53 protein-coding genes and 1 riboswitch (2 of these 54 only partly in view) are annotated in these 57,671 nt (G+C 39.9%); of the genes, 33 read left to right on the top strand and 20 right to left on the bottom strand.

The window, feature by feature from the left end:
- The 4 genes from ACXM0J_RS07185 to puuE form a co-directional block, all read right to left on the bottom strand.
- Positions 1-298, bottom strand: partial view of a nucleobase:cation symporter-2 family protein gene (locus ACXM0J_RS07185; RefSeq protein WP_086266278.1) — the 5' end (the start) only. It extends 1,070 nt beyond the left edge of the window; the window shows 298 of its 1,368 coding nt (coding positions 1-298); its start codon is at positions 296-298; its stop codon lies beyond the left edge, outside the window.
- 24 nt (positions 299-322) lie between these two features.
- Positions 323-646 carry a hydroxyisourate hydrolase gene (gene uraH / locus ACXM0J_RS07180; RefSeq protein ID WP_005066767.1) on the bottom strand — a complete coding sequence of 108 codons (324 nt, stop codon included), beginning with the start codon at positions 644-646 and terminating at the stop codon, positions 323-325.
- On the bottom strand, positions 643-1,146 hold the full coding sequence (uraD, locus tag ACXM0J_RS07175; RefSeq protein WP_002121920.1) for a 2-oxo-4-hydroxy-4-carboxy-5-ureidoimidazoline decarboxylase: 504 nt from the start codon (positions 1,144-1,146) through the stop codon (positions 643-645). Before uraD ends, uraH begins: the two co-directional genes overlap by 4 nt.
- Before the next feature lie 99 nt (positions 1,147-1,245).
- Complete coding sequence (gene puuE / locus ACXM0J_RS07170) at positions 1,246-2,211, bottom strand: allantoinase PuuE (protein ID WP_199964051.1); 966 nt, start codon at positions 2,209-2,211, stop codon at positions 1,246-1,248.
- 252 nt (positions 2,212-2,463) lie between these two features.
- On the opposite strand from puuE, the gene ACXM0J_RS07165 reads away from it, so the two are divergent.
- The 4 genes from ACXM0J_RS07165 (at position 2,464) to dsbD (ending at position 6,139) form a co-directional block, all read left to right on the top strand.
- Positions 2,464-2,814 carry an HPF/RaiA family ribosome-associated protein gene (locus ACXM0J_RS07165; RefSeq protein WP_001019316.1) on the top strand — a complete coding sequence of 117 codons (351 nt, stop codon included), beginning with the start codon at positions 2,464-2,466 and terminating at the stop codon, positions 2,812-2,814.
- Between the two features lie 154 nt (positions 2,815-2,968).
- Positions 2,969-3,514, top strand: a complete 546-nt coding sequence (locus ACXM0J_RS07160; protein ID WP_005066773.1) for an ankyrin repeat domain-containing protein — start codon at positions 2,969-2,971, stop codon at positions 3,512-3,514.
- Positions 3,515-3,526: 12 nt separating this feature from the next.
- A complete protein-coding gene (locus ACXM0J_RS07155; protein WP_086266276.1) occupies positions 3,527-4,294 on the top strand; it encodes a transporter in 768 nt (255 codons plus the stop codon).
- A gap of 18 nt (positions 4,295-4,312) precedes the next feature.
- Positions 4,313-6,139 carry a protein-disulfide reductase DsbD gene (dsbD, locus tag ACXM0J_RS07150; protein WP_086266275.1) on the top strand — a complete coding sequence of 609 codons (1,827 nt, stop codon included), beginning with the start codon at positions 4,313-4,315 and terminating at the stop codon, positions 6,137-6,139.
- Here dsbD and ACXM0J_RS07145 read toward each other — a convergent pair.
- On the bottom strand, positions 6,134-7,327 hold the full coding sequence (locus ACXM0J_RS07145) for a GGDEF domain-containing protein (protein WP_199964052.1): 1,194 nt from the start codon (positions 7,325-7,327) through the stop codon (positions 6,134-6,136). The genes dsbD and ACXM0J_RS07145 overlap by 6 nt on opposite strands.
- A gap of 172 nt (positions 7,328-7,499) precedes the next feature.
- On the bottom strand, positions 7,500-8,411 hold the full coding sequence (locus ACXM0J_RS07140) for an alpha/beta hydrolase (protein ID WP_086266274.1): 912 nt from the start codon (positions 8,409-8,411) through the stop codon (positions 7,500-7,502).
- A gap of 152 nt (positions 8,412-8,563) precedes the next feature.
- Here ACXM0J_RS07140 and ACXM0J_RS07135 point away from each other — a divergent pair, with 152 nt between their 5' ends.
- Positions 8,564-9,001: a DUF2147 domain-containing protein gene (locus ACXM0J_RS07135; protein ID WP_005066784.1), complete on the top strand. Its 438-nt coding sequence runs from the start codon at positions 8,564-8,566 to the stop codon at positions 8,999-9,001.
- Between the two features lie 40 nt (positions 9,002-9,041).
- Here ACXM0J_RS07135 and ACXM0J_RS07130 read toward each other — a convergent pair whose 3' ends face one another.
- Entirely contained in the window at positions 9,042-9,392 is a 351-nt protein-coding gene (locus tag ACXM0J_RS07130) for an arsenate reductase (RefSeq protein ID WP_068564562.1), read from the bottom strand.
- Positions 9,393-9,844: 452 nt separating this feature from the next.
- Positions 9,845-10,669: an exodeoxyribonuclease III gene (locus ACXM0J_RS07125; protein WP_002122009.1), complete on the bottom strand. Its 825-nt coding sequence runs from the start codon at positions 10,667-10,669 to the stop codon at positions 9,845-9,847.
- Positions 10,670-10,707: 38 nt separating this feature from the next.
- On the opposite strand from ACXM0J_RS07125, the gene pyrE reads away from it, so the two are divergent.
- Entirely contained in the window at positions 10,708-11,358 is a 651-nt protein-coding gene (gene pyrE / locus ACXM0J_RS07120; protein WP_002121863.1) for an orotate phosphoribosyltransferase, read from the top strand.
- 49 nt (positions 11,359-11,407) lie between these two features.
- Here the strand turns inward: pyrE and ACXM0J_RS07115 are convergent, their stop codons facing one another.
- Together ACXM0J_RS07115 and ACXM0J_RS07110 are read right to left on the bottom strand one after the other, a co-directional pair.
- A complete protein-coding gene (locus tag ACXM0J_RS07115) occupies positions 11,408-13,594 on the bottom strand; it encodes a TonB-dependent receptor (protein WP_213034476.1) in 2,187 nt (728 codons plus the stop codon).
- A 229-nt stretch (positions 13,595-13,823) separates the two neighbouring features.
- Positions 13,824-14,036: a DUF1737 domain-containing protein gene (locus ACXM0J_RS07110; RefSeq protein WP_002122004.1), complete on the bottom strand. Its 213-nt coding sequence runs from the start codon at positions 14,034-14,036 to the stop codon at positions 13,824-13,826.
- Positions 14,037-14,196: 160 nt separating this feature from the next.
- On the opposite strand from ACXM0J_RS07110, the gene gshB reads away from it, so the two are divergent.
- From gshB to lpxC, 8 genes are all read left to right on the top strand, one after another.
- The gene (gene gshB, locus ACXM0J_RS07105; RefSeq protein WP_086266273.1) at positions 14,197-15,141 is read left to right on the top strand and encodes a glutathione synthase; all 945 of its coding nucleotides are present in this window, start codon (positions 14,197-14,199) and stop codon (positions 15,139-15,141) included.
- A 237-nt stretch (positions 15,142-15,378) separates the two neighbouring features.
- Positions 15,379-16,476 (top strand): undecaprenyldiphospho-muramoylpentapeptide beta-N-acetylglucosaminyltransferase, encoded by a 1,098-nt coding sequence (gene murG / locus ACXM0J_RS07100; protein WP_032036138.1) that lies wholly within the window; start codon positions 15,379-15,381, stop codon positions 16,474-16,476.
- 11 nt (positions 16,477-16,487) lie between these two features.
- Positions 16,488-17,936: a UDP-N-acetylmuramate--L-alanine ligase gene (gene murC, locus ACXM0J_RS07095; RefSeq protein ID WP_057075488.1), complete on the top strand. Its 1,449-nt coding sequence runs from the start codon at positions 16,488-16,490 to the stop codon at positions 17,934-17,936.
- Between the two features lie 37 nt (positions 17,937-17,973).
- Positions 17,974-18,900 carry a D-alanine--D-alanine ligase gene (locus ACXM0J_RS07090; RefSeq protein ID WP_002121862.1) on the top strand — a complete coding sequence of 309 codons (927 nt, stop codon included), beginning with the start codon at positions 17,974-17,976 and terminating at the stop codon, positions 18,898-18,900.
- Between the two features lie 2 nt (positions 18,901-18,902).
- Positions 18,903-19,757 (top strand): cell division protein FtsQ/DivIB, encoded by an 855-nt coding sequence (locus ACXM0J_RS07085; RefSeq protein ID WP_002122049.1) that lies wholly within the window; start codon positions 18,903-18,905, stop codon positions 19,755-19,757.
- Positions 19,758-19,817: 60 nt separating this feature from the next.
- The gene (gene ftsA / locus ACXM0J_RS07080) at positions 19,818-21,080 is read left to right on the top strand and encodes a cell division protein FtsA (protein ID WP_086266272.1); all 1,263 of its coding nucleotides are present in this window, start codon (positions 19,818-19,820) and stop codon (positions 21,078-21,080) included.
- Between the two features lie 164 nt (positions 21,081-21,244).
- Positions 21,245-22,420 (top strand): cell division protein FtsZ, encoded by a 1,176-nt coding sequence (gene ftsZ / locus ACXM0J_RS07075; protein WP_002121912.1) that lies wholly within the window; start codon positions 21,245-21,247, stop codon positions 22,418-22,420.
- A 110-nt stretch (positions 22,421-22,530) separates the two neighbouring features.
- Positions 22,531-23,433 carry a UDP-3-O-acyl-N-acetylglucosamine deacetylase gene (gene lpxC, locus ACXM0J_RS07070; RefSeq protein ID WP_017399846.1) on the top strand — a complete coding sequence of 301 codons (903 nt, stop codon included), beginning with the start codon at positions 22,531-22,533 and terminating at the stop codon, positions 23,431-23,433.
- A 97-nt stretch (positions 23,434-23,530) separates the two neighbouring features.
- Here lpxC and ACXM0J_RS07065 read toward each other — a convergent pair whose 3' ends face one another.
- Positions 23,531-23,977, bottom strand: a complete 447-nt coding sequence (locus tag ACXM0J_RS07065; protein ID WP_005804431.1) for a DciA family protein — start codon at positions 23,975-23,977, stop codon at positions 23,531-23,533.
- A gap of 100 nt (positions 23,978-24,077) precedes the next feature.
- Between ACXM0J_RS07065 and ACXM0J_RS07060 the strand changes: the two genes are divergently transcribed.
- The 5 genes from ACXM0J_RS07060 to ACXM0J_RS07040 all read left to right on the top strand — a co-directional run bounded on the left by ACXM0J_RS07060 (position 24,078) and on the right by ACXM0J_RS07040 (position 30,963).
- The gene (locus tag ACXM0J_RS07060; protein WP_002121983.1) at positions 24,078-24,770 is read left to right on the top strand and encodes a M23 family metallopeptidase; all 693 of its coding nucleotides are present in this window, start codon (positions 24,078-24,080) and stop codon (positions 24,768-24,770) included.
- 249 nt (positions 24,771-25,019) lie between these two features.
- Positions 25,020-27,737 (top strand): pyruvate dehydrogenase (acetyl-transferring), homodimeric type, encoded by a 2,718-nt coding sequence (aceE, locus tag ACXM0J_RS07055; protein ID WP_014207931.1) that lies wholly within the window; start codon positions 25,020-25,022, stop codon positions 27,735-27,737.
- A gap of 2 nt (positions 27,738-27,739) precedes the next feature.
- The gene (locus ACXM0J_RS07050; protein ID WP_086266271.1) at positions 27,740-29,725 is read left to right on the top strand and encodes a 2-oxo acid dehydrogenase subunit E2; all 1,986 of its coding nucleotides are present in this window, start codon (positions 27,740-27,742) and stop codon (positions 29,723-29,725) included.
- Positions 29,726-29,871: 146 nt separating this feature from the next.
- Positions 29,872-30,150: a hypothetical protein gene (locus ACXM0J_RS07045; RefSeq protein ID WP_068564549.1), complete on the top strand. Its 279-nt coding sequence runs from the start codon at positions 29,872-29,874 to the stop codon at positions 30,148-30,150.
- Positions 30,151-30,186: 36 nt separating this feature from the next.
- Positions 30,187-30,372, top strand: a riboswitch (yybP-ykoY riboswitch).
- A 15-nt stretch (positions 30,373-30,387) separates the two neighbouring features.
- Positions 30,388-30,963, top strand: coding sequence for a TMEM165/GDT1 family protein (locus ACXM0J_RS07040; protein WP_005804434.1), 576 nt, complete (start codon positions 30,388-30,390; stop codon positions 30,961-30,963).
- A gap of 59 nt (positions 30,964-31,022) precedes the next feature.
- Here ACXM0J_RS07040 and ACXM0J_RS07035 read toward each other — a convergent pair whose 3' ends face one another.
- On the bottom strand, positions 31,023-33,179 hold the full coding sequence (locus tag ACXM0J_RS07035) for a TonB-dependent siderophore receptor (protein WP_086266270.1): 2,157 nt from the start codon (positions 33,177-33,179) through the stop codon (positions 31,023-31,025).
- 228 nt (positions 33,180-33,407) lie between these two features.
- Here ACXM0J_RS07035 and ACXM0J_RS07030 point away from each other — a divergent pair, with 228 nt between their 5' ends.
- The 6 genes from ACXM0J_RS07030 (at position 33,408) to recJ (ending at position 40,118) form a co-directional block, all read left to right on the top strand.
- Positions 33,408-34,205, top strand: a complete 798-nt coding sequence (locus ACXM0J_RS07030; protein ID WP_086264722.1) for an oxygen-binding di-iron domain-containing protein — start codon at positions 33,408-33,410, stop codon at positions 34,203-34,205.
- Positions 34,206-34,295: 90 nt separating this feature from the next.
- A complete protein-coding gene (locus ACXM0J_RS07025) occupies positions 34,296-34,661 on the top strand; it encodes a YkgJ family cysteine cluster protein (RefSeq protein ID WP_086264723.1) in 366 nt (121 codons plus the stop codon).
- A gap of 135 nt (positions 34,662-34,796) precedes the next feature.
- Complete coding sequence (gene guaB / locus ACXM0J_RS07020; RefSeq protein ID WP_086264724.1) at positions 34,797-36,263, top strand: IMP dehydrogenase; 1,467 nt, start codon at positions 34,797-34,799, stop codon at positions 36,261-36,263.
- A gap of 149 nt (positions 36,264-36,412) precedes the next feature.
- Complete coding sequence (gene glmM, locus ACXM0J_RS07015) at positions 36,413-37,750, top strand: phosphoglucosamine mutase (protein WP_086264725.1); 1,338 nt, start codon at positions 36,413-36,415, stop codon at positions 37,748-37,750.
- Positions 37,751-37,760: 10 nt separating this feature from the next.
- Positions 37,761-38,417 (top strand): pyridoxamine 5'-phosphate oxidase, encoded by a 657-nt coding sequence (pdxH, locus tag ACXM0J_RS07010; RefSeq protein WP_086264726.1) that lies wholly within the window; start codon positions 37,761-37,763, stop codon positions 38,415-38,417.
- Positions 38,418-40,118 carry a single-stranded-DNA-specific exonuclease RecJ gene (gene recJ, locus ACXM0J_RS07005; RefSeq protein ID WP_086264727.1) on the top strand — a complete coding sequence of 567 codons (1,701 nt, stop codon included), beginning with the start codon at positions 38,418-38,420 and terminating at the stop codon, positions 40,116-40,118.
- 46 nt (positions 40,119-40,164) lie between these two features.
- Here recJ and ACXM0J_RS07000 read toward each other — a convergent pair whose 3' ends face one another.
- The gene (locus tag ACXM0J_RS07000) at positions 40,165-40,932 is read right to left on the bottom strand and encodes a putative porin (RefSeq protein WP_060465084.1); all 768 of its coding nucleotides are present in this window, start codon (positions 40,930-40,932) and stop codon (positions 40,165-40,167) included.
- A 392-nt stretch (positions 40,933-41,324) separates the two neighbouring features.
- On the opposite strand from ACXM0J_RS07000, the gene prfB reads away from it, so the two are divergent.
- From prfB to ACXM0J_RS06975, 5 genes are all read left to right on the top strand, one after another.
- Positions 41,325-42,420, top strand: a protein-coding gene (gene prfB, locus ACXM0J_RS06995; protein ID WP_099475557.1) for a peptide chain release factor 2 whose coding sequence is annotated in 2 segments (ribosomal slippage) — positions 41,325-41,396 and positions 41,398-42,420 — 1,095 coding nt in all. Because the reading frame shifts where the segments join, the coding sequence is not laid out codon by codon here.
- 221 nt (positions 42,421-42,641) lie between these two features.
- On the top strand, positions 42,642-42,944 hold the full coding sequence (locus ACXM0J_RS06990) for an ArsR/SmtB family transcription factor (protein ID WP_002121891.1): 303 nt from the start codon (positions 42,642-42,644) through the stop codon (positions 42,942-42,944).
- 28 nt (positions 42,945-42,972) lie between these two features.
- Entirely contained in the window at positions 42,973-44,031 is a 1,059-nt protein-coding gene (locus tag ACXM0J_RS06985; protein ID WP_057068976.1) for an alkene reductase, read from the top strand.
- A 157-nt stretch (positions 44,032-44,188) separates the two neighbouring features.
- On the top strand, positions 44,189-45,481 hold the full coding sequence (locus ACXM0J_RS06980; protein ID WP_086264728.1) for a 3-deoxy-D-manno-octulosonic acid transferase: 1,293 nt from the start codon (positions 44,189-44,191) through the stop codon (positions 45,479-45,481).
- Positions 45,478-46,185 (top strand): 16S rRNA (uracil(1498)-N(3))-methyltransferase, encoded by a 708-nt coding sequence (locus ACXM0J_RS06975; RefSeq protein ID WP_086264729.1) that lies wholly within the window; start codon positions 45,478-45,480, stop codon positions 46,183-46,185. The genes ACXM0J_RS06980 and ACXM0J_RS06975 overlap by 4 nt, the downstream gene beginning before the upstream one ends.
- On the opposite strand, the gene ACXM0J_RS06970 is transcribed toward ACXM0J_RS06975, so the two are convergent.
- Positions 46,165-47,145 carry a mechanosensitive ion channel family protein gene (locus ACXM0J_RS06970; protein ID WP_086264730.1) on the bottom strand — a complete coding sequence of 327 codons (981 nt, stop codon included), beginning with the start codon at positions 47,143-47,145 and terminating at the stop codon, positions 46,165-46,167. The two genes, ACXM0J_RS06975 and ACXM0J_RS06970, sit on opposite strands and share 21 nt — an antisense overlap.
- A gap of 112 nt (positions 47,146-47,257) precedes the next feature.
- The gene (locus ACXM0J_RS06965; RefSeq protein WP_086264731.1) at positions 47,258-47,833 is read right to left on the bottom strand and encodes a DUF805 domain-containing protein; all 576 of its coding nucleotides are present in this window, start codon (positions 47,831-47,833) and stop codon (positions 47,258-47,260) included.
- A gap of 294 nt (positions 47,834-48,127) precedes the next feature.
- On the opposite strand from ACXM0J_RS06965, the gene acs reads away from it, so the two are divergent.
- Complete coding sequence (gene acs / locus ACXM0J_RS06960) at positions 48,128-50,077, top strand: acetate--CoA ligase (protein WP_086264732.1); 1,950 nt, start codon at positions 48,128-48,130, stop codon at positions 50,075-50,077.
- A gap of 43 nt (positions 50,078-50,120) precedes the next feature.
- Here acs and ACXM0J_RS06955 read toward each other — a convergent pair whose 3' ends face one another.
- Positions 50,121-50,663: a cysteine hydrolase family protein gene (locus ACXM0J_RS06955; protein WP_086264733.1), complete on the bottom strand. Its 543-nt coding sequence runs from the start codon at positions 50,661-50,663 to the stop codon at positions 50,121-50,123.
- 105 nt (positions 50,664-50,768) lie between these two features.
- Between ACXM0J_RS06955 and ACXM0J_RS06950 the strand changes: the two genes are divergently transcribed.
- Entirely contained in the window at positions 50,769-51,182 is a 414-nt protein-coding gene (locus tag ACXM0J_RS06950; protein ID WP_086264734.1) for an Lrp/AsnC family transcriptional regulator, read from the top strand.
- Positions 51,183-51,277: 95 nt separating this feature from the next.
- Here ACXM0J_RS06950 and sfnG read toward each other — a convergent pair whose 3' ends face one another.
- Together sfnG and msuE are read right to left on the bottom strand one after the other, a co-directional pair.
- Positions 51,278-52,390: a dimethylsulfone monooxygenase SfnG gene (sfnG, locus tag ACXM0J_RS06945; protein WP_086264735.1), complete on the bottom strand. Its 1,113-nt coding sequence runs from the start codon at positions 52,388-52,390 to the stop codon at positions 51,278-51,280.
- Positions 52,391-52,434: 44 nt separating this feature from the next.
- Positions 52,435-53,172, bottom strand: a complete 738-nt coding sequence (msuE, locus tag ACXM0J_RS06940; protein ID WP_016142782.1) for an FMN reductase — start codon at positions 53,170-53,172, stop codon at positions 52,435-52,437.
- 376 nt (positions 53,173-53,548) lie between these two features.
- Here msuE and ACXM0J_RS06935 point away from each other — a divergent pair, with 376 nt between their 5' ends.
- Positions 53,549-54,199, top strand: a complete 651-nt coding sequence (locus tag ACXM0J_RS06935; protein ID WP_002122041.1) for a response regulator — start codon at positions 53,549-53,551, stop codon at positions 54,197-54,199.
- A gap of 43 nt (positions 54,200-54,242) precedes the next feature.
- Here the strand turns inward: ACXM0J_RS06935 and ACXM0J_RS06930 are convergent, their stop codons facing one another.
- A complete protein-coding gene (locus tag ACXM0J_RS06930; protein WP_068564529.1) occupies positions 54,243-55,010 on the bottom strand; it encodes a hypothetical protein in 768 nt (255 codons plus the stop codon).
- A 389-nt stretch (positions 55,011-55,399) separates the two neighbouring features.
- Positions 55,400-57,671 carry the 3' portion of a hybrid sensor histidine kinase/response regulator gene (locus ACXM0J_RS06925; RefSeq protein WP_086264736.1) on the bottom strand. The gene runs 1,226 nt beyond the window's last position, so only the last 2,272 of its 3,498 coding nucleotides appear in the window; its start codon lies off the right edge, out of view — the gene reads right to left on this strand; the stop codon is at positions 55,400-55,402.

Here is a 57,671-nt window from a genome sequence, read left to right as displayed (position 1 = left end):
TGGCGACCATCGTTGCAACACCCGCGAAAGATACACCCTGTACCAGAGGTAATTTTGCGCCTAGATATTTGGTACCGATTGTTTGAATCAGTGTTGCCAATCCACCTACAAATAGCGCAGCCGCAATTAACATTCCGATTTGTGCTGAGCTTAAGTCAGCTGCCGTTCCAATAATCAAGGGCGGGGCTACAATGCCACCATACATGGTCAGCACATGCTGTAAGCCGTAAGCAAAACTTTTGGAAATTCCTAAATATTCATGCTCTGGAGAAATCACATTTTTTTGCTGATGATTCATATTTTTCTCCTATTTATATCTGAGTTAGCTACCGCGATAAGTGGAGTAAGCAAATGGGCTGATCAATAAAGGAATGTGATAATGCTGATTGATGTCTTCTATGAAAAATTGGATACAAACACGCGGGAAAAAAGTTTTGACTTGCTGCGATGAAAAATAAGGTGCAATTTCAAATTCAAGTTGATAAGCACCTTCTGCAAAGTCTGTTATGCCAAAATCACTCACTCGACCATCTTGGTTGGTGGTTGCGGTCGCTATCAGTTCATGGGTTGCTGCATGAAACAACTTTACTTCTACGTCTGCAGCTGGTTTACCTAAATTCGTATCTAAAATATGAGTGCTGATCATGCTTGTATTTCCTGAGATAGACGTAATAGAGCAATCGCTGCGAGTTGCTCATGTACAATTGTTTTTTCGATAGCTAAGTCGTTTTTTAGTCTTTCATGTAGCTTTTTTAAAATTTCATCACTACTGAGGCCTGCCGCTTTAATTAAAAAAATAAAGCCAAACTTTTGCTCATAATCAAGATTACCTTGCAGCAGAGCTTGTTGTGTTTGTTCATCTAAAGAAATGCCAGCTTGTTCTTTAGATGAAAAATCTTGCTCTTTTGCATTGAGTTGTTTTTTAGCTTCGCGTTCACCAATTTTTGGATGAGTTGCTAAAGCTGCTTGAATCTCTTGCCATGACCACATTTGACTTAATTGTTCTGCATATTCCAAAAGAGATGCTTTTGTTGAATAGGGGCGTTTTGAGATGATTTTTTCGGCCCATGCTTGAATGTGGACACAGTTTTTTAACAAAGTCTTGAGTTGTTCTGGTGGGGCTTGATTAAACTCGGCTAAAAACACTGTTATTCCTAAACTCGTTGTCTTGATATGGAGTTTTAGCAATAACAGTGCCAATAGCGAGTTTTAATTCACTTATGAATTTTGAAAATTAAAAATCAATTATTTAGTTATGTGATTTTTATACCAATGTTCGGCAATCTCCTGTCGACGACATACCCATACTCGATCATGCATTTGAATATAGTCGAGAAATTTTTGTAATGCTTTAAAACGGCCCGGACGCCCCAAAATGCGGCAATGCATTCCAATCGACATCATTTTTGGTGCAGTTTCTCCCTCTGCATATAGCACATCGAAACTATCTTTCAAATATTGAAAAAACTGTTCTGAACTATTAAATCCGCCTGGTGAGCAGAACTTCATGTCGTTACATTCCAAAGTATAAGGAATAATCAGATGAGAGCGTGATGCACCTGTAGTATCGGTAAGCGTTGTCCAAAAAGGTAGGTCATCGCCATAATAATCAGAGTCATATTGTATTTGTGGAAACTCTGCGAGTAACTGACGTGTATTAGGGCTGTCACGTCCGGTGTACCAACCTATAGTTTTATTTTCAAACAAGTTTTCTAAAACAGTTAAAGCTTGTTCCATATGCTTCTTTTCGACTTCAATATCAGTATCTTGATAGTGAAGCCAGCGGTAGCCATGTGAAACAACATCATAGTCAGCTTGCTTAATTGCTTCTACAATATAAGGATTGCGGGCAAGCGCCATTGCAACTCCGAAAATGGTCATTGGAAGTTTGCGCTTTTGGAATTCATTATGAATGCGCCAAAATCCAGCACGTGAACCATATTCGTACATAGAGTCCATCGACATATGTTTAGCTGGGTAACTTGCGGCACCAATAATCTCTGATAAAAACTGTTCTGAGCCCTCATCGCCGTGCTCAATATGTTTTTCGCCACCTTCTTCATAATTAAGCACAAATTGCACAGCAACCTTGGCATTGTTAGGCCATTTAACCTGTGGCGGTTGCCCGTGATAACCGATTAAATCACGTGAATAAGGAGACTTTTGAATCTGCTCAATAAGTTCTGCTCCAGATAGATAAGATTCGGACACAATTGCTCTCCTTTTGTTCAATTTTTCATAAAAATTTAAAAAATCAGCTTGCATATTTTTATAGATGGACTGATATTGAAGATATGGAGATCTTCAAAATAAATTAAAAGCAGTACGTTTAAGTCAGGAGATAACAAACCATTACACCATCAAAATGTACAATTGAAGTCAGTTCATGCATGCTTAAAACATGCCAACATAAAAAAGTTTTGCATAGAAAAGATCCACAGTAAGAAAGAGAGGATGGTATTTATGAATATTGAAATCCGCACAGATAAAAACATCCATAACAGTGAACGTTTAATTACTTATGTACGTGCAGAACTTACTCAAGAATTCCAACGTCATAGCGAACGTATTACGCATTTCTCGGTTCATTTTAGTGATGAAAATGGGGACAAAGGTGGTGACAAAGATATCCACTGTATGATTGAAGCACGTCCTTCAGGTTTGAAACCAGTTGCAGTACACCATAAAGCAGGAAATATTGATGCTTCAATTCATGGAGCGATTGAAAAATTAAAACGTAGCCTTGAACATACTTTTGAGAAAAAGGAACACCCGAGAGGTGGTCAACCAGAATTCATTGATGATGAAGTTTAATTTAAAATCCTAAAAAGCCCTTCGGGGCTTTTTTTTATATTTAATGAAAATAAAACTATTCACAACATTAGGTTTGCAATGCGATGCAATCAACCTCTAAAATCTTCAGAAGAGATTAGGCATAATAGCCCTAATATATTTTTGAGAGATGGTCATGTTAACCACCCAGCAGCAAGCTTTAATTAAAGCCATAGAAGAATTAGAACTCGCGCAAGTGCAAAAATTACTTGCTGAAGGACTTGATCCGAACTTTATTGATCCGGAACAAGGACCACCTGTATCAATCATTTGTGATGGAATTTTTAAATGGTGGGAAGATGTATCAGAAGCTTATGAAGCTGGTACACCACTATCAAAAGAAGAAAAACAACAATCATTACAGGTTTACCTCGATATACTCGAAGCGTTGATTCAAGCCAAAGCGAATGTACACCTTTGGGATGCAGAAGAGTTTTATGGTCCTTTATGGGATGCAGCAAGCTCGGCATGTGCGCCAGCCGTTCAACGTTTATTAAATGAAAAAGTTGATCCAAATACACGTGATGAAGAAGGACTCACTATTTTATCTTCAATCAGTCAGTTGTTCTTTGATTGTGACTTTGATGAAATAGATTGGTCAGAAGCGCTTCAAGAAGAGCGTGAAACATTAGAGTTATTGCGCCAACATGGGGCAAAAATGTCAAAAGAACTAACTACTTGATTGGATAATAGAATGAGAACATTTCAAATTTTAACTTTTGCTCTGACCACTGTTGCTGCTGGAAGTACTTTCGCTGCGGAGTTTTCTTTTGACCGCCCAGGTGCAGGCTTTGGAACAGGGATTACTCCAGTTGGTAAATTGGCTTGGGAACAAGGCTTACCAAGTGCAACTTATACAGAGTCAACGGTTGATGGTGTTAAAGAAAAGACCGTAACTGTAAATGAGGATATGTTATTCCGTACCGGTTTAGCCGAGGGCTTGGAATTACAATTAGGTTGGCAAGGTCCAGCATGGACTCAAACCAAACGGGCTGGTAAAAAACATGACACTTCAGGCTTTGGTGATGTCAGCATTGGTTTGAAAAAAGCAATTGATCTAAAAGATGAAAACTTATCAATGGCTGTGTTAGCTGAAGCGATCATTGCCACTGGAAATGATGAATTTACTGCACATGACGATATTTATAGCCTAAGTTCAGCAGTCGCTTATAAATATAATGACTTAGTCGGCACATCAATTACCATGCGCTACGAAGTACAAAATAGTAACTGGGCAGTAACTGCAATCCCGACGATTGATTATAAAATCGCAGGTAAGTTGTCAGGTTATTCTGAGTTCATTTACCGTAAAGCTGAAAGCCAAGACTACGAATATGGTTTAGGGACAGGTTTAGTCTACGCTGTAAATGATCGTACTCAGCTCGATGCAAGTATTGGGGTTGATTTAGAGGGTCAAGATAAGAGCTACAACGGTGGCTTAGGCGTGGCATTCTTGTTCTAATCGAAGCAATTTAAATTTATGTTAATGAAAAAGCTTATTCATCAGGGAATTTTTTATTTTCTAGCAGTTGCTGTTTGTGTGTTTAGCCAGTTGGTTTCTGCGCAAGATAAGCTACTCTCACCCGAACAAGCTTTTTCATTTTCGGTTGAATCTTCTGAGCCGCATACTGCGAGTTTGTCTTGGCAGATTCAGCCAAATTACTATCTTTATCAGCATAAATTTTCCGTACAACAAGGTACTCAACCTTTAACTTTAAAGTTACCTAAAGCGATTGCTCAATATGATGAAAATTATGGGCAAAGTCAGGTTTACTACCATCAAGTTAATTTCCAAATTAAGACTAAGCCTTCAGAGCACTATAGTGTGACTTGGCAGGGCTGTGCCAAAGACCGTATTTGTTATCCGCCACAAACCATTGAATTTCAAACTGACGCAGATGGCTTGGTGGGTGTGCAAAACCAAGCAGGAACAGCGCCAAAAAGATTACTAGATTTAGCGAATACACAATCCGAAACTTCCTTGGGTTCAGAATCTTTAGAAAAAGAGCAGAGTACAGAGACAACAGCTGCTACAACTACACCACAAATTGCCCAAGATCAGATCTGGTCAGCCAAGTTAATTGAACACTCGCTTTGGTATGGAGTTTTATTATTTTTAGGTTTAGGCATGTTGCTCGCCTTTACACCATGCTCTTTACCGATGCTGCCTATTTTAACTTCGCTGATTATTCGAGAACATAAAGGTTTAAAAGCGTGGACCATTGCGCTTACTTTTGTGTGTAGCATGGCATTAGTTTATGCAGGCTTGGGTTTAATTGCTTCCTCGGCAGGCTTAAATTTCCAACGCTGGTTACAACAGCCAGCAACTTTAATTGCTTTTAGTTTGCTGTTTATTGTTTTTGCTCTGAATTTATTTGGTTTGTTTGAGCTTCGTTTACCGCAAACATGGTTAAATCGACTTGACCGTATTCAGTCAATGCAACAAGGCGGCACTTTGGTCGGTGCTGGGGTTATGGGTATCGTTTCTGCGCTCTTGGTGGGACCTTGTATGACTGCACCACTCGCCGGAACTTTGTTATTTATTTCTCAAACACAAAATCAATGGCAAGGTGCTTTGCTTTTATTCTGCCTAGGTTTTGGAATGGGAATTCCATTGTTACTGGCAAGTATTTTAGGGGCAAAATTCTTGCCTAAAGCGGGCGACTGGATGCATCAGATTAAAGTAATTTTTGCTTTTCTGATGTTGGGTTTAAGTCTTTATTTTATTCGCCCTTTATTACCAGATTGGGGCATGCAAGTACTTAGTTTAGTATTAGGCCTCGCTTTTATAGCCTATGCTGTTTATCAGTTTTTCTGGAAAAAAGGGCAACTACAATGGCTCTACGCGATTTTATTATTAATCGTTACACCTTTTGTAGCCTATAACCAATATCAACATATTCAAAATCGAACCTTGCAAAGTTCTAATCATATGGCCGAGTGGCATATTGCGACTAGTGCAGCAGACTTTGAGAAAATTTTAGCGGCAGCACCTGCTGATCGAGCTATTGTGGTTGATGTCTATGCAGACTGGTGTGTTGCCTGCCAACCGATTGAACACCGTATTTTAAAAGCACCCGAGGTTCAATCTGCTCTTGCGCCATATTATTTAATTAAGCTTGATTTGAGCCATTATGACCAGTCGCATGAAGCACTACTCAAACAATGGAATATTTTAGGACCACCGACCTATTTATTCTTAAGCCCAGAGCAAAAAGAGATTCGTGCTTTACGATTAACGGGTGCTTTTAGTCAGCAAGAACTTTTGCAACAACTCGCGAGTTTGGCAAAGCTCAAAGAATCATAAGGTATTGATAGTTTCGGTCTGATGAAATGTGCGTACCTGATTACGGCCTGAAGCTTTTACCGCATAGAGAGCTTGGTCAGCCTGTCGAATAACAAGATAAGGGTCCTCTGCAAAAGCTGAACTGCTTATTCCAAAACTTGCACTAATATGAATAGGATTATTTTGGGCGCTACAAACAGGTAATTCTTGTAAAGCACAGCGACAACGCTCAGCAATTTTTTCAGCTTGAATAATATCGGTGTGGGGGAGTAATAAAATAAATTCTTCTCCACCAAATCGACCAATAATGTCCTCACTGCGCAAATTATCAGAAAGGCACTGCGCAATTTCAATTAAGACCTGATCACCTTGGTGATGTCCGTATATATCATTAATTTTTTTAAAATGATCGATATCAAGAAGTACCACTGCATAATCAAATTGTTGTTGGTGTAGCGACTCTAAATGTGTGTTTAAACTACGTCTATTTAAAACATTGGTTAAAGGGTCGATTTGGCTTAGACGTTGAATATAAGTTTCTCGCTGACGCCATTGGGTGAGTAATATTTCAAATAAAATAAAACAGGCCAATAAAATAGGCATAATAAAAAAAGCCATACTTCCTAACCAAAACGGATTAGTTTGGGCTCGTTGCATAGCAATAAGATTAAATAATGGCGCATAAGGCAAAACACCTTTCATGCTTAGATACGTACATATTGTTAAAATAATCGTCGCAGGTATAAGGGCGCTATAAACAATTTTCCGCTCGAATAACACCAAACCCACACCGATGGTACCTACATAACCGACCATAGTGGCTGGACTGATACTGCCAATTAAATATCCATCGTGGCATAGCATGAGTGCAAAGAATTGTACACTAATCAAAGGAATAAATTTTTGAGCCCATTCGTCATTTTTGTAGCGATAACAGGGGATTATCAAAGCGCCTAATAAAAATAAAGTAAATAAATTGAGCAAGATTTGTGATTCGACTAAAGGCAGATTTGCCCATTGCCAAACGCTTGGCGTAATTAAAATATAGCCTTTCCATAAAATCCAACTGAAATTCATTGCACAGGCAAGTGTGAGCATCAGTGCACTTTTTTGTAAGGGAGTCCAGTTGATAATGTGATTATTGTGGATGAAATCGATTATCACCTGTTTTGTTCTATGTATTGGATGAGTGATTAAACGATTTTTCATAGTAAGTAAGGGCTCCTAAATATAGATGCCTCTTTATTGGACCATCCTAAAATTGGATTGTTTAAATAATTTATATTTTAAACATAACATGATTTTCAATTTATACATGATGTCTTTTATAAAGAAAATGATGTGAAAAGTTTTGGGACTATTCACATCATTCATCAGTAAATTAAGTTTTATCAAGCTGATGGGCAAATTCAGCAATATCTGCCAATGCTTGTTTAGCTTCATCAAACCATGCATTAAACATTTGGAAGTTATGCCACATGCCCGTATAAAGTTTGAATTGAACGTTAACACCAGCATCTTCAGCTTTTTCTCTAAAACGCTTGGCATCGTCTAATAAGATTTCTTTAGACCCCACTTGAACCAAAGTGGGCGGTAGACCATGCAAGTCATCGAAAATAGGCGAAACACGTGGGTCATCAGCTGCAATATGATTGCCTATATAGTATTGAGTGCCTGTTTGTAGGGCTTCAATAGATAATAAAGCATCATGTTTTTTGTTAAACCGAAGAGACTCACTCGTGAGTGTTAAATCCAAAAATGGAGACAATAAAATCAGGCCACTCGGCATGAGTTCGGGTTGTTCTTTTAAACGCAAGCAAAGTGCTAGCGCTAAATTTGCCCCGCATGAGTCACCCGATAAAATAATATCTTTCGGTTGAATGCCTTGGACCACTAAAGACTGATAGATGTCGTATAGAGCTTCGGTTGCCTCAGGGTATGGATGCTCTGGTGCAAGAGGATAATCCACATGGATAATCTGCATTTGAGTACGGGCAGCTAAATCCGTCATAAAAGCATGATGTGTTTTGACACTACCAAGGAAAAAAGCACCGCCGTGAATGTGAAAAATTAGTTGAGTCGCAGAATCTTGCGGCTTGATTTCTTCACCTTTAATACCTGCTAGTCGAATCGGGCGCACGGATACATTTTTTTGTCGTGGGAAAGCACGACACATCTGATCCAGCACAGGGCGTAAGGCAGTAGCCGGCAAATTTAGCTGGCTTGGCTTGCGAATTGTTGTTTTAAGAAAAGTTTCTGTAAAATAATATTTCCAAACATTTGATATATTCATATAGCATCCATTTTTATGCTAGTTTCTTGTTTTCTTGTAAATTTTATTTTGCAAGATTACAAGGTTACACGAAACAGTCACATTCAAAAATTGCAATATCTTTGCGACTTCTGAATACTAAAAATCTTGAAAGACCCAAGGATATTACAAAAATGAAAAAGATTGCTTTAGCTTTAGGACTCATTGGTATGGCTGCATTTGCCAATGCGGCTGATTCACTCAATGGAACGGTATGGAAAACGATTGATGATCAGACCAACAAGCCAAAAGCCGTAGTGAAATTTACGGAACAGAAGGACGGAACCTTAACTGCAACCATTCAGAGCATTTTGACACCAGGTGAAGAAAACGCTTGTACAAAATGTGAAGGTCCGTACAAAAACAAACCGCTTAAAGGTGTCACCATTGTACATAATTTAAAAAATGTAGGTGGTAACAGTTATGAAAACGGTACGATTTTAGACCCAAAATCAGGTAAAACTTACAAACTGAAAGGTGAGTTAACCGATGGCGGCAAAAAGCTTAAATTACGTGGTTATATTGGCGTTTCTGCACTTGGTCGTAACCAAACATGGATTCGCGCGAACTAAAAGTTTTAATAAAAAAAAACGAGCCATTTGGCTCGTTTTTTTATGCTTGAATATTTTGATAGGCGGTTTCATCGAAACCTACAATAAAGCCTTGTGGAGTTTTTAAAACAGGTCTTTTAATCAAACTTGGTTGAGCAATGAGTGCTTCAATGAGGTTTTCTTCACTGCTTAGAGCACGATTTTGTTCTTCTTCTGAAAGCTTGCGCCATGTCGTTCCTTTTTTGTTGAGAACGGTATCTTGTCCAATTTCTTTTAACCAGATTTTTAGAGTATCTGCATCAATGCCTTGTTTTTTATAATCATGAAAATCATAGTTAAGCCCTTTAGCCTGCAAGGCATCAAATGCTTTTTTCATTGAGTTACAGTTTTTAATTCCATAAATTTTTAACATTTTATCGGACCATGTCAAAAAGAGAGAGCACACAGCCTAACCCAAAATGCTTTTAAGCACTACTTTATACCGATACTTTTAAAACAAATGAAAATTAATGATTAATCGAAAGAGAAATGTCATGTTATTGTCATAAGACAAGGTAATAATGAGCTTAATAAGAAGAAGTTAAAACTAAAAGAACTTAGCGCAAAATAAGAGACAGAAAAGAGAAAACCCGCATTTAATCATCCTGATCATGCGGGTCTCATTTCAACGTCCAATGTCACATCCTTGCAAATAAACTTATCATAAGTTTATTTTATCTTCCTACGGCGTCCTATCCTTTTGCGTCATCCTGACTGCTTCCCTGTGCCGTGGGGCTATAATGCCGTTAAAGCTGTGTAAGAAAAATACTCAAAAACGACATATGCTGTAAGCGAAAACGACAATGTAAGTGAACGAGTGTTCACTTATTCTTGAATTTTATAGTCGATAATAACGGGTGCATGGTCGCTAAACCATTGATCTTTATAAACCCAAGCATTAATTGTACGTGCTTTCCAGTCTGGCGAGCATGCATGGTAATCAATACGCCATCCTACATTTTTTGCACGCGCTTGACCGCGATTTGACCACCATGAATAAAGTTCCGCTTCTGTACGAACTACACGGAAGGTATCGACATAACCAAGTTCATCATAGATATGGTCAAGCCACGCACGTTCATGTGGTAAACAACCAGATGATTTTTGGTTACCTGACCAGTTTTTGATATCAATTCGTTTATGAACAATGTTGTAGTCACCACAAATGATCACTGACTTGTTTTCATCACGCCATTGTTTCAAGATTTTTGCGTATTCACCTAAAAATAAATCTTTACGTGCTTGCGCTTCTTCACCACTTGAGCCCGAAGGTAAGTATAATGACGCAATATGTACCGGATGTGACAAACCCAAATCGAATTCCGCAGAAATAAAGCGGCCTTGACTGTCAGCTAGCTCAAACCCTAATCCATCTTTAACAGAGACGAAGGGTAGGCGGCTATATATCGCAGTCCCCGCGTAACCTGCACGCTCTGCTGGAAAGAGATGGGTATGCCATCCTTCGGGTCTGAATTTTTCAGTCCATTGTTCATGGGTAATGCGGCTTTCCTGCATGCATACGACATCGGCATCTGATTGTTCTAACCATTCAAGTAAGCCTTTCGTCACCGAAGAACGTAAGCCATTTACGTTAATGGAAACGACTCGAAGAATTTTTACATCACTTGGATACTGATCCTTTGGTATCATGCGAAAATTTAACCTCAATTGTGAATTTGGAGCACCTCATGACAACGCCTGTGTCATTTCACCCGCAAGCATTTATCGAACTCGCATTATCACGCGGTGTGCTTAAATTTGGTGAGTTTACTTTAAAATCTGGACGCGTGAGTCCTTATTTTTTTAATGCAGGCCTACTCAACGATGGTGAAGCTTTATCTCTTTTAGCACAAGGCTATGCTGATAAATTAACACAATGTGAAAATGTTGATGTGATTTTTGGACCAGCTTACAAAGGTATTCCATTTGTAGCAGCGACTGCTGTGGCTTTATCGCAAGTCCATAATAAAAGTGTGCCATGGGGCTTTAACCGTAAAGAAGCGAAAGATCATGGTGAGGGTGGTGTTTTAGTTGGTGCTGCGGTTGAAGGTAAAAAAGTCTGGATTATTGATGACGTAATTACCGCAGGTACAGCAATTCGTGAAGTGGTAACGATTTTGAAAAATGCTGGTGCAACTATTGCGGGTGTTTTGGTGGCATTAGATCGTCAAGAACGTGGTCAAGGTGAACTTTCTGCAATTCAAGAAGTTCAAAAAGAATTAGAAATTCCTGTACATGCACTGATTACCATGAAAGATTTAATGGATTATTTAGAAGCGAAAGGTGAAACAGAAGCCCTAGCAAATATGCAAGCGTATCGCGAGAAATATGGTATCTAAAAAGAAAAAGGCATACTTCTAAAGAGGGTATGCCTTTTTAATATTTTACTTAGAACTGATAATTTAAACGCAATAACACATTACGTGGTGTGCCTGGCATGCTGTCTGAGCGCCAGTATTCTTTATTAGTTAAATTGTTCACTGCAAGTGTGACATTCCATGGGGCTGCACTATAGCCAATCGCTGCATCGACACGGTTAAAGCCTTCCATTTTTACTTGATTATTAATATTTGGATAATAAGACCCGACATAGGTCACGCCCACTTCGGTATACCACTGTTCAGTTGGTAAATAACGAACAAATAAATTACCTGTGTTCTTAGATGTGTTGGCTAAATAGTTGCCTTCTTGTTCAGGTTTTTGTTTATCTTCTTTCACTTTTGCATCTGTGTAACCATAACCACCACGGACAAAGACATTATCAAGTACACGACCAATAAAACTAAATTCCAGACCACGTGATTGATGCTGACCCGCAGTTGCCCATACATCTGGCTGCTCATTAGGATTTGGTTTATAGCGGATATTATTTTTACGAATATCAAAGATCGAAAATTGAGTATTTAAACGATTATCTAACCATTCGCTTTTTACCCCAACTTCATATTGTTCGTTATATTGAGGCTCTTTATCCATTTTTGTGACATCGGTGCTTCCAGTAACTTGGTTAACACCCATTTGTCCACCAAATGGTGCAAAGCTCTTAGAGTAAGAGGTATAAAAGCTATGTTCAGGAAGCGGTTGCCATACCAAACCAACATTTGGGCTAAAGCTGCCATCTTTTACATTACGGTGTTCTTTAGTCAGCTTGTTGGTGGTTGAAAAGTCAAAGTAATCGTAGCGCACACCCAGCATGAGTTTAAGTTGGTCATTTAGACCAATTAAATCTTGAATAAATACGCCGTAAGTTGTGCCTTCATTATAGTTATGCTGATTAATCTTTAATGGGCCATTCCCACGACTGTACTCACGTTCGCCAGTGATTGGATTAACGTAACCATAAATGGCTGACCCATTTTGAGTTTTATTGGCTAGACGTGGCTCTCGTTGTTCATAAGTCCAGTCTGTACCCATCATGATTTGATGTTCAAGCTGACCAGTTTTGAACTTACCCTTAATATCAAAGGTATTGGTGGTGGTCTTATTGCTGGTTTGTTGCCAGTAGTAAATTTGGTCGACGTAACCTTTTTTAGTACAAGACTCATTCTTTGAGTTTTTACCATCTAAACCACAATAAGTTCCAAAATAAAAGTGGTCAAAGTTCTGTTCTGCTTGTCGGTAACTTGCTGCCCAGTGAAAGTTCCAATCAGGCGCATATTGATAATTCACATCGGTGCGGACCACTTGCAAAATATCATCAACATAATCGCCGTCTTGGGCAAATCCCATTTTAATTGAAGTTTCTGCAGGCAGAATGTCACGTGATGGTCCGCGATCAGGTACACGACCTAATTTGTCATAGGTATATTGTGTGGTCCAAGTGAGAGTTCCATCATCATTTTTATAAGTAAAACTTGGTGAAAACATTTCAATTTTATTTTCAATACCGGAGCGGAAGCTCCCTGATTCACCATATTCTCCAGTTAAACGTACTGCTAAATTGTCATTAAGTACTTGGTTGATGTCAGCGGTTGTTCCGTAGTTGTCGTAAGAACCTGCGTACGCACCAACTGAACTTTTGGAGTCAAAATTGGCGAATTTACTCACCATATTCACAACTCCACCGCCAGCACTACGGCCATATAAAACAGAGGCGGGGCCTTTTAAAATTTCAATACGTTCGATATTTGCTGTACTACGACGTACTTGTCCGCTTTCACGTATGCCATCACGATAAATATCACCTGTATCAGCACCAAAACCACGTATCGTGATCCCATCACCGCGCATATCATAACTGGTTGATACGCCAGGGGTGCCTTGCAGCATAACGCTTAAATCATTTGATCCATAAATTTTATATTTCTGAACATCAATTGTATCAATGGTTTGAGGAATATCTTTTTTGTCTAAACCATTACGTGTGACATTGGCTTTGTCGTAGTCGATATAACTTTTAATTGGGTCGAGCTCACTCATTGCCTCAATTTTTATAGTGGGCATGGTAGCTGCCACTTTTGATGAGTCAGTCACATCTTCTGCATAGGCACCTTGAATATTCAAGATCATTAAACTGAGTAAGCTCAGCGGGAAAAGACGCTTCATTTGGGGAGATGGTATAGAAATTCTTAACATAAAAATAAAATCAATTAACAAAATAAAAGTACAAATGATAATTATAATCATTTAATTGTTTAGAATAAAAGAACTATTACCTTAAAAAATGACATATTTATTTTTTAATAACTGATTTTTAGTAAGTTAATTAGCAAATTAAACGAATTGGATGAGTTGACTCATTAGTTTTTCTTGTTAATTGGGCTTTAAAGGGGACTTTTCGTTGATTAAAAGCACCCTTCTGGAATTACGCGTTATTTTTGAGAACATCTAAAATATCCATTTCTGGATCATAATTTTCATCAATTGTTTTGCAAATTGCTTGTCCCACAATGACATGCGTGCCGTTAAAGGTCATAGTGGGTGCTTCATATAACTCCCAACCATGATTCAGAGCTTTAGTCACTCGTGCACAAAAAGCAGAGTCATCAGGACCAGTTAAATAGCGATAAAGTTTCATCTTTAGCCTTTAAAAATAGTATTTTATAACCTTAGTTTAACTGAATTTACCTTAATTCAAGATAAAGAAATAACCGATAAGGTTTTACTGAAATTAAGAAAAACCAGTGAAAAATCTCAGTTATACTCATGCTAATTTAAATTTTAAGAAGAGCTTGAGCATGCGTGTACTTGTCGTCATGGATCCGATTGAAACCGTAAACCTTAAAAAGGATTCAACCATGGCAATGTTGTGGGCGGCGAGCCGTCGTGGACATGAATTAGGTTATGCATTACAACAAGATTTATATATCGATCAAGGTAAAGCTTACGGCCTCATTTCACCGCTAAAGGTTTTCGAAGATTACAACCATTACTATGAGCTGGGCGAAAAGAAAAAAGAATCTATCGGGGCTTACGATGTAGTACTCATGCGTAAAGATCCGCCGTTTGACATGAACTTTGTCTACACGACTTACGTGCTTGAGCAAGCTGAGCGCGAAGGTTCATGGATTATTAACAAGCCTCAATCACTGCGTGATTGCAATGAAAAACTCTTTGCAACGCAGTTTCCAGAACTGCAAGTGCCTACACTTGTAACATCACAGCAAAGTTTAATTCGTGAATTTATTAAAGAACATGGCGATGTAATCGTTAAGCCACTTGATGGTATGGGGGGGATGGGCATTTTCCGTTTGTACCAAGACGGTGTAAATATTGGTTCTACCCTAGAAATGCTTACAGAGCTAGGTACTCGTCCCATTATGGCTCAGCGTTATATTCCTGAAATTGTAGAAGGGGATAAGCGTATTTTAATGGTGAATGGTGAACCTGTTCCTTACTGTCTAGCTCGTATTCCACAAAATGGTGAAGTACGCGGTAACTTGGCGGCAGGCGGTTTAGGCCAAGCGCGTCCGCTTACTGAAAACGATAAGCTGATTGCTGCTAAAATTGGCCCTTTCCTACGCGAAAAAGGTTTGATTTTTGTAGGCTTAGATGTGATTGGTAATTATGTCACTGAAATTAATGTCACTAGCCCAACCTGTATTCGTGAAATTGATGCTCAATTTGGTACATCAATTGCCGATGATTTATTTGATGTATTAGAAGCTGGTCGCACAGCTTAATTATTTATTTCAGGTGATTTTCAGCGGTATTTATTGGAAATCACCTGAAAATATATGAATTAATAAAATAACAATACTAAATACACCACAGCTTTGTAAGCATATTTTCAAAAAAGCACATCTTTCTGTTATAAACGAGTGAAATTAGCTTTTCGTTAATGAAGCTTTAGGATTAAAATAAACGGCTACAAAAATAGATGACAATTTCCATTGTTTTTTGAGTTGAAGAATTAGACCGTGACCGATTCACAGCAAAGCAAACCTAAACATGTCATGATGATGGCTGCCGGTACAGGTGGACATGTTTTTCCAGCCCTCGCCGTAGCCAAAAAACTTCAACAACAAGGTTGTCAGGTTTCATGGTTAGCCACGCCAACAGGTATGGAAAACCGATTATTAAAAGATCAAAATATTCCAATATATCAAATTGATATTCAAGGTGTTCGTGGCAACGGATTAGTCCGTAAAATTGCTGCACCTTTTAAAATTTTAAAAGCCACTTTAAGCGCAATGCGTTATATGAAACAGCTTAAAGTTGATGCAGTTGCAGGCTTTGGTGGTTATGTTGCGGGGCCGGGTGGTTTGGCCGCACGTTTGTTAGGTATTCCTGTACTTATTCACGAGCAAAATGCAGTTGCAGGTTTTACCAATGCGCAGTTATCTCGTGTTGCTAAAGTCGTATGTGAAGCATTTCCAAATACCTTTCCTGCTGGTGGAAAAGTCGTTACAACAGGAAATCCTGTACGTCATGAAATCACAGATATTTTAAGCCCAAAGTGGCGTTATGATGAGCGTGCGCAAGCAGGACAGCCTCTAAATATTCTAATTGTTGGTGGTTCTTTAGGTGCCAAAGCACTCAATGAACGCTTACCTCCAGCATTAAAACAATTACAAGTTCCACTCAATATTTTTCACCAGTGTGGTCAGCAACAAGTTGAGGCAACTCAAGCACTTTATGCAGATGCACCAGCTAATTTAACTGTACACGTTTTGCCGTTTATTGAAGATATGGCAAAAGCTTATAGTGAGGCGGATTTAATTATTTGCCGAGCTGGAGCACTCACCGTAACAGAAGTTGCAACAGCAGGTGTGGCCGCAGTTTTTGTACCACTCCCTATAGCAGTTGATGACCATCAAACTGCAAATGCCAAATTTCTGGCGGATGTCGGTGCTGCGAAAATTTGCCAGCAATCGACCATGACGCCAGATGTTTTAAATGAATTGTTCACTTCGCTGATGAACCGCCAATTACTTACTGAAATGGCAGTGAAAGCGCGTCAACATGCCCAACCAAATGCGACTCAGCATGTGGTTGATCTTATCCAAAAAATGTAATCGGATTTACTATGTCTCCATCAACAGCTGCGAACCAAGCAAAAAAACTGATTAAAGTGCCTGAAATGCGCCGTATTAAACACATTCATTTTGTGGGGATCGGTGGCGCTGGGATGTGTGGCATTGCAGAGGTTTTGGGTAACCAAGGCTATAAAATTTCCGGTTCAGACATTAAAGCGTCTAAAACTACAGAACAATTAGAGAAAAATGGCATCAAAGTTTATATTGGCCATCAACCGGAAAATATTAAAAATGCCAATGTGCTTGTAGTTTCTACAGCAATTGATCCGGAAAATCCGGAAATTAAAGCTGCAATTGAACAGCGTATTCCAATTGTACGCCGTGCAGAAATGCTAGGTGAGCTTATGCGTTACCGTCACGGTATTGCTGTGGCTGGTACGCATGGTAAAACCACAACTACAAGTCTTTTGACGACGATGTTGGCGGAAGAAAACCTTGATCCAACTTATGTTATTGGCGGCTTACTTAACAGTACAGGCGTAAATGCGGCGTTAGGTGAAAGCCGTTTCATCGTGGCTGAAGCTGATGAATCAGATGCATCTTTCCTTTATTTGCAACCAATGGCCGCGATTGTAACCAATATCGATGCTGACCATATGGATACCTATGAAGGTAGCTTTGATAAATTAAAAGATACGTTTGTACAGTTCCTTCATAACTTACCATTTTATGGTTTGGCTGTAGTTTGTGGTGATGATGCGAACATTCGTGAAATTCTGCCGCGTGTAGGCCGTCCGGTCATTACTTATGGTTTTAATGAAGATAATGACATTCGAGCAGTTGATATTGAACAAGATGGTATGCAATCGCACTTCACTGTGTTGCGTAAAGGTCGTGAACCATTGCGTTTAACAATTAATCAACCAGGCTTACATAATGTTTTAAATGCCTTGGCAGCAATTGGTGTTGCCACAGATGAAGGTGTTTCTGATGATGCAATTAGCCGTGCATTAGAAGGATTTAGTGGTGTTGGCCGCCGCTTCCAAGTGCAGGGTGAATTTGAACTTGCTGATGGCAATGTTAAGTTGGTTGATGACTATGGACATCATCCGAAAGAAGTAGAAGCAACAATTAAAGCTGCTCGCCAGAGTCATCCAGACCGTCGTTTGGTTATGTTGTTCCAACCACATCGTTATTCTCGTACCCGCGATTGTTTTGATGACTTCATTGAAGTGCTCTCTCAAGTCGATCAATTATTATTGTTGGAAGTTTATCCTGCTGGTGAAAAGCCTATTGTGGGTGCAGACAGTCGTACTTTGGCTCGTAGTATTCGTTTACGCGGACAAGTAGAACCAATTTTGGTTGATCCGGTGGAAGGTAATTTGCAAAACATCATGCAAAATGTGTTACAACCAAATGACTTGTTATTAACGCAAGGTGCGGGTAACGTGGGAGCAATTTCAGTAGAACTTGCGCAACACCATTTGTATGTGAAATAAACAAAAAGTATTGAATTATCGGGTTAAGGATTTAAACGTGTCAAATGCTACAAAATTCGGCAAAGTTGCCGTGTTATTTGGTGGGAAATCGGCTGAGCGTGCTGTGTCTTTGGATAGTGGTCAGGCAGTTTTGGACGCTTTGTTACGTTCAGGTGTTCAGGCTGAAGCATTTGATCCACAAGACCGCAGTGTGACTGAACTTGTAAATTATGATCGTGCATTTATTGTATTGCATGGTCGCGGGGGTGAAGATGGCCAGATTCAAGGTGTACTTGAATGGTTAAATCTGCCTTATACAGGAACAGGTGTGCAAGGTTCTGCTATTGGCATGGACAAAGTTAAAACCAAGCAAATCTGGCAAGGTAGCGATTTACCTACAGCGCCATATCGCATTATTACTAAAGAAACAGATTTAGATGCGGTGATTGCTGAGTTGGGCTTACCTGTCATTATCAAACCTGTACATGAAGGCTCAAGTGTCGGCATGAGTAAGGTTGAGAAAGCAGAAGACTTTGCTGCAGCAATTGAAAAGGCGACTCAGCACGATGCTGTGGTTATGGCAGAAAAATGGATCACCGGTCGTGAGTTCACAATTTCATTCCTAAATGGACAACCTTTGCCTGTCATTCGTTTGCAACCACCAGCAGATGTTGCTTTCTATGACTATGAAGCGAAATATCAACGTAATGATGTAGAGTATGGTATTCCTTGTGGTCTTAGTGAGACTGAAGAGAAAAACCTACAAGCATTGTGTTTACGTGCTTTTCAGGCCGTTGGTGCAGAAGGCTGGGGTCGTATTGATGCGATGCAGGATGAGCAAGGCAATTTCTGGCTTTTAGAGGTAAATACTGTGCCAGGTATGACCAGTCACTCTTTAGTTCCAAAAGCTGCTAAAGCTGTTGGTTATAGCTTTGATGAATTGTGCGTTGCAATTCTTGAGCAAACATTGGAAGGTACGGCTTAAATATGGCACAACTTCCGGCTTCCATGCGCCGTAAACGTGCGGCTATCACCTCTATTCATGATAAACCGCCTACGCGTAAGCAGAAGCTTGCGAATGCTGGTGGATGGGTGCTGTTGGTTATTGCTTTTGTAGTGCTGGCAGTCGGAATTTATGGGCTATATAAAGTTATTACAGATGCAACAGTTGCAAAACTAGAAGTTGTAGGTTCGGCGTCTTCGGTTGAAACGCAACAAGTGATGCAACATGTTGCTCCAATTATAAAAGCAAATTATTTCACATCTGATTTAGAACAGATTCGTGACAAAACATTAGAAATTTCATGGGTAGACCGAGTTGTCGTATCTCGTGCTTGGCCCAATGGTATTCGTGTCCGTGTCATGCCTCGCCATGCTATCGCTCGTTGGGGAACAGGTCGCTTATTAAGCGATGGTGGCGATGTATTTAGTGAGGCAGAGCCGACGAATCATCCTGAACTTCCGTTGCTTCATGGGCCGGTAAGTCAGTCAAAAATGATGATGCGACGCTATAATGAAATTAATCAATTATTCCATCCTGTTAATTTACGTTTAAAAGAGTTATATCTGACTGAGCGAATGACTTGGTTTATGCAATTTGATTCTGGTTTACGCATTATTGTTGACCAAGATCAAACAATGAATAAGTTGCAACGTTTAAGTCATCTGGCACAATCTGACTTAAAACCGGTGTGGTCGAAAATCTCAGCCATTGATTTACGATATCGTAATGGATTATCTATTCAATGGAAGAACGCAACACCACCTAAAATTGTGAATGGTCAGTTTGTTGTAACGAGTGATGACACAAGCATTGCAGGTGGAACAAAAGCAAAGCCATAATACGTGGCTTTAAAATAGGCAATTTGCCTGGTATTAAACAACAAAGAAATGGTATGAGTGATGAGTGAAGCTGTTCCCTCAGTTGTTGCGATTGACATTGGGACGCATAAAGTTTCAGTTTTGATTGGAAAAATTCATGCGCCGGATAACATTCAAGTTATCGGTATGGCAACTGCTCGCAATCGAGGCATGAATAAAGGAAAAATTGTAAGCCTCGATAAAGTCATTGCTGCGATTAAAAATGCTGTTGCTGAAGCGGAAAATATGGCCGAATGTCGCATTCATAGCGCATGGGTATCTATTCCGAGTACCGAGTTGCAAAGTTTTTATGCCTCTGGTCGCACACCAGTATCTAATCCAGCACATGTGATTACAACAAATGAAGTCGTGCGCGCGTTAGAATTGGCAAAAGCAAGTCATGTGACTTCTGATTACTATTTAGCAAGTGCAGTGCCGTTAGGCTTTGAATTAGGTGATTCTGCTGAATGGGTGCAGAATCCAATTAATATGACTGCCCATAGTATGACTGGACATTATCAGTTAATGATGATGCCTATAGCGACTATGCAAAACCTTGATCGTGCCATGAAAGGTGCAAATATCGGGGTTGAAAAAATGGTGGTGTCTTGTTTGGCAACCGCTGAGGCAAGCTTACTGAAAGATGAAAAAGAGTATGGTGTTTGTCTAGTTGATATTGGTGCAGGCATTACCAATCTTGCTGTTTATCTAGATGGACGTTTGGCTCTAGCGCGTACGTTGCAACGCGGTGGTGAACACGTTACACGTGATATTGCTGCTGTATTGCAAACGACGACAGAAGAAGCCGAAAGAATTAAAATTCTGCATGGTTGTGTCGATTTAAGTGCTGTTAAGCCAGATCACATGATTCAGGTAGAAGGAATTGATGGCCCTCAAACAATTAGCCGGATTGAGTTGTCAGAAATTATTATTGCCCGTTATGAAGAGATCTTTAGCCAGATTCGCGATGAACTCGAACAAAGCGGTGCAATTCATGGTTTATACCATGGTGTAGTATTGACAGGGGATGCTTGTCAAATAGAAGGTATGGTGAGTTTAGCTCGTCGTATGTTGGGTGTATCTGCACATTTGGGTAATCCGCCGTTACAGGTTTATGCTGATGATCAACATCAAGCAGCCTTACGTCGTTCTATGTATGCAACAGCAGCTGGTTTGCTCATGTTTAGCCAAAGTGAGTTGCAAGATGCTGTTGAAGAGCCTGAAGAGGCAAATGACCGTTCGATATGGGAACGAATGGTAAATGGCTGGAATGCGTTTAATAGCAAATTAAAAGCCATTTTTTAGGATGTATGTATTTATTGGTAGAATTGTTAGGAAGTTGTAAGAGAAAACCGCTGTACTTGACAAGGTTGGTATTGCACAGCATTCTTAAAATTAGTTATTTTTGAAAATCAAGGCAGTATACGGGCTGAAGTGACTGCCATAATGTATTAGGAACCCTAAAGGTCATGGCCTCATTTGAATTTATAGAAGATGAACTAAACGATGGCAACGGTCAAGCCCGTTTCACTGTATTTGGTGTAGGTGGTGGTGGCGGTAATGCCGTTCAACATATGGTGCAGTCTGATATTCAAGGTGTTAAATTCGTTTGTGCCAATACAGACAAACAAGCACTGGACTGTATGAATGCACCTTTCAAAATTCAGTTAGGCGAGCAAAGTACACGTGGTCTAGGTGCTGGTGCTAACCCTGAAGTAGGGCAAGTTGCAGCAGAAGAAAGCCGTGAAATCATTCGTCACCACCTTGAAGGTACCGATATGGTTTTCGTTACCGCTGGTATGGGTGGTGGTACGGGTACTGGGGCAGCGCCTGTTGTAGCTGAAGTTGCCAAAGAAATGGGTATTTTGACTGTTGGTGTAGTTACAACACCATTTAACTTTGAAGGCCGTCGCCGTTTAAAGTCTGCTGAGCGTGGTATTGAAGCACTTGAAGCACATGTTGACTCATTGATTATTATCCCTAACCAACGCTTACTAAGCGTATATGGCGATATTTCAATGAAAGATGCTTATAAAAAAGCTGATGATGTGTTGTTAAACGCTGTACGTAGTATCTTTGACTTGGTTGTTAACCGTGGTCACATTAACCTTGACTTCGCCGATTTGAAAACTGCAATGAGTACTCGCGGTTACGCAATGATGGGTGCTGGTTTAGGTCGTGGTGAAGATCGTGCGCGTCAAGCTGCTGAACAAGCGATCCGTAGTCCATTACTTGATAACGTAAATATTATTAATGCCAAAGGCGTGTTAATTAACATTACGGGTGGTGATGACATTACGTTACGTGAGACTGAAATCATTACTGATGTTGTGAACCAGATTGTTGACCTTGATGAAGGTGAAATCTTCTACGGTACAGTATTTGACCCAGATGCACGTGATGAATTACGCGTAACAGTGATTGCAACTGGTTTAACTCGTAATGCAGCAGATGCTGAACCGAGAAAACGTAATACGGTAAGCCATGCATCCTCTCAATCAGCTCAATCTGTTGATGAAGATGATGTTCCTGCAATCAATAAGCGTCAAAACGCCGATAATGAAGTCAGTAGCACAGCAAGTTCTACTCCGCGTTCTTCTCCAATGAGTATTCAAGATTACTTGAAAAATCAGCAACGTAAGTAAATAATCGTTAGATTTAATGAAAGGTAGTGTTCAAACACTGCCTTTTTTTATTTTTGATCAATGACTAAATATGCTAACGTATAGCGGTTTTAAAAAAGAAGTTACAAAGCATGGTGAAACAACGTACTCTCAATCGTGTGGTAAAAGCGAGTGGAATAGGTCTTCATAGCGGTCAAAAAGTGATGATCAATTTCATTCCACATACCGTGGATGGAGGTATTGTATTTCGCCGTATCGATTTGGATCCACCTGTCGATATCCCTGCCAATGCTTTATTGATTCAAGAAGCTTTTATGTGTTCCAACTTGGTAACGGGGGATATAAAAGTAGGAACAATTGAGCATGTAATGAGTGCAATTGCAGGTTTGGGAATTGATAACCTGATTGTTGAGGTGTCAGCTTCTGAAGTTCCAATTATGGATGGAAGTGCTGGTCCATTTATTTACCTTTTAATGCAAGGTGGATTACGTGAACTGGATGCACCGAAAAAATTTATAAGAATATTAAAACCAGTTGAAGCACTCATCGATGATAAGAAAGCAATTTTCAGCCCTCACAATGGTTTTCAATTAAATTTCACGATTGATTTTGACCATCCGGCATTTGCTAAAGAATATCAATCTGCGACGATCGACTTTTCGACCGAAACTTTTGTTTATGAAGTCAGTGAAGCACGTACTTTTGGTTTCATGAAAGATCTGGACTACTTGAAAGCAAACAATTTAGCACTAGGCGCAAGTTTAGATAATGCAATTGGTGTAGATGATACAGGTGTCGTCAACGAAGAAGGTTTACGTTTCGCTGATGAGTTCGTTAGACATAAAATTTTAGATGCAGTAGGTGATTTGTATTTGCTTGGTCATCAAATTATTGCCAAGTTTGATGGCTATAAATCAGGACATGCTTTAAATAATCAGTTGTTACGCAATGTTCAAAGTGATCCGAGTAATTATGAAATTGTAACATTTGATGACGAGAATCAGTGTCCAATTCCATATGTCAGCGTGACATAAGTCATTGTCTTTACTTGGCTATGTTATAATGTAACATTAAAAAGTGTGATTATTATCACATAATAATAATGATTCTAATTAAGAAATATAAAGCTCATCATTTTTTATTGCTTGCCAAACGTAGTAAAGCTTGGCTAAGCTTAGGGTCGCTCACAAAGTCGGCTGCACTACGTAACATTTCTTGTGTTTCCGGGGGGATGGGTTTAGATGGCTCAGATGAAGGTGCATTTGGAATATTTTTATTTCTTAATCGAACCTGAATTCTTTGTAGGTCTTTTAGCCCTTCGAGCTGAGATAATTTAGATACATATTGGTTCTGTAAATAACTGAGTTGACTAATCATCGCTTGATTTTCACCAGTAATGATTAAAGAGCCATTTTGATAACACACAACCTGCCATTGTTCCGGTTGGGGCAATAAGGGTTGGATAATTTTCGTAAGTCTTTGCCATTGCGCGACTTGCGTTGTTAGAAACGTAAGGTTTCCTGTTTTTATGTGTTTTCCGGTTTGTTGAAAAACGTTATCGGGTTTGGACATGGTCATTCTCGGATAGATTCTTGTCTTAATCTTAAGCGTTCATTTCAATTGATATCAAGGAAGAGATCATAAGGAACTTGAGTAAGAACAGTTTCAAGAGGTTTTTATGCACACGCGTCGTATTTTATTAGCGTTTTCACTTGCCGCTTCGGCAGCATCAGTTGCTTTTGCAGATTATCAAACAATTAACCAATCTACTGATTCAGATCGATTGGAACAGCTATCAAAAACATTATCTCAAGGTTCATATACTCATCCCGATGATTTAGATCTTCCGGCGAGTGCGAAAGTTTCAGTGACCTTACGCCAAAAAACGGTTGAACTCAACAATGAGTCACTTGCAAAGAAGTACGGTAATACAACCGCAAAAAATTCTTTTAATGCCTCTTCTTCAAATTCTTACTCTTGGTTAGTTTCTCATCCTCTTCCTGATACTGTACGAGTTTCTTCAAACTTTGGTGGTCGTACCATGGGTGGCCGTGCAGAACATCATGGTGGTTTGGATATGGCTGCTCCGAGTGGCACGCCAATCTATGCTACAGGCCCAGGTATTGTAACCAAATCTGGCTGGGGCACTGGTTATGGTCAATATGTTGAAATTAACCATGGTAATGGCTATTTAACGCGTTATGCTCATGCTTCACGTTTAATGGTGCGTGTAGGCGACCAAGTATCTGCGGGCGAGCATATTGCTAATGTAGGGTGTACAGGTCGCTGTACAGGTCCGCATTTGCATTATGAAGTTGTAAAAGATGGGCAACGTAAAAACCCAACTACTTACTTGGCGATGCTTCCATAAAAGCATAGTTAAAAAAGCAAGGTTATTAAATTTATGAATCTAAAACTAAGCTAAACCTTTTTTAACGCAAAGATTGTATAAAAAAACGCCATTATTGGCGTTTTTTTGTTATTTTGTTTACTGCTCGGTCAATGACTATTCATTCAGAAAATAATAGGGCCCCCTCACATTCACCCGAGGCAATAACTTGAAAGGGGTAAAACGTGGTAAAAATACAAAGTAGATTAGAGAACAAGGAACAGGTGAATTATGGCGTTTTACGGTGACTCCGACGCACAAGAAACCCAAGAATGGCAAGATGCATTCGATTCAGTTTTACAACATATGGGAACTGAACGAGCGGCATTCTTGTTGGAAAAACTTTACCAACAAGCAATTGCTAAGCATGTTCCAATTCAACGTCTCAATACACCTTACTTAAATACAATTTCTGTTGAAGAACAACCTGCAATGCCAGGCGACCAAGATATGGAACGCCGTATTCGTGCATTGATTCGTTGGAATGCCTTAGCAATGGTACTTCGTGCGAATAAAACAGGTGATGATTTAGGTGGACACTTGGCGAGTTTCGCATCAAGTGCAACATTATATGACGTAGGTTTTAACCATTTCTTCCGCGCAAACAGCAATAGCTTTGGCGGAGATATGATTTATTATCAAGGGCATTGTGCTCCTGGTATTTATGCACGTTCATTCCTTGAAGGACGTTTAACTGAAGAACAGTTAAGTAATTTCCGCCGTGAAGTTGGCGGTAACGGTTTACCAAGCTATCCGCATCCATATTTAATGCCTGACTATTGGCAATTCCCAACAGTATCAATGGGTCTTGGTCCAATCATGTCGATTTATCAAGCACATATTCAAAAATATTTGATGAACCGTGGCTTGATCAAAGAAGAAGATCGTAAAGTTTGGGCTTATCTTGGCGATGGTGAGATGGATGAGCCAGAAAGTACTGGTGCAATTTCACTTGCTGGTCGTGAAAAGCTTGATAATCTTATTTGGGTTGTTAACTGTAACTTACAGCGTCTAGATGGTCCTGTACGTGGTAACGGTAAAATCATTCAAGAGTTAGAATCTTTATTCCGTGGCGCAGGCTGGCGTGTAATTAAAGTGGTATGGGGCCGTCATTGGGACCCACTTCTTGCAAAAGACACCTCAGGCGCTTTGAAAGCGGTAATGGAAGAGACAGTTGATGGTGAATACCAACGCTATCAAGTGAAAGGTGGTGCATACACGCGTGAGAAGTTCTTTGGCAAGTACCCGGAAGCTGCGGAACTTGTAAAAGACCTAAGCGATGAAGACATCGATAATCTCAACCGTGGTGGTCATGACCCTTACAAAGTGTTTGCTGCATATGCAGAAGCAATGAAAGCTAAAGGTCAACCAACAGTTATTCTTGCGAAAACTGTTAAAGGTTACGGTTTGTCTGAAGAAATTGAAGCGGTGAACAAAACTCACCAAATCAAAAAAATGCAGATTGACTCTTTGAAATATGTACGTGACCGTTTCAATCTTCCATTTACAGACGATAAGTTAGAAGAGCTTCCATTCTACCGCCCAAGTGAAAACTCTCCAGAAATGAAGTATATGAAGGCGCGTCGTGAAGCGTTAGGTGGTTACCTACCTGCACGTCGTAAAGAGAGTGAAATCTTAGCGATTCCTGAATTATCTGTATTTGATGCTGTATTAAATGGTTCAGGTGGTAAAGAACAATCTACCACTATGGTGATGGTTCGTTTAATTGCTTCTTTACTCAAAGAAAAAGCAATTAAAGACCGCGTAGTACCAATTGTTCCAGATGAAGCACGTACTTTTGGTCTGGAAGGTATGTTCCGTCAGCTCGGTATCTATGCTGCTCACGGTCAAAAATATACCCCAGAAGACCAAGAACAATTAATGCATTACCGTGAAGCAAGTGACGGTCACATGCTACAAGAAGGGATTAACGAAGCTGGTGCGATGAGTGCATGGGCTGCGTTGGCAACAAGTTATTCAACGAATAACTTGCCAATGATTCCAATGTATATGTACTACTCAATGTTCGGTTTCCAACGTATTGGTGACATTGCATGGGCAGCTGGTGATGCGCAAGCTCAAGGTTTCTTGTTGGGTGCAACTGCTGGTCGTACCACATTGAACGGTGAAGGTCTACAGCACCAAGATGGTCATTCACATATCTTGGCGAACACTATTCCAAACTGTGTATCTTATGATCCATGTTTTGGTTATGAGTTAGCTGTAATCGTGCATGACGGTTTAAAACGTATGTATGTGAACCAAGAGCGTGTGTTCTACTACTTAACTGTAATGAACGAAAACTACGAGCATCCTGCAATGCCTGAAGGCGCTGAGGAAGGCATTAAACGTGGTATGTACTTGTTCGAAAAAGATGAAAAAGCAACTGTCCAATTACTTGGTTCAGGTGTGATTCTTCGTGAAGTGATCAAGGCTGCGAAAATCTTACGTGATGAATACCAAATCCATTCAAATGTTTGGAGTGTAACAAGCTTCAATGAGTTGTCACGTGATGGTATGGCATGTGAAGAATACAACCGTTTACACCCACTTTCTGAAGAAGTGAAAGAATCTTGGGTATCTAAACAGTTACGTGGTACAGAAGGTATCGTTGTTTCAGCAACAGACCATATGCGTGCTTATAGCGAACAAATCCGTGCGTATCTTCCAGATGGTCGCCCATTTGTTGCATTAGGTACAGATGGATACGGTCGTTCAGATACACGTGCTAACTTACGTAGTTTCTTTGGTGTTGATGCTGCACATATCGTTGTTGCTACTTTGAAAAAATTAGCTGACGAAGGTGAAGTGGACGCACGTTTAGTTAAAGACGCGATTTCTAACTTTGAGTTAGATACTGACCGTCCAGTGGCATGGGCTCCTCAAGCGCATCCAGAAGTTCAGGCAGTTGCTGAATATAATGAAACGCAAACAGGTGAGGGGAACTAAGCATGCAAATTAAGACCCCTGATATTGGTGTAGACAAAGCAGTTGTTGCTGAAATTTTAGTAAAAGTTGGCGACAGTATTGCAGAAAATGACAGCCTTGTTTTGCTTGAGTCAGATAAAGCCTCTGTTGAAGTGCCTAGCACTTCAGCAGGTGTTGTAAAAAGCATCTTAATCAAAGAAGGTGATAGCGTAACTGAAGGTACGGTATTGCTTGAACTTGAAGCTGAGGGTGCTGCACCAGTAGCTCAAGCAGAAGAAGTTCCAAAAGCTGCACCAGCAGCTGAACAAACGGCAGCACCTGCAGCGGCTCAACAGCCCTCAACTGCTGCTCAACCAGCAACGGCAACAACTAGCCAAGTGGTTGAAGTTCAAGTTCCCGATATTGGTGTTGAAAAAGCACTAGTTGGTGAGATTTTAGTAAAAGTTGGCGAACAAATCGATGTTGAACAAAGCATCGTTGTGGTTGAGTCTGACAAAGCAACTGTAGAAGTACCAAGCAGTGTTACAGGTACTGTAGAAAGCATTCAAGTTAAAGAAGGCGATACAGTTAAAGAAGGTGTTGTTCTTATTCAAGTAAAAACAACATCTGCATCTAGTGCGCCAGCTGAGGCACCTGCTTCTACAACAGCAGCTCCGGCAGCAGCTACACCAGCTCAACAAGAAACTGTAGCATCGACTGCTACTCAATCTGGACCGGTTGATATTAACGTTCCTGATTTGGGTGTAGATAAAGCAGTTGTTGCTGAAATCTTGGTTCAGGTTGGTGATAAAGTTGATGTAGACCAAAGCCTTGTTGTGGTTGAGTCAGATAAAGCAACTGTGGAAGTTCCAAGTACTGTTGCGGGTATTGTGAAAGCAATTCACTTGCAAGCAGGCCAACAAGTTTCACAAGGCGTATTGCTGGCAACAATTGAAGCTGAAGGTCAAGCACCTGCTGCTGCACCAGCGGCAAAAGCAGAAGCAGCCCCAGCTCCACAGGCAGCAGCGCCTAAAGCGGCAGCACCTGCTCCGACTCAAGCAGTATCTGCTCCAGCTTCTTCTGGTAATGATAAATTAACTAAAGAACAAGAAGCCGAAAACGCTAAAGTTTATGCAGGCCCTGCTGTGCGTAAGCTTGCTCGTGAGCTTGGTGTAGTTTTATCTCAAGTTAAGACTTCTGGTGAACATGGCCGTGTTGTTAAAGAAGATATCTTTGCGTATGTGAAGACTCGTTTAACTGCGCCACAAGCTGCACCAGTTGCTGCGGCTGCACCAGCAGTTTCAGGTTTGCCAAAGCTTCCTGACTTCACTGCGTTTGGTGGCGTGGAAGAAAAAGTACTGACGCGTTTGCAGCAAGTATCAATTCCGCAATTGTCATTGAACAACTTTATTCCGCAAGTCACCCAGTTCGATTTGGCTGATATTACTGAGTTGGAAGATTGGCGCAATGAGCTAAAAGGCAACTTCAAAAAAGAAGGTATCAGCCTGACGATTATGGCATTCATTATCAAAGCGGTTGCGTATTTGTTGAAAGAAGAGCGTGAATTCGCAGGTCATCTATCTGATGACGGTAAATCAGTGCTCTTGCGCAATGAAATCCATATGGGTATTGCGGTAGCAACACCTGATGGTTTGACAGTACCAGTACTACGTAATCCTGACCAAAAATCAATTAAGCAAATTGCAGTTGAATTGGGTGTGTTAGGTCAAAAAGCACGTGATAAGAAATTAACACCGAAAGACTTGCAAGGTGCGAATTTCACTATTTCAAGTTTGGGCGCAATAGGTGGTACAGCATTTACACCACTTGTGAACTGGCCGCAAGTTGCGATTTTGGGTATTTCACCTGCAACGATGCAGCCTGTTTGGAATGGTAAGGACTTTGATCCACGCTTAATGTTGCCATTGTCATTGTCTTATGACCACCGTGTAATTAATGGTGCAGATGCGGCTCGCTTTACTAATAAGCTTACGAAACTTCTTAAAGATATTCGTACTTTATTAATCTAATATTTTTAAATGAATCATTAAAACCTCGCTTCGGCGGGGTTTTATTTTGATATTTAATTTAATTGGTTTTAAGTTAATCTAAAGACGAAGAATGAAGTGTTGAGAGAGGAGAAATTTCTCGTTATTAGGTAAAGGAGAAAGAATAAATGGTAGGATTTTTAAAAATCATGGTGCCGATCCTATTAATTGTATTTTTATTAATGGGGCTGTGGGTGAGTATTTTACACTTTCCTTGGGAATGGATGACCTACGTTGCAATGGGCTTGGAAGTATTTGTAGCAATGCTTATTTTGCCATTTGAATTTCAATCTCAGCACGTAACTGGCATTAATAATTTTGGATTTATTAACTTAAGTATTTGTTTAGCTTTACTATTGGGTCTAGGACGATTGTTGGTTTGGGCGTGGATAAAATTTTTTGCCTGAATGTTTGAAAAATAGAACTACTCGAATATAATAAACGCATACTTCATTGGGGAGTAGCCGCTATTCATTTCTAAATGAATAGGTGATGATCAACATAATTGTTCAACAGAACATGGTCATCATAGCTTAAACGTCTCATCGTTTCCGAGTTGGCAAGACCTTTGATTTACCACTCTGCAGATATTTGGCTAGCAGGAGGGGTAGGTCATGGGCATTTATGCTAGCCAGAGAAACGACATGCAAGAATTTCTGATTTCTACTTCAATTGTTGCCCTCGCTGAAATGGGCGATAAAACTCAATTATTGGCCCTTTTACTGTCTGCACGTTTCCGTAAGCCAATCCCTATTCTTATTGCGATTCTTTTAGCTACTCTAATTAATCATGGTATTTCTGCTGTACTTGGACAGTGGATCACAACTGTGCTGAGCCCCGAAATTTTAGTCTGGGTTCTTGCAGCTGGCTTCATTGGTATGGCTTTCTGGATGCTTATTCCAGATAAGTTAGACGATGAAACGGATAGTATTAACAGATGGCAAAAATTTGGTGTTTTTGGTGCTACCTTCATCTTATTTTTCTTAGCTGAAATTGGTGACAAAACCCAAATTGCAACAGTCGCTTTAGCTGCACGTTATGACAGCATTTTTTGGGTGATGTTAGGTACAACCTTAGGGATGATGATTGCCAATGCACCTGCTGTATTTATTGGTAATAAATTGGCTGAACGTTTATCTATCTCACTTATTCATAAAATTGGTGCTGCTATTTTCTTAATTGTAGGTATCTCTACTTTAGTACAGCATTATTTTTTCTAACGCATTTTAAGCTGCGAAAAAAACGCACTCAATTCGAGTGCGTTTTTTTATAGGTAATTTTAATAGTTAAATTTCACAGTAAAGTTAATTTGACGGGGGTTACCTAAAGTCACCATATTTTCATTTAAGGCACCTGCATAGTAATCTTTATCGAATAGATTACGGATCGCTAGTTGAGCACCCCAATGTCCTGCATCATAGCCAGCTTCTGTATCAAATACGGTATAGCCTGGAATATGGACATCTAGCTTATCCATAGTTTTATAGGTTTCACCACGGAACCCACCGCCGACATACCAACCAAGTTTTGAGGCAGGATCAAATTTATAACGAGCCGACAGACTGTAAGCATGCTCAGGAATATTGTCGAGTGCTTTTCCTACATTGCTCGCGTTTGCATCTTTACTAATTTCAGCATCAATTGTGTAGGTATAGGCAGCTGTTAATTTCAAACCTTCTAAAATTTCTGCGCTGAGCTCAGTCTCGATACCACGAGTTAACTGCTCGCCACGTTGTACTTTATATCCACTATTCGCAGTATCAGTGACTAAAACATTTTGACGTTTTAAGTCATACCAAGCGATAGCGCCTTGAACTCGTTGATCTGGGCTTTGTAATTTCATTCCGACTTCAACCTGTTTCCCTTCTTCAGGTTTGAACGGATTGTTATTTACATCAGTACCGCTATTTGGGGTAAATGAAGTAGCGTAGCTGACATAAGGAGCCACAATGTCATTAAGGGTATACATGAGAGAAGCACTACCTGTGAATGCTTCATCTGTTTGTTTACTCGTATTGCCAGTCACCAAACTTGTAGTTTGAGTTTGCGCCCAGTCTTGACGACCAGATAAGCTTAAAAGTAATTGGTCATTAAGCTGAATGCGATCACGTAAATAAAGTCCTAAATATTTGAGACGGTTGATATCACGAACATTTTGAGTCAATTTTACATTTTGTCCGTAAACGGGATCATAGATATTTAAATCGCCAATATCGTATTTATCATTGGTGTAATCACTTTTTTCCTGAAAAGCATCTACGCCAATATTAAGGTCGTGTTGCATACCATATAAATCAAACTGTTTATTGAAACGGTTATCGATGGCAAAGCTTAAATTATCAATAATTTGGTGGCGGCTATTATTTTTACGGCTAATGGTTGTGTAGTCGATTTCACCTTGTTTGTTTTTTGCCCAAAAGTTGTTACCCGTGCGAGCAAAGACAGCAGTACCATCCATTTCAGTTTTTTGTACGGCAAAGTTCTGATTAAAGTTCCAACCGTTATCAAAAGCGTGTTTAAAGGTATAACCTGTACGGTAAACATCTGCCTCATATTTACCAAAATTAGGATCGCCAATATATAAACTTCGGTTTATAGCGCCGTTAGGGTTATCTTTTAATGTACCAATGACAGGTAAACCTTGTTGACGAATGTATTCGCGATGCTGATAGCTTGCGATGACAGAGAGATCAGTGTTATCCCCTAAGTCAAAGTTATAAGAGGGGGAGATGTAGTAATTTTTAAAATACACATAATCTGTTGGGTCATCTTGATCCGAGATACGACCATTTAAACGGAAAGCACCTTTTTCACTATTATTAGGACTATAGTTTAAATCGAACGTACCTTCTTTAAGATTGTAGCTGCCATAAGTCATAGTGGCCCGAGCAAAGCTTTCAGCTTGAGGGCGTTTAGTCACTAAGTTGACCATACCTCCTGGAGCAACCAAACCAAAATTAATAGATGCAGGCCCTTTTAAAACTTGTACCTGATCCATGCCTGATAACTCAGTAGCAACATACGTATTTTGGCCTACTCTTAAACCATCTACATAAACTGAATCAGAAGAAGTTTGTCCTCGAATAACAAAATCATCCCAACCACGACGACCAAGTTTCCCAGCTTCTACGCCTGCGACACCTTCAAGGGCATCTGCTAAAGTTCTTGCTTGTTTTTGGTCGAGCTGTTCGCGGGTTACTACCGAAACCGACTGAGCAGTTTTAAATAAAGGTGCATCTGATTTTAAGGCAGAGTTTGCTTTCGTTGCGACATAAGGTGAAGTGCTTTCTTTTTGTGCTTTAACAGAAATCGTGGGGAGAACACTGGTTGAATTTTGTTGTTCTGTTATTTCTTCAGCATGACTTGCTGTCATCGAAGTAAAAATAGCAACTGCTAACAATGTTTTTGATGTTGAAAAACGGAAGGGTTGATTCATGGGAGGCCTAAGCAGCACAAAAAGTAAATTTGATAATGAGAATTATTTTAATTTATTGTGGGTTAATTTTAAATAACATTGTGATTCATTTATAAAATAAGAAAAGCAAAATCAATTTTAAAATATTATTAGAAAAATAAAGTAGTTTATTGCAAGAGCTACTGAATCCCTTTATTTTAGTATGGATATAAAAATATCTAATATTTAAAGTTTTTTTTGGGGAATTTTATGGGGTTTGAAAAAACAACATCACAGATATTATTTGATAATGGCGTACATAAATGTATTAGTTTTACCAGTTTGGTCAAAGGGGAAGGCATTCAAGCCAATCAATTTTTAATTATTGATCATGAACGCGCTGCTGTAATCGACCCAGGTGGCGATTTGACCTACGTTCCATTAACGATGGAATTAAATAAATATACACGTTTGAAAAATCTGGACTATGTGATGGCCTCGCATCAAGATCCGGATATTATTACTTCAATGCCACGCTGGCTGGTTTATACCGATGCTAAAGTCGTTGCATCAAAATTATGGGCACGTTTTTTACCGCACCTAAATTCCTCATTTATGAGTGAGCGTATGAAAGGGAATTGGGAAGACCGCCTTATTGAATTACCCGACCGCGGCCAAGTGATTACTTTAGGAGAATCCAAGCTTGTGGTATTTCCCGCTCACTTCTTACATTCGGTGGGTAATTTTCAGTTTTATGATCCAGTTGCCAAAATTTTATTTTCTGGCGATATGGGTGCCTCGATTGTTGAAGATGCTAATCAGCCTTTAAAAGATTTCGATACCCACGTTATGAAAATGAAGGCTTTTCATCAACGCTATATGTGTTCCAATAAGGTTATCCGTTTGTGGGTTAGCATGGTGCGCCAAATGGATATCGAGATGATCGTTCCTCAGCATGGAAGTCCATTTATTGGTAAAGAAATGGTCAATCAGTTTTTAGACTGGATTGAGACCTTGCCATGCGGCGTAGATTTAATGAATGAGCAAATTTTTAGCTGTCCAACTTAAAAAATGAGGTCCATTATCTTGAGTCGGAATTGAAATTTTTTTAGTATTTTTCGTCGCAGAAAAATTTTTGATGACGAGAATTTGAATAAAATGTTATCTCAAGTTGCGACTCCAGATGAGTGCCTACGCTGTGGGGCATGTTGTGCACATTTTCGGGTTTCATTTTACTGGGCTGAGGCCGAGTTAATAGATGAACATCTAGTTGAACCTTTAACACCTGTTTATTCTTGTATGCGTGGAACTAACCGGGTTCAGCCACGTTGTCAGGCTTTGACAGGTGAAATTGGTAAAGAGGTGGGGTGTTCTATTTATGCTGTACGTAGTTCTACCTGTAGAGAAGTGCAGGTGGGAGATGAGCAGTGTAATAAAGCTCGTTTGGCGCACCAGCTTATTCCTCTGATTCGTGTTAACCCAGCCGATTCTGAGAATGATCATGACTATGATCAGGTGAGTTAAATATGAGCTAACACAATAATAAGTGGGAAATATTTAGAGCAGGCAAATATCTATTGCTGAAAAAGGCAAAGATAATATGAAAATTGCATTGAAATTTGTTTATAATAGCTCACGGAATTTACCAGTGAGATTGTTATGCTGACCATCGTTCAAGAAGCGCTAACCTTCGATGATGTCTTATTACTTCCTGCCTACTCTACTGTTCTCCCAAAAGATGTCTCTTTAAAGACACGTTTAACTCGCGGCATTTATTTAAATATCCCATTAGTTTCAGCGGCAATGGATACAGTGACTGAGTCACGTATGGCGATTGCGATGTCACAAAATGGTGGTATCGGGATTTTGCACAAAAACATGGATATTGCTGCTCAAGCTGCAGAAGTACGCCGTGTGAAAAAATTCGAAGCGGGTATGGTGAAAGATCCTATCACTGTAACGCCAGAAACTACAGTACGTGAACTGATTGCAATTACCTCTGCTAATAACATTAGTGGTGTACCTGTTGTTAAAGATGGCAAGGTTGTTGGTATTGTGACAGGCCGTGATACGCGTTTTGAAACCAATTTAGAACAACCTGTTAGCAACATCATGACAGGCCAAGATCGTTTAGTAACTGTACGTGAAGGCGAGTCTAAAGAAAATATTCAAGCATTATTGCAAAAACACCGTATTGAAAAAGTCTTGGTCGTTGGTGAGAGCAATGAACTTAAAGGCTTAATTACAGTAACTGACTTCCGCAAAGCTGAGAGCTATCCAAACAGTTGTAAAGATGATCTTGGTCGTTTACGTGTTGGTGCTGCGGTAGGTACAGGTGCTGATACACCAAGTCGTGTGGAAGCATTGGTTGAAGCTGGTGTTGACGTAATTGTTGTTGATACAGCACATGGTCACTCTGCTGGTGTAATTGAACGTGTACGTTGGGTGAAACAAAACTTCCCTCAAGTACAAGTGATTGGTGGCAACATTGCAACTGGTGATGCTGCATTAGCATTATTAGATGCAGGTGCAGATGCTGTAAAAGTAGGTATTGGCCCTGGTTCTATCTGTACAACACGTATTGTGGCAGGTATTGGTATGCCACAAATTTCTGCGATTGACAGCGTTGCTAGCGCACTAAAAGATCAAATTCCTTTAATTGCAGATGGTGGTATCCGCTTCTCTGGCGATATGGCAAAAGCGATCGGTGCGGGTGCAAGTACGATCATGGTTGGTTCATTACTTGCAGGTACTGAGGAAGCGCCGGGTGAAGTTGAGTTTTTCCAAGGTCGTTACTACAAAGCATATCGTGGTATGGGTTCATTAGGTGCAATGGCGGGAGCAACTGGTTCTGCTGACCGTTATTTCCAAGATTCAAAAGCGGGTGCTGAGAAGTTAGTACCAGAAGGCATTGAAGGCCGTGTCCCATATAAAGGTCCAATGGGTAATATCGTTCATCAAATGATGGGTGGTTTACGTTCATCGATGGGCTATACAGGTTCAGCTGTGATTGAAGATCTTCGCCAAAATGCAAAATTTGTGAAAATTACTTCAGCTGGTATGTCTGAGTCACATGTCCATGATGTAACGATTACTAAAGAAGCTCCAAACTATCGTGTTGGTTAGATTTTCGTAACCAAAACAATGAAGAAAGCCGTCATTACACTGACGGCTTTTTGTTTTTGGTGTAAAGTAAATCTGACGAAAAGAAATATGGCGGAATGGCCATATATGAAGTAAGCCACGGCTGAAGTGGCGTAAAAATGAGATAAGCTATGAGTTATTTTGGAACGGATGGTATTCGTGGAAAATTTGGGCAAATGCCTATTACTCCAGAGTTTGCTTTAAAACTCGGTTTTGCTGCAGGGAAGGTATTAAAACGAACGAGTCCAAAAAATAAGCCACTTGTTGTATTAGGAAAAGACACTCGTTTATCTGGTTATATTTTAGAGTCTGCTTTGCAGGCGGGGTTAAACGCTGCTGGCGTATATGTTCATTTACTTGGCCCATTACCAACCCCAGCAATTGCGCACCTTACTCGTGCTTTACATGCGCATGCAGGTATCGTGATTTCTGCATCTCACAACCCATATTTTGATAACGGGATTAAATTTTTCTCAAGTGAAGGTAAAAAATTACCAGATTCATTGCAGGAAGAAATTAATAAAGAATTAGAAAAAGATTTATTTATTGAAGACACTGCGAACTTAGGTAAAAGTGTCCGTGTAAATGATGCGAATGGTCGCTATATCGAATTTTGTAAATCTACTTTCCCTTACCACTTTGACTTAAATAATTTAAAGATCGTATTGGACTGTGCTCATGGCGCAGCATATAGCGTTGGTCCTTCGGTTTTTCGTGAGTTAGGGGCAAAAGTTGTTGCTTTATATAATGAGCCAGATGGTTTAAATATTAATGAAGGTTGTGGTTCAACACATCCTGAAAACCTACAAAAAGCTGTCGTTGAGCACCAAGCAGATTTAGGGATTGCCTTTGATGGTGATGCTGACCGTGTCGTAATGGTTGATAAGTTTGGTAACTTAATTGATGGCGACCATATTTTATATATTTTAGCGACTCAGGCTCAAAATAAGCCAGCAGGCGTAGTCGGTACTGTCATGAGTAACATGGCACTCGAAGTTGCACTTGAAAAAGCGAATGTTGGTTTTGTTCGTGCTAAGGTTGGCGACCGATATGTATTACAAGCTTTAGAAGAAAATGGTTGGGTTACTGGTGGGGAACCATCTGGCCATATTCTAACTTTAGACAAGAGTACGACAGGTGATGCAATTATTGCAGCCCTTCAAGTTTTAACCGTGATGGTCGAGCAAAATAAAGCTCTTCATGAATTGGTTCAAGATTTTAAATTATTCCCACAAATTCTTGTGAATGTACGTTTAGAACAAATGCTTGATCCGTATTCTATTCCTGCATTGGTTGCCGAGTTTGATAAAGCAGAAGCACAGCTCAAAGGACGTGGACGAATCTTGATTCGTAAGTCAGGAACAGAACCTGTGATTCGAGTTATGGTCGAAGGTGATGATGAGCAAGAAGTGAATGCTTTAGCTCAGCATTTAGCAGATTCAGTTCGTTCACAAGCACAAGTCGCATAAGGTGCATGACATGAGTGATGTCATTAAAGATTTAAGTGAATTACGCTTAAGCTACGAGCAAGGAGAATTGCATGAGGGACAGGTTGAATCTAACCCTCATCTTCAGTTTCTTGGTTGGTTTAACCATGCTCTAGCAGCCAATTTGCATGAACCTTATGCCATGTCGTTAGCAACAGTGGGTGCTAATGGCAGACCACATGTTCGAACAGTCTTGTTGCGCGGTGCTACAGAAGCTGGCTATGATTTTTATACTAACTATGACAGTCAGAAAGGTATAGATTTGGCAGAAAACCCATATGCCGAATTATTATTTTACTGGCCGAGTCTAGAACGTCAGGTGAGAGTTGGTGGTCATGTAGTAAAAATTTCTGAACAGGAATCTACAGATTACTATCGTAAACGACCACGTGATAGCCAGATTGCAGCGCATATCAGTACTCCGCAAAGTGGTAAGATTGAAAGTCGCGAGCTGTTACAGCAACGTTTTCAAGAGTTACAACAGCAAGTTACAAGCCGTGAAGTGCTTGATAAGCCAGAGTTCTGGGGAGGCTATCGTTTGCAGCCAGATTATTATGAATTCTGGCAAGGGCGACCAAATCGTTTACATGACCGCTTGAGTTATGAAAAAATCGACGGTCAATGGACGTTGCACCGACTGATGCCTTAAATGACAAAAATACAAATCAAACAAAGACCTTTATTGACACGCCCTGAACAGTTTCAGGGCGTGCCTTCGTTTATTGCCGAAATTTTGGCAAGGCGTGGGGTACAATCTGAACAGGAATTAGAGTTAAAGCTTAAGAATTTATTAGCTCCACAGCTCAAGGGATTAGAGATAGCTGTGGCCTTAATAGATCAAGCCATTGATGAGCAGAAAAAAATTGTTATTGTCGGTGACTACGATGCCGATGGCGCAACCAGCACAGCTTTAATGATATTGGTGCTTCGCGATATGGGAGCACAAGTCGATTATTTGGTTCCAGACCGATTTAAATACGGTTATGGACTTACCCCCGCAATTGCAGAGCTTGCACATCAAACTTATCAACCCGATTTATTAATTACTGTCGATAATGGGATTTCCAGCCATACTGGTGTTGATGCGGCACATGCACTGGGCATGCAAGTGGTTATTACAGATCATCATTTAACGACCAAAGAAACACCACTTGCAGAAGCAGTTGTAAATCCAAATCAGTTGGGTTGTGAGTTCCCAAGTAAGGCGCTTGCAGGTGTTGGCGTTGCATTTTATGTACTGGCCAATTTAGCAAGTTTACGTAACAAGCAAAACAAAAGCACAAGTAAAGTCACTCAATATCTAGACTTGGTTGCTTTAGGAACATATGCGGATGTTGCTGTCCTAGATTATAACAACCGTATTTTGGTCGACGCAGGCGTAAAACGTATTCAACAACATCAATGCCGAGTAGGAATATTGGCGTTGCTAGATATTGCTGGCCGTGAGGCTTCATCTTTGCGTGCACAAGATTTAGGTTTTGTTTTAGGTCCGCGTATTAACGCTGCTGGACGCATGGAGAGCATGCGTATAGGCATTGAATGTTTATTAGCTGACACAATGGAATTTGCCTATCCAATCGCGAGACAGTTAAATCAATTAAATATAGAGCGTCGTCAAATCGAAGGGGAAATGAAGCAACAAGCCTTATCTGCTTTAGATGGCTTGCAGCTCTCAAAAGAAGACGTTCCTCCGGCTCTTGTACTTTTTGAAGAAAACTGGCATCAAGGCGTGATCGGGATTGTGGCAGGGCGTTTAAAAGAACAATTTCATCGCCCCACTATTGTTTTTGCACCCGATGAAGATGGCATTCATATTAAAGGATCAGCACGTTCAATTGATGGCGTGCATATTCGAGATACGATTGAACAGGTTGCTGAACAACATCCAGAATTGGTGAGCCATTTTGGTGGGCATGCAGCAGCAGCAGGTTTAACCATACGTAAAGAAAACTTTGAAGCTTTTAAAACAGCGTTTACCAATTGCATTGCAGCAATGGAAGAATCTTTGTTTCAAGCAACGCTATGGACGGATGGGGAATTACCAGCTTCGGCTTTGCAACTAAATACATTAGATTGGATAGAACAGCTTGGTCCATGGGGACAAAAATTCCCTTTTCCTCAGTTTGAGGGGCATTTTAAAGTTATTGATTATCGCTGGCTTAAAGAAACGCATTTGAAGCTTAAATTAGCACTCGACCAATACAGCTTTGATGCAATTGCTTTTAATGCAGCGGGCCGTTTTGAATTTGACCCAATGCGTGATCATGTACATTTGGTCTATGAAATAGATCGTAACGCATTTAATGGCAATGTGAATTTACAATTACGTATCGTACATTTAAACCAATAAAAAAATCCGCTCAATTGAGCGGATTTTTTTATGACTTTAGGCTTGATTAGAAGCGGTAGCCTGCACGAACACCATAAGTGTTGTCGTTATCACCGAAACCAATACGACCTTCAAGACTTACTTGTTGATTTAAGAATTTTTTAGCATTAATACCAAATTCATCTTTATCAGTTAAGTCATTGTTGTAGTAATCCACACCAAGACTTAAAGTTTTATCGATGTAGTAGTCACCACGAACTTTATATTCGTCTAGGTCACCAAATGCACCGAATGCTTCAAGGTTTACGTCATGTTGACCTACTTGAGTTACGTATTTAGCACGAACTGTTGGATCAGCGCCGTCTTTACCGTCTTTTTCGTCGTAGCCTTTAACACCTAGAGCAAGTAATAAACCTGGAGCTGGTAAATAACCTACTTCAGCTGCATAAGTAGTTACTTTGCTGTCAATATTGGTGTTGTCGACTTCACGCTCATTTCGACCTACATCACCGCTAAGGTAGAAATCTGAGTTAGGAACATAGTATTCAACACCTACGCCATATTGAGTATCTTTTGTACCGCTGTTATCGCCATAGTTGATAAGGGCGTTAACGTTACTTGCACGGCTTAAGAAAGCTGCTTCAGCAAGTGGAGCGTTACGAGTTTGAACAGGATTAAAGTAATAAGTCCCGTCAACACCGAATTTACTTACGCTGCTACCGTTGTCTGGATCAAGATAATTGTAAGAACCACCAACTTCAGCTTGGTAAGCGTTTGCTGCGCCACTCACTGCGAGTGCAGATAAAAGAGCTGATGCAATTGCTAGTTTTTTCATGGAATCTCTCCCCTCTAAAAAGCGATTTTATAAATGTTTTGTTACAACTTTTAGTCTAGACGAAAAAGCTTGGTCGTCAATCTTGCGCAAGTAACCGTAGTGTAACCGTGTGCTATTTATGTAAAGCTATTTAATTTAACAAATTGATTTTAAAGTATAAAAACATAATGTTTTATTTTATTAAAATTGAGGATATTTTGTGTAGATCATAAAAAATGCTGTAAAAGTACCCAATTTTGTATGAGGATGTTACTAATTAATCTTAAAATGAACTAAAGGAAGCTTGGTAATTAAATGTGTGAAATATGAGGAGAAATACAAAGCAGGTTCGTAGATAACTGCAGCTATGCTAAAATAATTGACTGTTTATCTGCTCTTATGGGAACACTCGCGTGGAAATTAATCCTTATCTAAACCAATTGAAAGACTTAACTGATCGTAGCCAAACACTACGGGGGTATCTTTGACTACGATCTGAAAAAAGAACGTTTAGAAGAAGTTTTACGTGAGTTAGAAGATCCTGCGATCTGGAATGATCAAAGCCGTGCTCAGGCGATGGCGAAAGAAAAGGGCGAACTAGAAAACGTTATTAATGTATTGGACGGTTTGTCTACACAGCTTGAAGATGCAAAAGCGATGTTAGATTTGGCTGTAGAAGCCGACGATGAAAGCCTGCTTGAAGATGTTCAGTCTGAGCTTGGGGCTGCCGAAGATGAACTGGCTAAACTTGAATTCCGTCGTATGTTTAGTAACCCAATGGACCCGAATCCTTGCTATGTAGAGATTCAATCAGGTTCAGGTGGTACAGAAGCACAAGATTGGGCGTCTATGCTTTTACGTATGTATATGCGCTGGATTGAACGTCATGGCTTTAAAGCAGAACTTATGGAAGTATCTGATGGTGACGTAGCTGGTATTAAATCAGCAACGATTCGTGTCGAAGGTGAATATGCCTACGGTTGGTTACGCACAGAGTCAGGTGTACACCGTTTAGTCCGTAAATCACCATTTGACAGTGGCAACCGCCGTCACACTTCATTCTCTGCGGTATTTATTTCACCAGAGGTTGATGACAATATTGAAATTGATATTAACCCTTCTGATGTTCGTACTGATACTTACCGTGCATCTGGTGCTGGTGGTCAGCATATTAACAAGACCGACTCGGCTGTGCGTTTGACTCACATCCCAACAGGTATTGTAGTAGCGTGTCAGAACCAGCGTTCGCAACATGCTAACCGTGACCACGCATGGAAACAGTTACGTGCACGTTTGTACGAATTGGAAATGCAAAAACGTAATGAAGCAGCGCAAGCTCTAGAAGACTCTAAGTCTGATATTGGTTGGGGAAGCCAAATTCGTTCATATGTATTAGATGATTCGCGTATTAAAGACTTACGTACGGGTGTTGAAAACTCTAATACAGGTGCTGTTCTTGATGGTGACCTTGATCGTTTTATCGAAGCGAGTCTAAAACAAGGTTTATAAGAGTCTGCTGAACTTTTAGTTTAAATACAGTTCATCTATGAATATGTAGAACTCTTGGATTTTTAGCGATTAAAACGGCAAAGCAGTTCAGCCTTCGAATGTTAATCGAAAAAATGCGATATGAATATCGAAAAAAATAGATATGAATATCGAAAAAATGCGATATTATGTTTTCGAAATGCTGAACAAAGCTTTGTTCGTTTAAAAGACGTGTTGAGCCTATGGATATTGATGCAATTAGCAAAGCCCTTTCCAACCCTCTACGTCGGCAAATTTTGCAATGGTTAAAAGAACCTGCACATTATTTACCGGTGGAAGAATGTGGTGGTAGTTTTGAGAAGGGTGTTTGTGCAGGTCATATTGAACGTTTGGGTAAAGTAGCTCAGTCTACGATGTCTAATCATTTGTCTGTGTTACAACAGGCGGGGCTTATTCAGGTCCAAAAATATGGTCAATGGTCTTATTTTTCACGTAACGAAGCTTTGATTCAGCAATATATCGAACATTTAAAACAAACACTTTAAATTATTAAAAGTGTAAGTCGAGGCGATTATGGCTGAACTCAATACTCCTTTAACGGTTGGTGATTTTGAAATCAAAAATCGATTGGTAATGGCTCCATTAACGCGTGCGCGTAGTGGTGAAAGCCGAGTGCCTAATGATTTAATGGTTGAATACTATCAACAACGTGCAAATGCCGGTCTAATTTTGACTGAAGCCACAGTAATTGGTTCAAAAACTGTGGGTTATGCAGACACCCCGGGGTTATGGTCACAAGAGCAGGCACAAGCTTGGAATAAAATTATTGAGGCAGTCCATGCTCAAGGTTCAAAAATTGTAGCTCAACTTTGGCATGTAGGCCGTATTTCGCATCCTGAACTTTTAGATGGTGATATTCCTGTTGCACCAAGTGCAATTCAACCTGCGGGTGAAGTGAGTTTATTACGTCCTAAACGTCCGTATGTAACACCGCGTGCACTTTCAATTGAAGAGATTCAAGAAGTTATTGCTCAATACAAACATTCAGCAGAACTGGCTAAAGCAGCAGGTTTTGATGGTGTTGAATTACACGCAGCGAATGGTTACTTGATTGACCAGTTCCTTCAAAGTAATACCAACCAACGTGATGACGAATACGGTGGTCCGGTTGAAAACCGTGCACGTTTATTATTAGAAGTCGTTGATGCATTTATTGAAGTGTGGGGCGCTGGCCGAGTAGGTGTTCATATTGCACCGCGTGGTGATTCACACGATATGGGAGATGAAAACCCATTAGCAACTTTTGGTTATGTAGTTGAACAACTTAACCAACGTAATGTTGCTTTCATTTTCTCTCGTGAATATGAAGCTGCTGACAGCATTAGTCCTAAACTTCGCGAAAAATTTAATGGTGTATGGATTGCCAATGAGAACCTAACACCAGAATCAGCAAAACGTATCTTGCGTGAAGGTCAGGCAGATGCTGTATCTTTTGGTAAAGCATATATTGCTAACCCAGATCTTTTACAGCGCTTAGAACAAGACTTGCCATTAAATGAACTTCAACCAACGACTTTATACGCTAAAGGTGCTGAAGGTTATACAGACTATCCAACGCTGGAAGCGTCATAATATCTTTGAGATTTCGATTTACTGACCTATTTCATTTCTTAAGTCAGTAAATCGCTTTTCTTGTAATGGTAGAGTTTAGGTATCGAAACTCTGCCATTTTTTCTATCTATGTTATATTTTCCCCAGTTTTAAATTTTGACTATTTGAGGCAAACCGCTTGGCGACCCCTTTTTGGTATAACACCGCACTCCATTTATTAAAACCTTTTTACCAATGGCGGATAAAAAAACGTGCAGAAAGCCAGGAATTATATAATCAGGAATGTCTGGAAAGATTTGGGCCGTTTGAATCTCCGAAAAATTTGAGAGCAATTTGGTTTCATGCTGTTTCGGTCGGAGAAACCAATGCAGCGCAGCCCTTAATTGAACATTATCTTAAACTTGGTCAAGCCGTATTAGTTACCAATACAACGAAGACTGGGCAGGCGCGTGCTAAATCGTTATTTTTAAAATCACCTTATTTAGATTTATTCCAAGCAGTTTATTTGCCGGTTGATCAAAAGCACCTCTTAAAGCAATTCTTTGAGTTGTACCAGCCAAAGCTTTTAGCATTGGTTGAAACTGAGCTTTGGCCAAATCTAATTGATCAAGCCAAGCTACAGCATGTACCTTGTTTATTATTAAATGCGCGGTTATCAGAAAAATCAGCGAAAGGTTATCGCCGCGTTTCAGGTCTAACAGCGGAAATGCTGAAACAAATTGACTGGGTGCTGGCACAAGATAATGCTACTCGGCAACGTTATATCGAACTTGGCTTAGATCAACAAAAAAGTCAGGTGGTTGGAAATATTAAATTTGATATTCACGCACCAGAAGTATTTATAAATCAAGCTGAAAAGTTACACCAGCTATGGTATTTGGGGCAACGTAAAATCTTAACAATTGCCAGTACACATGCATCTGAAGAACAACAAATTTTGCAAGCGCTCGGACCTTATCTAAAGTCAGATCCAAATTTAGTTTGTATTGTTGTACCTCGGCATCCTGAACGTTTCGATGAAGTGTTTGAAATTTGCCAAGACCTAGATTTAATTACTCATCGTAGAAGTTTGAATCAAAGTATTCATACGAGTACACAAGTTTATCTGGCTGATAGCATGGGTGAGCTTTGGCTATGGTATGCCTTAAGTCAGGTCTGTTTTGTTGGTGGATCACTTAACGAACCAGGCGGGGGACATAATATTTTAGAACCTATGGTTCTGAATGTGCCGACCGTAATTGGACCGCGTTATTTTAATTTCCAAACCATTGTTGATGAATTTATTGATGAAAATGGTGTACTGATTGCCCAAGACGCCGAGCAAGTTGTAGCAATCTGGATGGCTTGTTTAGCCGAGCCGGAAGAAGCAAAGCAGGTGGTTGAGCAGGCGCATAAAGTTTTGCAGCGTAACCAAGGTTCATTACAGAAACATATTGGAGTAATTAACCGGTATTTGGCCGAAAAATCATGAATATCGTTTTACTAGAATCTGAAGATGTTCAATCAGAGTTGTGGTCAATCCGTTCAAAGCGCCAATTACAGCATTTGCGTGAACACCTTGATATTACGGTTGGCCAAAATCTAAAAGTTGGTATTCGTAATGGTGCACGTTATACCACTGAAATCGTTTCGATGAATGAGCAAGAAGTTTGTATACGGCCTATTCGTGATGAAGCAGTACCTGCAAAGCTTCCAGTACATTTAATCGTAGCTTTGCCAAGGCCCAAAGTTTTACGCCGTTTAATTATGGACAGTGTGACTTTAGGTGTTGAAAGAATTAGTTTGATTCATAGCTATCGTGTAGATAAAAGCTATTGGCAAACTCCATTTTTGCAACAACTTGATAACTATGTGACTTTAGGTCTCGAGCAAGCAGGTGACACCATTGTCCCTGAAATTCAATTATATAAACGCTTTAAACCTTTTGTTGAGGATATCCTATCAAGCTTAATCTCAGAGGAAAGCCCTGCTTATGTGGCTCATCCTTATGCCGGGCAGAGCATGCCAGTTAATATTCCACATGCTTGTAGTGTAGTCGTTGGACCCGAAGGCGGCTTTATTCCGTATGAAGTTGATTTGCTCACAAAAAACGGCTGCCAAGCTGTGAGCTTAGGCAACCGTATTTTAAGAACTGAAACGTCTATTTCTTATATTTTAGGTCGTCTCTTTACTTGATAGTTCAGGGTTTAACGGTGGCTGATTTGCAGCCATTTTTAATTCCTGAATAGGGTAAGGAATATTAATGCCATTTGCATTGAACGCTTGTTTGACTTGAGCTTGAATAGTGCTCGTAGATGACGAAATGTCAGTTTCAGTGGTATCCACCCACCAACGGACAGTCAGGTTAACCGAGAAATCTGCTAAAGCTGTAACGTTAACCGAGAAGGCTGGCTGACTCAGTACATTTCGGTCATTATTAAGAATATCTAAAATAATCTGTTTGGCTTTTTGTTCGTCGTCATCATAACCAATTCCGACTACAAACTCACAGCGTCGTTGTTGATAGGCAGTATTTACAGTTAATGCACTTGTATAAACAGTTGCATTTGGAATAACGATACGGCGACCATCTGGTGAGCGTAAGAATGTTGCACGAATCTGAATATCTTCAACAGTTCCTTCAAGTGAATTGACCACGATGGAGTCACCAATACGGAAAGGCTCACTTAATAAAATCAAAATACCTGAAAGCAAGTTTTGGAAAATATCTTTAAATGCGAAACCAATTGCAACCGAACCGATTCCAAGTGCACTCATGAGTTGTCCTGGCGTAAACCCTGGAACCATAATGACTAATGCAATTAAGAAACCAAAAAATAAAATGGTCGTACTTCCTACACGATTTAGAACCAAAACTAGGTTTTGACGCGTGTAAGAGCGGTTTTCTAAAGTTTTACGAACAAAGAATTTAAATAATTTGGTCAGTAGCCAAAAAATAATAAAAACGATAATCGCGATACAAATATAAGGTACACGTTCCCAGAAGCTATCCACGATTTTATCAATAGTGGTATAGGCATCATGATACTTTTCGGTATGCGCTAGAACCGTTTGAGTGGTTTTAGTACCTGCTTCTTGCAAAAGTTCACCTGTATTTTTTGCAACATCCGTTAAGGAGTTTTGTTCATCAGCCACGACAAGTCTCTATTTAAAAAATGATGAAAGCGATGATCGGCTTTCATTTTAGTAGGAGATAAAATGTGCGCCTACTATAATGAGTTCATCTAAATAATAAAGTGTTTTTTAATTAAAAGTATTCCGTTCCTTTTTGTAAGATTTGTGTCGGCGTTTCTATAGTATCGGTACCAGAGAAATAGTAAAAAAAGCCTGCGGTAGAAATAAGGCTGATTAAAATAGCGAATAAGATAAACCAAGCCATTAACTTTTCGATGAACGTTGATGATCGAGCTGGACCATATTGATTTGGACCTTCTGTACCTGAGGCAAGCAGTAAATAAATCATAAAAAAGAATTGAACAATAGGAATGAATAACAGCAACCCCATCCAGCCACTTTTATTTAGATCGTGCAAACGTCGTACTACGAGAACAACATTTAAATAAATCAGGAACAGCCAAAAAGCCCATACCACCAAAGCACTGAGGCCAGAAAGAGAGCTATAAAACTCAAAATTAAATAAATTACTTGAAAGTTGAAAACTTCCAAGAAGTGAGGCCAAAATAAAATAGCCCACGATTGTGACTAAATAAATCAGTCCATACCCACCTAAATAACTCATACGATTAAAACGGCCATGAATTGAAAAAGGGCTATCTTTTAAAGGGAGTTGTGGTGGACGTGAGGAAGTCGTTTGGGCAAACATATTATTTTACTCCTAGGTTGCATATGAGAGACAAAATAATCTTTGTTGATGATCAAAACCATCAAATATTGAAAAAATTATAAAAGTAAAAGCTATAGACAAATGTTTTAAATCAACTTAATTTTATAAAAATGTTCATAATTTCGTATGCTTGAGTAAGTGGTTAATATATGACCAAAGTCGCATTGTCTAGGCTTTGAAATAGTCATCATACTGAAAAGGCATACAAATAAGATCCAGTAAAATAATAGCCACAGTCTCGAGATGGGATGCACAAGATCAAGGAAGTTGCGTATGAATGAGATCTATCCAGTACCAGAGGAATTTAAAAAGACAGCTCGTACTGTTGAAGCAGACTACTTTAAACGTTATCAACACTCTATCGAGAACCCAGATGAATTCTGGACAGAGCAAGCTAAAATTGTCGATTGGATAAAGCCATTTACCCAAGTTAAAAATACCAGTTTTGACAAAGACAATTTCAAAATTGAATGGTTTGCTGATGGTGAGTTGAACGTGTCAGCAAATTGCTTAGACAGGCATCTTAAAGAACATCCACATAAACCTGCAATTATTTGGGAGGGTGACCATCCTTCTCGTCATAAAATTGTCTCTTATAAAGAGTTACACGATGAAGTCTGCCGTTTTGCTAACGTTTTAAAGAAATATGGCATTGGTAAGGGTGACCGCGTTGTGCTTTATATGCCGATGGTGACTGAGGCTGCAATTGCCATGTTGGCCTGTGCACGTATTGGTGCTGTTCACTGTGTAGTGTTTGGTGGGTTCTCGCCAGATTCTTTGGCAAGTCGTATTGAAGACAGCCAAGCTAAACTGGTGATTACCGCAGACTCAAGTCTACGTGCCGGAAAACTATTACCACTCAAAGAAAACGTTGATTTGGCTTTAGCATTGCCAGGTACTGAGTGTGTTGAAAATGTGATTGTGGTTTACCGTAATGCAAACCCAATTGAAATGAAGCCGGGCCGTGATTTGTGGTATCACCTCATTATTATGGAAGTGGATGCAGACTGTCCTCCAGAACCAATGAAGGCAGAAGATCCATTATTTATTCTCTATACCTCAGGCTCAACAGGTAAACCGAAAGGTGTGTTGCATACTACAGGCGGTTATTTAGTTTATGTAACCAGTACCTTTAAAGAGGTTTTTGATTTAAAACAAGACGATGTGTACTGGTGTACAGCTGATATTGGCTGGATTACAGGGCATAGTTATTTGATTTATGGGCCGCTGGCAAATGGTACGACGACTTTAATGTTTGAAGGTGTGCCGCAATATCCAACATGGGCTCGTCTTGGTCATGTTGTCGATAAACATAAAGTTTCTATCTTATATACAGCACCAACTGCGATTCGCGCCATGATGCGAGAAGGCGATTCGTATGTACGCGAAAGTAACCGTAGCAGTTTGCGTTTACTTGGTTCGGTTGGTGAACCAATTAACCCTGAGGCTTGGAACTGGTACTACAATGTCGTGGGGGAAGGCCGCTGTCCAATAGTCGATACATGGTGGCAAACTGAAACAGGTGGTATTTTGATTGCGCCATTGCCAGGAGCAACAGCTTTAAAACCGGGTTCGGCAACTCGCCCATTATTTGGTGTTCAGCCAGCCATTGTGGATGGTGAAGGTAATGAGCTAGAAGGTGCAGTTGAAGGTAATCTTGTGATAAAAGATTCATGGCCGGGCCAGATGCGTACTATTTGGGGTGATCCAGACCGCTTTATTGAGGCGTATTTCTCCACCTTTAAAAATACTTATTTTACGGGTGATGGTGCTCGCCGTGATGAAGATGGGTATTACTGGATCACAGGCCGTGTTGATGATGTCTTAAACGTTTCAGGCCACCGTTTAGGTACTGCTGAAATTGAAAGTGCTCTTGTTTCGCATGAATCAGTAGCAGAAGCAGCTGTGGTGGGCATGCCGCATGACATTAAAGGGCAGGGTATTTGTACTTTTGTGACCTTGCAAGCGGGCGTTCCAGAGTCGGAAGAACTGCGTAAAGAATTAATTAATTGGGTACGTAAAGTGCTTGGGCCTGTGGCCTCACCAGATGCATTACACTGGGCACCAGCGTTACCTAAAACGCGTTCCGGTAAAATCATGCGCCGTATTTTAAGAAAAATTGCAGCGAATGAGCTAGATAGTTTAGGTGATACCTCAACCTTGGCTGAGCCTGCAGTGGTAGATCAGTTAATTACAACGGTTTATCCTGATAAGCAAAACTAATTTTAAAAAAAGCCCCATCTGGGGCTTTTTTATTGTGCCTTATTTAAGATTTCGCTAGAAAATCGGCAGTATTTTCTACATTTGCAAATGTACTCAGCGCAGTTAAAAAAGCAGTTTGTACGTCTTCAGCTTTTACAGTTTTTCCAGCATGGCTTAAATCACGAGTTGCGGTTGCATCTGCAATTAAGATAGGTTGATAGCCAAGTTCTTTGGCTGCACGTGTACCTGAATCAATACACATATGCGTCATCATGCCTGTAATAATAAGTTGCTCAATCTGATTTGATTTTAAAAGTTCATCTAAATTGGTTTCTAAAAAACTATTTGGATAATGCTTTGTCACGATTAATGAATTACTGCCAGGACTGAGTTCAGGATGAAGTAAAACCCCATCTGTATTTTCTTGAAAGAAGCTGGCTTGTGGCGGGTTAATATGCTGCACATAAATAATCGGTAAATTTTTCTCGTTAAAATATTGTTCGAGCTGCTTTATTTTATCGAGCGCTTGATCTGGCCCAACCAATTCCATTTTGCCATTTTTAAAATAATCATTTTGTACATCGATAATTAATAGTGCTTGTTTCATGAGAACACTCTTGTTGATATGAGATAAAACAAGATTATTCTCTGCTTGAAAAATCGGCTATAGTCCTATGAAAGCATTAACGCTAGTTTTCTTTCGCCATGAAAAATGAATATTGAATTAGACCCGATTGATCTAAAAATTATTGCATTGCTTAAACAAGATTCCCGTCTGACAAATAAAGAAATTGGGCAACGCGTGCACCGGACAGGGCAAGCGGTGGGCGCTCGAATTGCTCAGTTGATGGATGCTGGTGTTATCAAAAACTACACCATTGCCGTTCAATATTCGCATAAACAATTTATTCATTTGCATTTAAATGAACAACGCGCATTTGAAGAAATTGAAAATTTGGTTAAGCAATATGGACAAATCGATGAATGCTTTAAAGTCATGGGTAATGCTTGCTATATGATTGTCAGCCATTTTGAACCCGCTGCCTTAAATGAATTTATCGAAAAACTTTCAAAATGGTGCCGTTACTCGGTTGAAACAGTGATTCGAGAAGTCGAGAAATCTTAAAAAATAAAGACTCCAAGCCGAGTCTTGGAGCCAATAAACTCTTTATTTTTAATTTATTGTTTTTATTATCTTGCGCTGTTTTAACTGTGGGGTGTTTAGGCTGATTTAGCTTGAATTTCTACCTCCTTTTCCTGTTGAAGTTCTAACTGGCGAACGAGTGGTAGAACCTTTTCTCCAAAATATTCCACTTCTTCAATAAAATGTAAGAATCCGGACAGAATCAAATCAACGCCTACATTTTTGAGTGCCACAATACGCTCTGCAATTTGCTGCGGCGTACCAATTAAATTGGTTTTAAAGCCATCATTGTATTGCACTAGATCTTCAAAAGTTGATTTTGCCCAGTTACCTTGTTGCTCTGGTGAGGCTGCTCCAGCTTCACGAGTTGCATCGCCAAATGCATTTACGGCTTCAGTGTTGGCTTTATCAATAATTTCTTGAAGTACTGCTTTTGCTTCTTCTTCAGTATCTCTAGCAATAATGAAAGCATTTACCCCAATTTTGACATAGTGATTATTTACTTTTGCTTTAGTACGAATGTCTTCTACTTGTTTTTGAATTTCTTCGACAGTATTGCCGTTAGTAAAGTACCAGTCAGAAACACGAGACGCCATGTCACGTGCAGCACGTGAACTACCACCTTGGAAAACTTCTATATAAGGCTTTTGCAGAGGTTTTGGTTTAAGTGTGTAGTTTTGGAACTGATAGTATTTACCATCGAAACTATAGTTATCGGTGGTCCAGATTCCTTTTAGAGTGCGAATAAATTCTTCAGAGCGAGCATAACGTTCATCATGCTCAGGCCACTCTTCACCAATGGCATCAAACTCTCCTCTAAACCAACCACTCACTACGTTAATCGCAATACGGCCTTGAGTTAGATAATCAATTGTCGCGAGTTGTTTAGCTGCAAGTGCCGGTTTCCAAGGGCCGGGCAGAATAGCCGCAATGACCTTTAATTTTTCAGTTTTTGCTAGTAATGCATGACTGAAACTTACCGATTCATGTTGGTTTTCTGCCCCGTACCCCGCCGTAAAACGAATTTGGGTGAGCGCATATTCAAAACCATTGTTTTCGGCAGCCTGTGCAAGTCGAACATTGTAGTCATAACTCCAGTCTGTACGCTGTTCGATGTTACTTACTACAAGGCCACCGCTTACGTTTGGTACCCAATAAGCAAATTTAATAGGTTGTTGTAATTGCGTCATGGTTTGCTCTCCCCATTCGTTATTTTTATTTAGCGATATTGCATTTAGGCAACGTGTGTTAATGATTTGCCAGACTTGTGGTGCAAGCGAGATTCTGCCGCATCAAGGTCTGGTACAGCCGCTGAAGGCAATACTTCTTCTTGCTCAATTTGCTTGTTAATACCAAGCTCTTGATTTGCTTGCTGAGATTTAGGTTTAACTACTTCAGCACGTTTACCTTTCGCTGGTGCCCATTCTAAAATCGGTAATGCGCGTGCTACTGCTAACGTAATACGGTCTGATAATTGCTCACTTTTCACCGTATATTCAGGGGTAAAGTCACGATCAGTCGCATATACGCCAATTGGTAAAGTTTGTGCTTGGAAGAAACTGAACAGTGGACGAAGTTGATGCTCAAGTACGAGTGCATGACGATCACTACCGCCCGATGCTGCTAAAAGTACTGGTACATCGACCAACGCAGTTTGTTCAACAAAATCGAAGAAATGTTTGAAAAGACCTGTAAAAGAAGCACGGTAAACGGGTGTACCTACAATTAAAGCATCTGCTGCTTCAACTGCTGCAAGGTCATCTTGCACGCGCTGTGGAAGTTGGTTGCGATAAAATGCGCCGCCTAATAGAGGCCCGATTTCGCTTAATTTAATAAAGTGAACTTTAATATCGATTGCTTCTGATAATTCATCAAGAATGGCTTGAACCAGACTTTCCGTTTTAGATGGGGTATTTAATCCACCAGAAACAGCAACGATATTTAAAGGTTTTGGTGATGTGATACCAGTCATAATTTGGTTCCTAAGCCTAAAACAAGAGATTGGACTTATTAATCAACAATGACGGTGAACTGTAAAATAACGAAATTGGTCAACCTTATCAGTTTTAAATATAAAAGATAAATAGTGGATTTTTATACTTTGCTTTTTTATTAAGTTGCTGTTTTTATTTTATATAATTATAGGTGATATATTTTTTATAATAAAAAAGAAGCTTATATAAAAAACAGATTAATTTTGATTAAAAGTTAAAAAACATCTGAAAATATGGGCTAAGTTCTGCATTTATCAACATTTTGCATAAAAATGGATAAGATGAACGTATCTTTCATCTAAATAGTATGGTTACAATAGGCCATACTTATGCTCAAGATTACTTTAATCGCTTATGAATATTTTAATCGTTGATGATCATCCTTTGTTTCGTCATGCTTTAATTCAAGCAGTACGTTATAGCCTGCCACAGGCACAAATTCATGAAACAGCCTCGGTTGATGAGTTTTATGAGCGTTTGGAAAATGGGGCAGAACCTGATCTAGTATTACTCGATTTAAATTTACCGGGTGCTTCAGGCTTTTCGGCGCTGGTTTATGTAAGAGCACAGTATCCATCTATTCCGATTATTGTGGTTTCTGCACATGAAGAAACTTCAATTATCCAGCGTGCAATTGCACATGGTGCAATGGGTTATATTCCTAAGTCGGCTCATCCAAGCCATATTGGTGAAGCGATTCGTCAAGTCTTAGAAGGCGATATCTGGTTACCACCTAACTTGCCATCTAATCTTAACCTTGACCCAAGAGCAGCAGATGAAACTGCTTTAGCCGAACGTATTCAATCGTTAACACCTCAGCAATTCCGTGTTTTGATGATGGTTGCGGAAGGCTTGTTAAACAAACAGATCGCATACGAGCTCGATGTTTCAGAAGCAACGATTAAAGCTCACGTAACGGCTATCTTTAGAAAATTAGGTGTGCAAAACCGTACACAAGCCGTATTGGCAATTAGTGCACTCAATATTGAAGATAAGAAAATTTAAAAGAAAAAAAGACCTCGATTGAGGTCTTTTTTATGGGTGCTACTTAAGCAAGGCAATCTTGCTTTGGTGTTAAGCTGTCGCAGTACAATGGATTAAGCGCGCATTGCAAATCATCAATTTGTTCCTGAGTCACATAGCGTTTCATTTTTAAATATTCAGCCACGCGGTCATCACGCAAGCTTAAGAACGCCGCATCATAAACACCTAAATCAACAAATAGAGCAGCTGTTTCTAGGCTGTTGAATCGATCAAGGAAAATATCGTTGCCATACATTAAGAAGATGTGGTCGAGTTTTGCTTTTTCATCAACATGTAGACGTTCAGCAAGTTGGTCTGGATGCGTTTTAATGAAGAGTAAGTCAGATAATTCATCAAACTGCGTCATATCTAACTGATTCTCGCCGAGTTTGACATGACCAAGCCAAGCTTTGAAAACGAGTACAGCACCGCCACGGAGTAGCATGCTCCAGATTTGATGACGTGTGTCATGGTCAAGATTTTCACTTTCAGCGCTAAGAACTTTTAAAAAGTTCTCTTCTTGTTGAGCCAATTTATCAAATAAACCTAAACCTTGAGGATGATAAGCCGCAGGTGCAAATACATCAAAATTTAGATCATGAAATACATTAAGTGCGAGGGGGACCGCACACTGATAAATTGTATTTAACGCTTTGATATGTGCTTCATTGAGCTTGCTGTGGGGAAAAATACTTTGCCAATCTAGTTCAGGAAGTAAAGCATTGGCACTGTATTGACGATAAAACTGTTGAGACGAAAGTTGGCCTTGCGGGCTGTTATCAGAAATATTCATGGCAATTGTCCTTTGCATTAATTCATGAGCATGGGTGCTTAATATGGAAATGGCTTATAAAAATAGGTGCACATTTGATAAATAGGTTTTGAATATTTATGTGTCATCAAGAATGCAAGTAGAATACGACTAAAGTCTTATATGGTTGTTTTTTGTTAATTATGATTTTAAAAAACAATAACTTGTGAAATTGTAACTAAGTATACAAGTGTTCACTTACAAAAAAGGTGAGCTTTGCCATAGAAAAAGAGTCATTGGAAATTTTGGTCAATGATTTAGTGGGTAAAAGTAGACTTTTTGAGCAGTTCTGCCTATTGGCTTAAATTAGACCAATAATTTTTGCCAAAAATCTCTCCCAAACTTATCAAAAGGTTTGGGAGAGAAAATATTTAATCTACCTCACTGGCAATTTTAAGCCCCGATAACCATGCTCTTAGAGATGCCGGTTTAAGCGGTTTTTTGAGTAAAACGATATTCAGTTCTTTCAATTGTTGGGGTAACTCAGGATGAGAGTCCGCCGTAATTAAAGCTACCGGAACATCATGCTGTCGATTTTGCATAATAAAATCGACACCGAGTTGGTTGTTATTTAAATGCTGATCGATAAGCCAGACCTGAATATTCTCTTTTTGAATAATCTCAAGTGCTTGTTCAGGTTCCGTGGCTTTAAAAACCTCATATCCCCATCGACCTAATAAGCTACTCATGCCCTCAAGAATAGTTTCATCATTGTCTAAACATAAAATCCGATAGGCTTTTGTTTTTAAAGGTACTGCTTGTACGGTTGGGGTTACCACTTTTGGAGCTTCTACGACCGGAACCTCAATCATAAAGCAGGAGCCTTTATCAAGCTTTGAGTACACATGGACTGGATAATTCAACAAACCTGTCATGCGTTGCACAATCGCGAGACCTAAACCGAGACCTTGCTCACCCCAAGGTGATAAATGCCCACAGCGTTCGAATTCTTGAAATAGTTTAATACGTTGTTCTTCGGCAATTCCGGGACCTGTATCCCAGACTCCAATTCGAATGTGTCCAGGTTTGTGAGCCGAACGTAATACGCCAACAATCACTCGGCCCTTGGCTGTATAACGCAAAGCATTACTGACAAAGTTTTGAATAATGCGTCGAATCCACTGTGGATCTGTGTCAATCCAAAACGATACATCGTGAACTTTGAGTGAAATATTTCGCTGAGCAGCAATCGATTTAAACTGTAGTTCAAGATCGCTTAATAAATCGTGTAGAGGATAAGGCTGTCTTTTTGGCTGTATGGTACCGCCTTCCAAACGCGCAATATCGAGTAGGGCAGAGAGCATGCTTTCTGCACCATACAAAGCACGGTCAAGTTGCTGTAGAGTTTGACGGTCTTCTTCAGTTGCAATGCTTTGTTCCAGAACTGTGCTAAACAGGCGAGCAGCGTGCATAGGTTGTAATAAGTCATGACTTGCCGCAGCAATAAATCGGCTTTTTGACATATTGGCCATATCGGCTTGTTCGCGTGCAAGCTGTTGTTCGGTTAAGGCATCGGCAAGTTGTTGGGTTCGGTCTTTTACGCGGGCCTCAAGTATTGCCTCATTCGCACGGAAAGCCGTAATGTCGGCAAAGGTAGTTACAAAGCCACCACCCGAAATAGGATTACCGCGCATTTGAATAACGCGTCCGTCTTTACGGATTCGTTCAAATTCATGCGCACTTCCGACTTTCATCCAGTGCAAACGTTTGCGGACGTGCTCTTCGACTGAACCGGGACCGCATTCGCCACGTTCAGCGTTATAACGAATCAGATCAGCAATTGGACAACCCACATAGACTAAATCTTTAGGGTAGCCAAACAGTTTTAAATATTGGTTATTCCAAGCCACTAAACACATATTTTTATCGACCACACTCACACCTTGGGTCATGTGGTCAATCATGGTCATTAGCAAGTTTTGATTAAAACGTTGCCACTGTGAGGCTTGGTCTAAAATATTGGCGACTTGGCCTAAAGCGAGGCCGTTGTTAATCATTGCCGTAGTCAGCAACGTACGTGCAGAAGCGGCCCCGATAATGCCAGCTAGATATTGTTCGGTGAATCGCCACCACATGCCATTGGCGATAGTATTTTGGTTGAGTGTGAGATGATTTTGTTCGCAAAAGTTTTCGAATGCTTGAGTTGTGGGTTGCTCACCTGTAATTCTTTTAGCAAGCGCAAATAAATCGCCTACTTTTAAACGTGCAGCATCGTGCGGTAAATAAGTTAAATCGGTAGAGGTATGTGGTGATGGCAAAGGCTTAGTTTCATAGTAGAAAAAGCTTTCTGCCTGAATTTGTTCTGCCACACTTGGGCGGTAAAGTTTAGAAATCCAAATATATAAAAGAATATTTAAACCAAGCGACCAAATAACGCCGTGGGTTAAAGGTGCAAATGACTCAAAGCCAAAAAGTGACTCTGGCCGTAATGCATTAATTCCCAAAGGGCCAAAAAGCAAAATACTTTGGGCAGTTTCCTGATAGGCTTCCGGCAAACTACGTAAGATGGTTGGAAATAGTAATGTGTAACTCCACATTAAAAATCCAACGATGAGACCAGCATAGACACCTTGACGGCTTCCGCCTCGCCAATACAATCCTCCAATCAGTGCAGGAGCGAATTGAGCAACCGCACTAAACGCT

The organism is Acinetobacter sp. GRABPA_MV_2 (assembly GCF_056725885.1).
This window is presented reverse-complemented; position numbering and strand designations above follow the sequence as displayed.

Coding starts and splice junctions, on each gene's coding strand:
- aceE (WP_014207931.1), top strand. CDS start 25,020: ATGGCGTTTTACGGTGACTCCGACGCACAAGAAACCCAAGAATGGCAA.
- guaB (WP_086264724.1), top strand. CDS start 34,797: ATGCTGACCATCGTTCAAGAAGCGCTAACCTTCGATGATGTCTTATTA.
- ACXM0J_RS07145 (WP_199964052.1), bottom strand. CDS start 7,327: ATGAAAAATCGTTTAATCACTCATCCAATACATAGAACAAAACAGGTG.
- ACXM0J_RS07155 (WP_086266276.1), top strand. CDS start 3,527: ATGAGAACATTTCAAATTTTAACTTTTGCTCTGACCACTGTTGCTGCT.
- ACXM0J_RS06955 (WP_086264733.1), bottom strand. CDS start 50,663: ATGAAACAAGCACTATTAATTATCGATGTACAAAATGATTATTTTAAA.
- ACXM0J_RS06930 (WP_068564529.1), bottom strand. CDS start 55,010: ATGAATATTTCTGATAACAGCCCGCAAGGCCAACTTTCGTCTCAACAG.
- ACXM0J_RS06965 (WP_086264731.1), bottom strand. CDS start 47,833: ATGTTTGCCCAAACGACTTCCTCACGTCCACCACAACTCCCTTTAAAA.
- ACXM0J_RS07040 (WP_005804434.1), top strand. CDS start 30,388: ATGCAAGAATTTCTGATTTCTACTTCAATTGTTGCCCTCGCTGAAATG.
- ACXM0J_RS07125 (WP_002122009.1), bottom strand. CDS start 10,669: ATGATACCAAAGGATCAGTATCCAAGTGATGTAAAAATTCTTCGAGTC.
- ACXM0J_RS06950 (WP_086264734.1), top strand. CDS start 50,769: ATGAATATTGAATTAGACCCGATTGATCTAAAAATTATTGCATTGCTT.
- ftsZ (WP_002121912.1), top strand. CDS start 21,245: ATGGCCTCATTTGAATTTATAGAAGATGAACTAAACGATGGCAACGGT.
- ACXM0J_RS07060 (WP_002121983.1), top strand. CDS start 24,078: ATGCACACGCGTCGTATTTTATTAGCGTTTTCACTTGCCGCTTCGGCA.
- ACXM0J_RS07000 (WP_060465084.1), bottom strand. CDS start 40,932: ATGAAAAAACTAGCAATTGCATCAGCTCTTTTATCTGCACTCGCAGTG.
- ACXM0J_RS07025 (WP_086264723.1), top strand. CDS start 34,296: ATGTTATCTCAAGTTGCGACTCCAGATGAGTGCCTACGCTGTGGGGCA.
- msuE (WP_016142782.1), bottom strand. CDS start 53,172: ATGACTGGTATCACATCACCAAAACCTTTAAATATCGTTGCTGTTTCT.
- ACXM0J_RS07160 (WP_005066773.1), top strand. CDS start 2,969: ATGTTAACCACCCAGCAGCAAGCTTTAATTAAAGCCATAGAAGAATTA.
- ACXM0J_RS07140 (WP_086266274.1), bottom strand. CDS start 8,411: ATGAATATATCAAATGTTTGGAAATATTATTTTACAGAAACTTTTCTT.
- uraH (WP_005066767.1), bottom strand. CDS start 646: ATGATCAGCACTCATATTTTAGATACGAATTTAGGTAAACCAGCTGCA.
- pyrE (WP_002121863.1), top strand. CDS start 10,708: ATGACAACGCCTGTGTCATTTCACCCGCAAGCATTTATCGAACTCGCA.
- ACXM0J_RS07165 (WP_001019316.1), top strand. CDS start 2,464: ATGAATATTGAAATCCGCACAGATAAAAACATCCATAACAGTGAACGT.
- ACXM0J_RS07115 (WP_213034476.1), bottom strand. CDS start 13,594: ATGTTAAGAATTTCTATACCATCTCCCCAAATGAAGCGTCTTTTCCCG.
- ACXM0J_RS07065 (WP_005804431.1), bottom strand. CDS start 23,977: ATGACCATGTCCAAACCCGATAACGTTTTTCAACAAACCGGAAAACAC.
- ACXM0J_RS07050 (WP_086266271.1), top strand. CDS start 27,740: ATGCAAATTAAGACCCCTGATATTGGTGTAGACAAAGCAGTTGTTGCT.
- ACXM0J_RS06985 (WP_057068976.1), top strand. CDS start 42,973: ATGGCTGAACTCAATACTCCTTTAACGGTTGGTGATTTTGAAATCAAA.
- ACXM0J_RS07085 (WP_002122049.1), top strand. CDS start 18,903: ATGGCACAACTTCCGGCTTCCATGCGCCGTAAACGTGCGGCTATCACC.
- ACXM0J_RS06975 (WP_086264729.1), top strand. CDS start 45,478: ATGAATATCGTTTTACTAGAATCTGAAGATGTTCAATCAGAGTTGTGG.
- gshB (WP_086266273.1), top strand. CDS start 14,197: ATGCGTGTACTTGTCGTCATGGATCCGATTGAAACCGTAAACCTTAAA.
- ACXM0J_RS07130 (WP_068564562.1), bottom strand. CDS start 9,392: ATGTTAAAAATTTATGGAATTAAAAACTGTAACTCAATGAAAAAAGCA.
- murC (WP_057075488.1), top strand. CDS start 16,488: ATGTCTCCATCAACAGCTGCGAACCAAGCAAAAAAACTGATTAAAGTG.
- glmM (WP_086264725.1), top strand. CDS start 36,413: ATGAGTTATTTTGGAACGGATGGTATTCGTGGAAAATTTGGGCAAATG.
- ACXM0J_RS07035 (WP_086266270.1), bottom strand. CDS start 33,179: ATGAATCAACCCTTCCGTTTTTCAACATCAAAAACATTGTTAGCAGTT.
- dsbD (WP_086266275.1), top strand. CDS start 4,313: ATGTTAATGAAAAAGCTTATTCATCAGGGAATTTTTTATTTTCTAGCA.
- ftsA (WP_086266272.1), top strand. CDS start 19,818: ATGAGTGAAGCTGTTCCCTCAGTTGTTGCGATTGACATTGGGACGCAT.
- acs (WP_086264732.1), top strand. CDS start 48,128: ATGAATGAGATCTATCCAGTACCAGAGGAATTTAAAAAGACAGCTCGT.
- sfnG (WP_086264735.1), bottom strand. CDS start 52,390: ATGACGCAATTACAACAACCTATTAAATTTGCTTATTGGGTACCAAAC.
- ACXM0J_RS07135 (WP_005066784.1), top strand. CDS start 8,564: ATGAAAAAGATTGCTTTAGCTTTAGGACTCATTGGTATGGCTGCATTT.
- ACXM0J_RS07030 (WP_086264722.1), top strand. CDS start 33,408: ATGGGGTTTGAAAAAACAACATCACAGATATTATTTGATAATGGCGTA.
- recJ (WP_086264727.1), top strand. CDS start 38,418: ATGACAAAAATACAAATCAAACAAAGACCTTTATTGACACGCCCTGAA.
- ACXM0J_RS06935 (WP_002122041.1), top strand. CDS start 53,549: ATGAATATTTTAATCGTTGATGATCATCCTTTGTTTCGTCATGCTTTA.
- ACXM0J_RS06990 (WP_002121891.1), top strand. CDS start 42,642: ATGGATATTGATGCAATTAGCAAAGCCCTTTCCAACCCTCTACGTCGG.
- ACXM0J_RS07045 (WP_068564549.1), top strand. CDS start 29,872: ATGGTAGGATTTTTAAAAATCATGGTGCCGATCCTATTAATTGTATTT.
- lpxC (WP_017399846.1), top strand. CDS start 22,531: ATGGTGAAACAACGTACTCTCAATCGTGTGGTAAAAGCGAGTGGAATA.
- ACXM0J_RS07110 (WP_002122004.1), bottom strand. CDS start 14,036: ATGAAACTTTATCGCTATTTAACTGGTCCTGATGACTCTGCTTTTTGT.
- pdxH (WP_086264726.1), top strand. CDS start 37,761: ATGAGTGATGTCATTAAAGATTTAAGTGAATTACGCTTAAGCTACGAG.